The organism is Phycicoccus jejuensis, assembly GCF_044797865.1.
GTDB classification, from domain to species: domain Bacteria; phylum Actinomycetota; class Actinomycetes; order Actinomycetales; family Dermatophilaceae; genus Phycicoccus; species Phycicoccus jejuensis.
Genome location: NZ_CP085209.1, coordinates 1,190,469 through 1,246,238 on the forward strand (window position 1 = coordinate 1,190,469; position 55,770 = coordinate 1,246,238).

Consider the following 55,770-nt stretch of genomic DNA (forward strand, 5'->3'; position numbering starts at 1 on the left):
ACCGCCGACGCCCTGACGCTCGGCAGCCGCGTCACCGACTCGGTCAAGGCGGTCATCCACCCGGACCGCTGACCCCGGGGACGGCGACGGCGCCCTCCCGGTGAGGGGGAGGGCGCCGTCGTCCTGCCGTAGTGAGGGCGGTCAGTCGCGCTCGAGCCCGCCGACGAGGCGCCACGCGGCGGGCAGGGCGCCGGCGGCGAGCAGCGCCTTGAGCGCGTCACCGAGGAGGAAGGGCACGACACCGACGGCGACCGCGGTCGCGAGCGACATCCCGGTCGAGAGCGAGAGCCACGTGACACCGAAGGCGTAGATGGTCAGCGAGGACGCGACGGCCGCGAGCAGCTGGCGCGGCACCGAGCGGTCGTGGCCGCGACGGGCCGCGAGCCCGGCGACCGCGGCCGCGGCGAGGAAGCCGACGAGGTAGCCGCCGGTCGCGCCGACCACGACGTGCGCCCCGTGCGAGCCGTCGGTGAAGACCGGCAGGCCGACGACCCCGAGGACGAGGTAGAGGGCCATGCTCGCGACCGCGCGGCCGGGGCCGAGCGCCGCGCCGACGAGGAGGACCGCGAAGGTCTGCCCGGTCACCGGCACGGGGGAGCCCGGCACGGGGATCGCCACCTGGGCGGCGAGCGCGGTGAGCAGCGCCCCGAGGCCGACGGTGACCCCGGTGCGGGTCAGCGCGCGGGGCAGGACGGCCTCCGCGAGGACGGGGCGGATCGGGGTGGCGAGGGCGGTCATCGGGTCTCCGTGTCTCGAGGGGCGGGGCTGCCCCCATCCTGCCGACCCAGGCGCGCGGCGGCGCAGCGGGGTGACCAGTGAGACACCCGGACCCGTCGGCATCCACCGCGTTCGAGGTGAACGACGACCTTCTGGTGGTCGGGTTTCACCTCGACCCGGCAGCGTCCGCGGCGTTCGAGGTGAACGACGACCTTCTGGTGGTCGGGTTTCACCTCGACCCGCGGCGGCCGCGGTCAGACCGGGCGCTCGAAGGTGACGAGCAGGCCCTCGACCCCGCCGGGGCCCATCCGGCCCTTGACGTCGGCGCTCGTGATGGCCTTGAGCTGCCAGCCCTGGCCCGCGTGCTCGTTGAGGACCTTCTCGAGGCGGTCGCCGGACATCTTGCCGCCGATCATCTTCTCGCGGAGCTCGACGACCTTGTACTGGTACGGCACGGTGCATCCCTTCGTCGCGGACGGACGCCTCCGACCGTAGCGGCGCGGGTGCCTCTCCGCCCAGACCCGGGTCAGCCCCGACGTATCACCGAGGGCGGTCCGCCGCTCCTCCCGCCGACGGCACCCGTCGTCGGTGGGAAGGAGCGGACATGCCCGGTTGGTACGTACACCTCGAGGCGGCGCACGACACCGCCCGGCTGCTGCGGGACGGCACCGTCCCACCCGGGTTCGCGGTCAGCGAGCCGGAGGCGAGGGTCATCGGCGAGCACTGCCACACCTGGCGCAACTACCTCGCGCTCGGCGCCCTCGGCCCCGACCTCTTCTACCTGCTGCCCGACTTCAAGGACACGACCGGCCAGGTCATCCGGCAGGTCGTGCAGTGGGCTCTCGACGTGTGGGAGGTCGTCGACGCGGAGTTCGTCGCGAAGTGGGAGAAGTGGATCGACCCGATCTCGACGAACAACGCGCAGCTCGCGTCGCAGCTGACCGGCGGGCTGTCGACGCAGCTGGCCCAGGTGCTCGACGAGCTGACGTCGGCGATCATGTCCGCCTTCAAGGGGCTGCTCGCGGAGATGGGTGACTGGTTCGGCGTCCTGACCTCCGGTGTGCCGCAGGGCTACGGCGACGACGCCTTCTACTGGTCGGACATGTTCCACTACCGGCGGACCTACCAGTTCCCGTTCGTCCTCTTCTCGCAGGCGCAGGCGGCGCTCGCGGCCGCGACCACCGACGACGAGCGCAAGGACGCGCAGGCGCGAATCGCCTTCGCCGTCGGCTGGATGTCCCACTGCGCCACCGACGTCACCGGCCACCCCTTCACGAACGCGAAGTCCGGCGGGCCCTACCGCGACCACTGGCAGCGCCACCACCTCGTCGAGAACCACATGGACTCCGAGAACTACGACGCCCGCCACCCCGGCCCGCTCTACGGCGAGTACGGCACGTCGGCGCTGCACTTCCGCGTCGCCTTCCGCCACCGCGACGACGCGCCCTACGACGGTCGCGACGACGCCCCCGCCTACGACCACTGGGCCGGCCTGCCCGCGTACGACGACGGCGACGGACCGACGGCCACCGCCGCCCGGCGCGCCTTCTTCGACCTCGACAGCGGGCCGTTGCCGGGCCACCTCGTCGAGGGCCTCCTCGATGCGATGCACGAGGTCTACGGCGCCGACGGCCCGCACATCCTCCTGCAGGACCCGCCCTTCTCGGCGACCGACCCCGGCACCGGGCAGCCCGACGGGCGCCCCAACGAGGCCGCGATGAACCAGATGTGGGAGATCGTCTACCGCTACCTCAAGATGACCGGCAGCGACGCCATCAGCCTTCGCCTGCCGCCGCCCCCGTCGGTCTTCACCGACCACTCGTTCCCCACGCCGCCCGGCGGCGGGGGCTCCGGCATCGACGACGACCCGAGCCGTGGCGCCGACGTGGACGACGACGACTCCTTCAGCCTGCTCGACCTCCTGCTCGCCCTGTTCGCGTGGGCGGTGTACCTCGCGCAGGTGGTGCTCTGGCTGGCGACGATCCTGCCGAGCCTCATCGTCGACGTCACGACGTTCCCGGCGCGCGAGGTCGTCTACTGGGCGGTCATCGTCCCGGCCTGGAACCTCTACCTGCTCGCCCGGCGGGCCCTCGTGATGTCCGGCTTCGCGATGCCCAAGCCCGCCGAGGTCAACACGGGCCTGACGACGCTCGGGCGTCAGGGGACGTACGACGTCGCCTCCGCCCTCGACGCGCCGTTCGGCCTGCCGACCGCGCCGCCGCCGGTCACCGAGCCGTCGGGCCGGCTGACCTCGCACTCGGCGCACGCGCTCGACCACGCCTACCCGCGCGGCATCGTGCGCGACCTCCCGTCCGCGATCGGCCGGCCCGACCTCGCCGGCGCCCTCGGGCTCACCTCGCCGCTGCGGTACGCGGCGGACGCCCCCGGCGACGAGCTCAAGCCCTCGGAGTGGGTAGCGCCGTGGCGCTACCCGCTGCGCAACCAGGCGGGCGCCGGTGTGGCGCAGGAGGGTCCGGCCACGCACGTCGGCCCCTACGTCGTCGGCTCCGACTCGACCGTCCTGCTCTCCGGCCTCACCGGGGACGACGGGGCCCGGGCGGACCTCGAGGCGGCGTCGAGCCCGGAGGAGACGGCCGCCGTGCTCGACGTCCGGCTCCCGCAGGACGAGCACCTCGGTGGGCCGGTCGACTACGGCCTCTACCTCGTCGGCCGGATGGCCGCCGAGAGCGGCAAGCCGGAGCTCTCGGTGCCCGACTTCAACCTCGACTCCGACCGCGGCTACGCCTGGCACTGCTGGGACTGGAACCGCTCGACGGTGCCCTGCGTGCCCGACATCACGCCGGTCGGCAGTGAGGACTACGGCTACCGGATGCCGTGCACGTCGCCGCAGCTCTTCCACGCCGACCACGACTGCCCGACGCACCCGGGCCGCTGGTACGTCGAGACGCACGACCTCGACGTGCACTACCTCCCCGGCGCCGGGCCCCGGCGCTGCGGGAAGCCGTCCGAGCACGAGCCCGTGACCGACCTCGAGTGGCAGCGCCACCTCGGCGAGGAGCGATGAGATGACCACCACCCCCACCGGCCCGCGACGCGACGGCCGGGACGACGAGCAGCACCCGGTCCTCACCGAGAAGGAGGACGCCGCCCAGCGGGGCGCCGACCCCGCCGGTCCGGTCGGCGCGACGACGCGGCCGAGCGGCGACCTCGCCGACGGCTGGACCCCCTCGGACCACCTCGCCCGAGAGGCCGGCGAGCTCGCGGCCGAGATCGGGCGCGAGCACCGGCCCCGGCGCGAGGACGTCTACCCCTACCTCCTCGTCCGCGCGGCGAGCCCCGGCGACCGCGGGGCGCGGCCGGTCTGGCCGCCCGTCCCGTGCTGGCAGTCCCCGGACATCCTCCTCATGGACGCCGCCGCCACCGGCCCCTTCGACCCGACGCAGCTCGTCGGCAGCCCGACCGCCGGGCGCCGCTACCGGGTGTTCGTCCGGGTCTGGAACCTCGGGCTGCTGCCGGCGGTCGGGGTCCACGTGCGCGCCTGGTTCGTCGACCCCGGCTTCTTCGGGGGCGCGACCGGGCCGGCCTACCAGCCGCAGCTCATCGGGGGTGCGATGGTCGGCCTCGACGACCGCACCCGCCCCGGCGCCGTCGCGGTCGTCGAGCTGGACCGCACCTGGGACATCCCCGAGACGCTGACCGGCCACGAGTGCCTCCTGGCGTCCGTGTCGTGCCCCCTCGACCCGTGGTCGGGTGTGCTGGACGCCAACGCCGACCGGCACGTCGGGCAGCGCAACCTGACGATCCTCGCCGGCAGCGACGACGCCAAGCAGCTGCTGTGGATACTGGGCTCGCGCGTCACCGGTACGCTCGAGCTGGTGCACGGCGGGGCCACGGTGGGGCCGCTGGTACGCGGCGTGCTCGGCGACACGGAGACCGGGCTCGGGGTGCCCGAGCGGCTGCTCCCGCCGTCCCCGAAGGCGCTGCGCCACGGGGTCGCCACGCCGACCGGGCAGCACCTCGCGACGATGCTGCGCACCCGCGGCGGCTGGCTCCTCGCCGACAGCGAGCGGGTCGTCGCGCTGGCGACCGAGCTCGGGCTCGTCGGCCGCGACGGCGGGAAGCCGCGCCGGGGCCGCCGCGACCCCGTCGCGGTGGACGTCGCGGGACTCGCGCAGGAGCTCGCGCCCGAGCACGCCGAGCGCATCGGGGTGCTCGTCGACGGCGAGCCCGGTGACGCCCTGCTCGAGGGTCTCGTGCGCCTCTGGGACGTCGGAGACCTCACGGCAGGCGGGCTGGCGGGGGCGCTCGCCGAGGGCGGACCGGCTGCGCACCTGCTGCAGCTGGCGCACACCGACCCCGAGCGACAGGAGACCGGCGGCTACTCCCTCGTCCTCCTCGGCTGAGGCGGAGGCCGACGCGGGGGCCCGGCACCGTCAGCCGGCTCTCGTCCGTGCGATCCGCGCGGATCCGGGTGCGACCGCACCGGGATCCGCGCAGATCGCGGGGAGAACGACCGGGACAGCCTTCGACGGCCGGGGGATCGGTGCGGCGCAGTGCGGTTGGGGTGCCGGGCGCAGACGTAGGTTCGGGGGGTTGCCGACCGAGAGGAACCACCCGATGGATGCCGATGCCGACCGTCTGGCCGAACGTCGTGAGCACGACCTCGCCGTGCAGAAGGTCGTCGACCGGCTCGCGGAGGAAGGGCCCCACGAGGACCCCACCCTCGTCGCCGACCGGCTCGTCGAGCGGCTGACCGCCGTCGGCGTCGTCGGGATGCCCGGCCCCTGGGTCGACTCGGTCGTCACCGAGCTGATGGCCGGCAACCCCTACGTCGTCTCGCCCTTCACCGAGGAGCACGAGGACGTCCCGGAGCCCACGACGCCGGCGCGCTCCGAGGTCATCGAGTAGGGCGCTGCCCGGACGACGCGACGGCCTGGGCCGGAGCGCTACTCGTCGCCGCGGAGGGTGAACGAGCGCAGGCGGTCACCGGCGAACCACACCGACCCGACGCTCACGACGAGGGCCGCGACGACGGCGTACCCGAGCCCCGTGCCGCCCGCGTCGACGAGGTCGTCGACCGCGTGCCCGACCTCGCGGCCCCACGCGCCGACCGACAGCCACTTGACGCCGCTGAGCACCGAGCCGATGACGCCCTCCCAGAAGAGCGTGTAGAGCAGCCCGACGACGACGGCGTGGCGGGTCAGCGCGGCGAGGCCCAGGAAGAGCGCCGTGTACACCGTGCCCGCCACCACCCCGGCCGCGCCGAGGGCGAGGGCGCGCCCCGGGTGCGCGGAGTCGAGGACGAGGGAGGCGACGGCGAGCGGGAGGGCGCCGAGGGCCGTCGTCGTCAGCCAGGCGGCGGCGAACTTGCTGCGCGCGATGGTGTGCCGGCTCACCGGCTTGGCGAGCAGGTAGACGATGGAGCCGTCGTCGACCTCCGGGCCCAGCACGGCGGTGGCGGCCAGCAGCGCGACGAGCGGCAGCGCGAGCGTGTACCCGAGACCCACCGTGGCCTCGACGCCCACGGCGTCCGAGGTGAGCAGGCGGACGACGACCGCGAGGCCGACGAGCGCCAGCGGCAGCAGGAGCAGCACGACACCACGCCGCCGGCCGACGACGGCCTGCGCGGAGAGGGCGAAGAGCGTGCGGTTCACCGGGTCATCCCTCCACCAGGTACGAGAACACGCTCTCGAGCGAGTCGTCGGTGGGGGCGAGCTCGAGCAGCCGCAGCCCCTGCTCGCGCGTCACGGCGGGCAGGCGCAGCGCGAACGCGCCGAAGTCCGCCACCGACACCGACACCCCGCCGTCCGGGCGCAGCGCCACCGCGACGACCGACGGCTCCGCGATGAGGCAGGCGGCGAGGCGACGGTCGTCGTCGGCCGAGACGACGTACTGCACCGGGCGGTCGGTCATCAGCCGGCGGATCTCGCCGAACTCGCCGGACGCCGCGTGCCGCCCGGAGACGACGACCTCGATCTGCCGGGCGACCTGCTCGACCTCCTCGAGGATGTGCGAGCTGAACAGGACCGTGCGTCCCTCGGCGCCCATCCGGCGCAGCAGCGCCATGAGGTGGAGGCGCTGGCGCGGGTCGACGCCGTTGAACGGCTCGTCGAGGAGGAGCACCGACGGGTTGTGGACGAGGGCGGAGGCGAGCTTGACCCGCTGGCGCATCCCCTTCGAGTAGGTGCCGATGCGCCGGGCCGCGGGCTCGACCATGTCGACGACCTCGAGGGCCCGCTCGGTGGCGGCGCCGGGGTCGGGCAGGCCGTGCAGCTCGGCGTTGGCGAGGACGAAACGCCGGCCGGTGAGGTAGCCGAAGCTCACCTCGCGCTCGGGGACGAGCCCGAGGTGCCGGTAGACGTCGGTCGTGCGCCACACGGACGTGCCGTCGAGCGTCACCGTGCCGGCCGACGGCGCGAGGAAGCCCGACATGAGGGCGATGAGGGTCGTCTTGCCGGCGCCGTTCGGCCCGAGCAGCCCGGTGATGCCGGGACCGACGCTCATCGAGATGCCGTTGACGGCGACGACGTTGCCGTACCAGCGCGAGACCTGGTCCAGGACGAGCGTGCTCATGCGCTCGCCTCCCGGCGGTAGCGCGCGACGAGGGCGCCGGCGCAGGCGGCCGAGAGGCCGACGAGGACGACGACGTACGCGGCCACCATCCCCGCCCCGGTCGGTGGGGCGAGGGTGTCGGCGTCGGTCCACGCGCCCATCAGCCCGCGGTAGAGCGAGTACGGGGAGAACAGCCCGGCGACCTCGGCGACGCGGGTGCTGCCCTCGCCGTCGGCGATGCCCTGGACCGCCGTCACCACCCCGTTGGCGATGACGAGGAAGGCGATCGTCGCGACGACCGCGAACCCGCGCCGCGTCGACCACGACGCGATGATCCCGCCGACACCGGCCAGCGACAGCGCGAGGAGCACCGCGAGCCCGAGCGCGACCCCGGCCTCGCGGGTCTGGTCCGAGACGTCGAGCTCGGTGAGCAGGGCCGCGGCGTAGAGGATGACGACCGGCAGGACGAGGAAGACGAGGGTGGCGAGCAGGAGCGAGAGCCAGCGCGCGACCGCGTACGCGGCCGAGGGCAGCGGCCGGGCGAGGTAGAGCGCGATCGTGCCGTGCCGCAGGTCGCGCGAGAACAGCACCGGCGCCTGCGACGCGACGAAGACGCCGAGCAGCACCTGCGTCGTCGACGCGTACTGCGCGTACCCGATGGGCAGCCGGTCCAGGCCGACGAAGGCCATGATCCCCGCGACGATGAGCGCGGGCAGCAGGTTGAGCCCGAGCAGGAGGAAGGGCAGCACCTTCGAGCGGCCCGAGCGCCCGAGGCCGAACGCGTTGCGGAAGCCGGTGAGCACGAGCGAGCGCGCGATGGCCGTGCTGCCGAGGCGTGGCCCGGTGTAGGGCCGGTAGCCGAGGTCGTGGATGACGCTGCGGCCGGCGTCGTCGGTGCCGCGGGGGCTCGTCGGCTCAGCCACGGGGCACCCCGGGCTCGTCGTGCACGGCGGCGTCCGACGGGTCGGCGAAGACGTCCTCGAGGTGGCGGTGGTCGGCCTGCATCCGCACGAGCCCGAGCCCGAGCTCGGCGGCGGTGTCGCGGACGACGTCGCGCACGTCCCGAGGTCCCCGGTCGGCGGCGTCGACCGAGAGCAGCGACCCGCGCCGGACCACCGGCACGCCGGCCGCGGCGAGGGCGTCGGCCATCCGCGTCTGCGCGTCGTCACCGAGCACCTCGACGAGGAGGGCGCCGGTGGCGTCGAGGAACTCGTCGGTCCGCGAGGCGCGCAGCAGGGTGCCGCCATCGAGGACCACGACGTGGTCGCTGACCCGCTCGAGCTCGCCGAGGAGGTGGGAGGTGACGATGACGGCGATCCCGAAGTCGTGGCCGATCCGGCGGACGAGACCGAGCATCTCGTCGCGGGCGGCGGGGTCGAGACCGTTCGTCGGCTCGTCGAGCAGCACGAGACGAGGGTCGTGGACGAGCGCCTGGGCGAGCTTCGCCTTCTGCTTCATGCCGGTGGAGTAGCCACCCATCGGGCGGTAGCGCTCCTCGGCGAGGCCGACGTGGCGCAGCACCTCGGCCGCGCGCTCGCGGGCGGCGACGCGCGGCAGCCCCGACATCATCCCGAGGTGGACGACGAAGTCGCTGGCGCTGACGTCCGGGGGGAGGCAGTCGTGCTCGGGGAGGTAGCCGACCGCGGCCCGGACCTGCGCCCCCTCCGTGGCGACGTCGTGGCCGAGCACCTCGGCGCGGCCGCCGGTCGCGGGGACGAGGCCGAGGAGGATCTTGAGGAAGGTCGACTTGCCCGCGCCGTTCGCGCCGACCAGCCCGGTCGTGCCGGGGCCGATGTCGAGGGTGAGGGCGTCGAGCGCGAGCACCGCACCGTAGTCCTTGGTGAGGCGCTCGGTGCGTACGACCGGCTCCACCCGCCTCACCCTAGCCCGGGGTCGTCCGGGCCCGGGTGAGGAGAGGGTGGAGGGGGTGCGGTGATCCCGTCGACGTCAGTTCGGGACGTCGACGTAGACGAGGGCGTCGGTGCCGCCGCGGCAGACGACGGGGGTCGTGTTCTCGCAGCGCATCTCGTAGTCGCGGCCGGTCACCGGCGAGCGGGCCGTGACGGTGGCCGGCAGGTCGGCCGACGACGCCATGAGCGCCTGCGCGGTCTCGGTGGCGAAGTCGCACGACGTCACCTCGTTGCCGCTCCACGCGGTCGCGCCGTCGACGGTGCCGCACTCCTTGGCCGTCGAGGCCCGCTGCGTGGGCGTCGGACCGTCCGAGGGGGCGTCGGACGCGGTCTCCTCGGGGGAGGGGGCCTCGTCGGAGGCCGACGCGGAGCTCGACACCGAGGGGGCGGCGACGCTGGAGTCCTCGTCGCCGTCACTGCCGAAGAACCAGAGCATCCCGGCGAGCATGAGCAGGCCGACGAGGGCCAGGGCCACCATCCCGAGGCAGCCCGTGCGCCGGTCGGCCGGGGGCTCCTCGGACGCGCGCCCGCCGAGCAGGAAGGCGTCGTCGGGCTCGGCGACCGGCGCCGCCGTGGGGGCCGACGGCACGGTGGCCGCGGCCGGGACCGGCGCCCCGGCGGGCGCATCCGGGGTCGGACGGGCCGCCGTCACGGGCAGCTCGGTGGTCGTCGCGTCGTCGGCCGGCGGGGTCGTCGGCATGGTGTGGTCTCGCGGCAGCGTCGTGCCGCAGAGGGAGCAGAATCGGTCCGCGGGGTGTACCGCGGCGCCGCACTCGGGGCAGGTCACGGGTCTCTCCGTCCGGGGGTGGACAACCCAGCCACGATAGCCACGAGGCCGCCCGCCGCCCCAAATCGCGAGGTCAGCGGGCGCTCAGGAACAGCACGACGGGTGGGTGCCGAGGCCCCGGTGGCTTGGCACCCACCCGCCGCGTCGAGGGGATGACCCGGTGGTGGTCACCGCGACGCCGGCGGACCCCGTCGTCCACCGGCGCGCCCACGCTAGGGGCAGCCCGGTGGGCCGCAGGTCAGGCGAACACCCGGAGTCGGTCAGGGTTCGGTCAGGCGACCCGGCCCCGGGGCGGTGGTGTCCCGGGCCCCCCGCAGGTCGGACGGAGACGGGGGCAGGGGCCCGGCTCAGGTCGCGACCGACGTGCGTCGTCGCGACGCCGGTCCTCGGGGACAGGGTCCCGGGGTCCGCGTCGTGCCACGACCACACGTCGTCACCGCGCAGGAGCACGTCCGAGCCGCCGTCGACGTGGACGGTTTGCCCGCAGACGTGCGTGTTCTCCGCGGAGACGAGCCAGGCGAGCAGCGCGGCGACCTGCCCGGCCTCGAGGTACCCGCCCAGCGGCATGGGCACCACGGCGTCGAGGGCGGCGCGCCCGTCGGCCGTCGCCGTCATCGCCGCGGTCATCGGGGTGCGGACCACGCCCGGGGCGACCGCGTTGAGGGGGATGCCGGCCCCGGCCCACGCCGGCAGCGGTGCGACCCGCCGGACCCAGCGCGAGAGCGCCCGCTTGCTCGAGGGGTAGATGGTCGCGGCGGCCTGTGGCCCGGCCGCCTCCAGCTCCGCGGCGAGCGCGAGCGCGCGGTCCTCGTCGCCGGCCAGGCAGGCCTCGACGAGCGGTACGTGCACCGGCAGCAGCGTGGCCATCGACGACGTGACGACCGCGCGAGGGGCGCGGGAGGAGGCGGCCAGCGCCGGACGAAGACCGGTCAGGAGGTCGACCGCGCCGAAGTGGTTGACCGCCACCGTCTCGCGGACCGGCAGCGCGAGACCGGCGTTGGCGACGACGGCGTCGATGCGGCCGCCGGTCTCGTCGAGCACGCCCTCGACCGCGTCGTCACGGCCCCGGCGGGTCGAGAGGTCGGCCACGACGTCGCCGGACGTGACGTCGACCGCGACGACGTGCTCGCCGCGACGGGTCAGCAGCGCCGCGAGCGCCTGCCCGATCCCCGATGCCGCCCCCGTCACCACGATCGTCCGAGCCATGGCAGTCCTGCCTCTCGACCGGCCCCGCGGCGGAACCCGGGGCTCCTGCTCCGAGCCTAGGAAGGGCAGGGCCGGACGGCGGCCGGACGTCTCGGGGGTCACAGTGTCTGGTGCGTCACCCGGGCTGCGACGATGGGGCCGTGGACATCGTCACCCGTGGCTTCGTCGGCCGGCGCTCCGGCGGCGACCCGCGCATCCCTCCCGGCCAGTACCTCGAGCGCGACTTCCCGGTGCTCTCGGCGGGACCGACCCCGGTCGTCCGGCGCGAGGACTGGACGCTCCGGGTGGAGGGCGTGGACGGCAGCAGCGGCATCCTGTCGTGGGCCGACCTGCACCGCCTCCCCGTCGAGGACGTGCGCACCGACATCCACTGCGTGACCAAGTGGAGCAAGCTCGACACCTCGTGGCGCGGGGTCGACGTGGAGGCCTTGCTGGCGGCGGCCGGCGTCGGCACGCAGGGCGCGACGCACGTGCTCGTCCACGCGCACGGCGGGTACACGACGAACCTGCCGCTCGCCGACCTGCGGGGCGGACGCGCCTGGATCGCGACGGAGTACGAGGGCGCTTCTCTCGCACCGGAGCACGGTGGCCCGGCGCGGCTGCTCGTCCCGCACCTGTACTTCTGGAAGTCGGCGAAGTGGGTGAGCGGCCTGCAGCTCCTCGCGCAGGACCGGCCCGGGTTCTGGGAGCAGCTCGGCTACCACGAGTACGGCGACCCGTGGCGCGAGCAGCGCTACGTCGGCGACTGAGGCCGGGGCCCCGATGACCGTCGCGTGGTCCTCCCCGCCGCTGCCCATGCCTTGGTACCGCGCCCGCGTCGAGGACGCATGGCTCGAGACCCGTACCGCCCGCACCGTCGTCCTCGACGTCCCCGGCTGGCCGGGGCACCACGCCGGTCAGCATGTCGACGTCCGGCTCACCGCCGACGACGGTTACACCGCCACCCGCACCTACTCCGTCGCGTCGGCGCCCGAGGCGGGCCGGCTCGTGCTCACCGTGCAGCTCGTCACCGAGGGCGAGGTGTCGCCGTGGCTCGTCGGGGAGGCCCGGGAGGGCGACGAGCTCGAGGTGCGCGGCCCGATCGGCGGCTGGTTCCGGTGGGACGAGCAGATGCCGGAGCCGGTGCTGCTCGTCGCCGGCGGCAGCGGGGTCGTGCCCCTCATGGCGATGGTCAGGCACCGCTCGCGCGTCGGGGCCGTCCAACCCTTCCACCTCGTCTACTCGGCGCGCACGCCGGACCACGTCATCTACACGAACGAGCTCTTCGCGCTCGCCCGCACCTCGCCGGGCCTACGGGTCGACCGGCTCTACACGCGCGGCGGGCTGCCCGACGACGCGCGGGAGCCGGGGCGGCTGCGGCCGCAGGACCTGCCGGCGGTCGACGCGTTCCCGGCGCCGCCGGTCGTCTACGTCTGCGGCCCGTCGGGGTTCGTCGAGGCGGCGGTGGGCATCCTCATCGACCAGGGCCACGACTCGGGCGCCATCCGCACGGAGCGCTTCGGCCCCTCCTCCTGACCCGTCGCTCGTCCCGACTTCTTGCGAGTTCCGCCGCCCGACCCGCCGCCGGACGGCGCGTCGAGCGGCTCAACTCGCAAGAAGTGCGGTGAGGAGGAGGGTCAGCGGGGGTCGCAGGTGAGGTGGACGCCCTCGGCGACCCGGTAGGGCGCCGCCGCGACGATGGCCCCGACGACCCGCCGCAGCCGGCTGACCTCGGCGCGCACGGTCACCTGGTGCTCCTCGTCACCGAACAGCGAGCGGCTGAGGGCCGCGGCCGTCAGCCCGTCGGGACCGGCCGCGGCGAGCAGCCGGACGATGGCCGCGTGCCGCGGCGTGAGCGCGGCCCGCCAGCCGCCGTCGTCCCCGCCGCTCACCTCGAGCAGCGCCTCGCCGCCGACGGTGCGCAGCGTCGCCACCAGGACGGCCGCCTGCGCGTCGGGCCGCACGAGCCAGCCCTCGCCGAGCCGCTCCGGCAGGCACAGCCCGAGCCCCGGCACGGTGAGGGGCAGGTTCTCGCGGGGGGCCGCGATCCGGTCGCGGACGAGGACGCCGCTGTGGTGCGCGACCCAGCCGTCGTCGTCGACGAGGAGGACCGGGCCGTGCGTCGTCGCGAGCACGTGCTCGGCCGAGCGGCGCAGGCGCTGGAGCGACTGCTCGTGGTGGCGCCACAGCCGGGCCTCGGCGAGCTTCGTCGCGGTGTCGACGAGGGCGATGAGCGCGGGGTGGAGGGTGAGCGCCGGGCCCGACACGTCGACGACGCCGAGCATCGCGCCGGTGCGGGGGTCGTGGACGGGGGAGGCGGTGCAGTACCAGGGGTGCTGCCCCTCCTCGAAGTGCTCGGCCGAGAACAGCTGCACCGGCGCCTGCTCGGCGAGGGCGGTGCCGATGGCGTTGGTGCCGACGTGGTCCTCGGTCCAGACGGCGCCCTCCGAGAAGCCGAGGGTGTCGGCGGTGCGCAGCACCCCGGGCGACCCCTCGCGCCAGAGGATGATGCCGTCGGCGTCGGTGACGACGACGATGAACCGCGACGCGTCCGCGACCGACGTCAGCACGGCCCGGATCTCGTCGACGACGAGCCGCAGCGGGGAGGCCCGGCGGCGGCGCTCGACCTCGCCGAGCGGCAGCGGGTCGCGGGCGTTGGCGTGCGTCGGGTCGAGCCCGAAGCCGAGCGTGCGGCGCCAGGAGCGGGAGACGACCGGCCGGACCGGCGCGACCGGGGCCGAGCCGCCCATCACCGCGTCGTGGACGCGGCGCAGCGCGCGGGCGTGCTGCCCGAGGTCGGTGCCCGGGGCCACGGCGCTCCCGGCGCGGTACGACGTCATCGTCGGCTCCTCACCCCCCGGCGGCGCCGCCGGGCGATGGCCACAGGCTAGCCCTCCGCGCCGACACGCGCCCCGTCGAACCGGGTGGGGATGCAACGCGCTGCAACGCTTCCCGCGGCGGCCGTCCGCTTGCTGTCCTGTGCCCCATCAGCGCGCGTCGACGAGGACGTGCGGCGGACGACAGGAGCCCCCATGACCGACACCCTGGAGCGCACCACGACCGAGGAGGGGAGCGCGCCGGCCCGGGCCGACGCGTGGCTCTCCGGCTTCGAGCAGGCCCTCACCGCGGGCGACCTCGACCGCGCCGCCGGGATGTTCGCGACGCGCAGCTTCTGGCGCGACCTCGTGTCGTTCACGTGGAACCTCACGACGGTCGAGGACCGCGACGGCGTGCGCGACCTGCTCGCCCACAACGCCGAGCGCACCGCGGCCTCGGGCTTCGCGACGAGCGAGCCCGCGACCGAGGACGGCGGCGTCGTCACCGCGTGGTTCACCTTCGAGACCTCGACCGGGCGGGGGAGCGGCCTCGTGCGCCTCGTCGAGGAGGACGGCGAGGACCGCGCCTGGACCTTCCTCACGACGCTCGACGAGCTCAAAGGCTTCGAGGAGCCGCGCGGCACCCGACGGGTCCGCGGCGCCGAGCACGGGGCCGACCGCTCGCGCACGACGTGGAAGGAGCAGCGCCAGCAGGAGGCCGAGTCGCTCGGCTCGACGACGCAGCCCTACGTGCTCGTCGTCGGCGGCGGCCAGGGCGGCATCGCCCTCGGGGCGCGGCTGCGCCAGCTCGGCGTCCCGAGCCTCGTCCTCGACAAGCACCCGCGGCCGGGCGACCAGTGGCGCGGGCGCTACAAGTCGCTCTGCCTCCACGACCCGGTCTGGTACGACCACCTGCCGTACGTCAAGTTCCCCGACAACTGGCCGGTCTTCGCCCCGAAGGACAAGATCGGCGACTGGCTCGAGGCGTACGTCAAGGTCATGGAGGTGCCGTACTGGTCGAGCACCGAGGCCAAGAGCGCGACGTGGAACGGCGAGACCGGCGAGTGGGTCGTCGAGGTCGAGAAGGAGGGGCAGCCGCTGACGCTGCGCCCGACGCACCTCGTCTTCGCGACGGGCATGAGCGGCAAGGCGCGGATGCCCGAGGTCGAGGGGATGGACGTCTTCCGCGGCGACGTGCACCACTCCTCGCGGCACCCCGGCCCGGACGCCTACCGCGGCAAGAAGGCGGTCGTCATCGGCAGCAACAACAGCGCCTTCGACATCTGTGGGGCCCTGTGGGAGAACGACGCCGACGTCACGATGGTGCAGCGCAGCTCGACGCACATCGTCAAGTCCGACAGCCTCATGGAGTACGGCCTCGGTGACCTCTACTCCGAGCGGGCGCTCGCGGCGGGGGTGACGACCGAGAAGGCCGACATGATCTTCGCGTCGCTGCCCTACCGGATCCTCCACGAGTTCCAGATCCCCGCCTACGAGAAGATGGCCGAGGTCGACAAGGACTTCTACGACCGCCTCGAGAAGGCCGGCTTCTGGCTCGACTGGGGTGACGACGGCTCCGGCCTCTTCATGAAGTACCTGCGACGCGGGTCCGGCTACTACATCGACGTCGGCGCCGCGGAGCTCGTGGCCGACGGCGAGGTCAAGCTCGCCCACGGGCAGGTCGTACGCCTCACCGAGGACGCGGTCGTGCTCGACGACGGCACCGAGCTGCCCGCCGACCTCGTCGTGTTCGCCACCGGCTACAACTCGATGAACGGCTGGGTCGCCGACCTCATCGACCAGGAGACGGCCGACCGGCTCGGCAAGTGCTGGGGCCTCGGCTCGGACACGACGAAGGACCCCGGGCCCTGGGAGGGCGAGCAGCGCAACATGTGGAAGCCGACGCAGGTGCCGAACCTGTGGATGCACGGCGGCAACCTCCACCAGTCGCGCCACTACTCGCAGTTCCTGGCGCTGCAGCTCAAGGCGCGCTTCGAGGGCCTCGACACCCCCGTGTACCGGCTGCAGGAGGTGAACCACACGTCATGAGGGCCGCCCGCTTCCACGCCCGCGGCGACATCCGCGTCGACGACGTCCCCGAGCCGGCGACCCGGCCGGGCACGGTCAAGGTCGAGGTCGAGTGGTGCGGCATCTGCGGCACCGACCTGCACGAGTACCTCGACGGCCCGATCTTCGCGCCGACGGTCGAGGCGCCGCACCCGCTGACCGGTGAGTCCGCCCCGATCACCCTCGGCCACGAGTTCGCCGGCGTCGTCGCCGAGCTCGGCGAGGGCGTGACCGACCTCGCGGTCGGCGACCGGGTCGTCGTCGAGCCGTACATCATCTGCGGGCGGTGCGACGCGTGCCGGCAGGGTCGCTACAACGTCTGCGCGACACTGGGTTTCGTCGGCCTCTCGGGCTACGGCGGTGGCTTCAGCCAGTTCGTCGTCGCCGAGCGCCGCTGGGTCCATCCGCTCGGGGAGCTCGGGACGGACGTGGGCGCGCTCATCGAGCCGCTCGCCGTCGCCTACCACGCGGTGCGGCTCTCGGGCGCGCAGCCGCAGCACTCCGCGCTCGTGTTCGGCGCCGGGCCGATCGGCCTCGTGACGACGGCCTGCCTCAAGGCGGTCGGCGTCGAGGAGGTGCTCGTCGTGGAGCCGGCGCGGGCCCGCAAGGAGAAGGCGCTCGTCGCCGGGGCCGACCACGTCGTCGACCCGCGGGACGCCGACGTCGTCGAGGCGGTCATGGAGATCACGGACGGCCGCGGCGCCGACGTGTCCTTCGAGTGCGCCGGCCTCGACCAGGTGCTCGCGACGGCCATCCGCTCGACCCGCGCCGGCGGCCGCTGCGTCAACGTCGCGATCTGGGGCCACGAGGCGTCGGTGGCGATGAACGACCTCGTCTTCCGCGAGGTCGACGTCCTCGGCAGCCTCGCCTACTGCGACGACCACCCGGCGACCATCGCCATGGTCCGCGCCGGCAAGGTCGACCCGTACCAGTTCATCACCGGGCGGATCGACCTCGGCGACATCGTCGAGCAGGGCTTCCGGCAGCTCGTCGACAACAAGGAGGAGAACGTCAAGATCCTCGTCCACCCCTGATCGGGAGGGCGCGCCGGACCGCGCCCCCCGACGCCCCCTCCCGCGGCCGGTCCCTCCCCGGCCGCGGGAGGGGTGCGCGGTGGCAGGGTGGGAGGCGGCGCCACCGACCGGTCGGCGCCGCCACGGACGATGGAGGAACGACGTGCGGGTCGCGGTGCTGGGGACGGGGATCATGGGCAGCGGGATGGTCCGCAGCCTGCTGCGCGAGGGGCACGAGGTCGTGGCCTGGAACCGCACGGCGGAGCGCGCCGAGCCGCTCGCCGCCGGCGGCGCGACGGTGGCCGGCTCGGTGGCCGAGGCCGCGGACGACGCCGACGTCGTCGTGACGATGCTCTTCGACGCGGACGCGACCGTCGAGGTCGGCCGGGAGGTCGTCGCGCACCTGCGCGAGGACGCCGTCTGGCTGCAGTGCGGCACCGTCGGCGTCGAGGGGGCCGCGCGGGTGGCCGAGGTCGGTGACGGGCGGGTGCTCGACGCTCCGGTCCTCGGGACGCGCAAGCCGGCCGAGGAGGGCGCGCTGGTCGTGCTGCTCTCGGGCCCGGAGGCGTTGCGGCAGAGGGTGGCTCCGGTGCTCGAGGCCATCGGGTTGCGGTCGGTCGTGGCCGGTGACGAGGTCGGGGCGGCGAGCGCGCTCAAGCTCGCGTGCAACGCGTGGGTGGCACTGCTGACGGCGGGAACGGCGCAGTCGCTGGCCCTCGCCGGCGCGCTCGGGGTCGACCCCGCGCTGTTCCTCGAGGCCATCGACGGCGGCCCGGTCTTCGCTCCCTACGCGAAGGTCAAGGGCGGGGCGATGCTCGCGGAGGACTGGACGCCCTCGTTCGAGGTCGACGGGGTCGTCAAGGACCTCGGCCTCATGGTCTCGGCGGGCGCGGCGGCCGGCTTCCCGACCGAGCTGCTCCACGTCCTGCACGAGCTCTTCGCGCAGGCGTCGGGAGCCGGGCACGGCGCCGACGACATGGCCGCGGTCCGTACCGTCTTCCCCTGACCCTCCTCGGGTCGAGTGCGGAAGTGGTCGCCGGGGCGGCCGCTTCCGCACTCGCCCCGGACAGGCGCGCGGGTCGAGTGCGCCGGCGGTAGCGCAGGCAGCCGCTTCCGCCCCCGACCCCGACGGGGGCGCTGGTCGCCTCGTCAGGAGCGGCCGACGCGCCAGGTGGTGCGGGCCTCGAACACCTCGCCGGGGCGCAGGGTCGCGTCGGGGAAGGCCGGATGGTGCGGCGCGTCCGGGAAGCCCTGCGTCTCGAGCGCCACACCGGCGGACCGGCGCAGCGGACGGCCGTCGAGGCCGGTCAGCGACCCGTCGAAGTGCGCCCCGGTGTAGACCTGCACCGCCGGGCGGTCGGTGTGCACCTCGACCCACCGGCCGCTCGCCCCGACGAGCCGGGCGGCCCGCCGCATCCCGGCCCCGTCGACGACGAGGTTGTGGTCGAGGCCGCCGCCGCGCACGAGCTGCTCGTCGTCGAGGGCCAGGACGTCACCGATGCGTCGCGCCTGCCGCAGGTCGAACGGGGTGCCGTCGACCGGCAGCACCTCGCCGGTCGGCAGCAGGTCCGGGCCGACCGGGGTGAAGGACGACGCGTCGACCTCGAGGCGGTGGTCGAGGACGTCCGGGGCGTCGTCGAGCGCGAAGTAGGCGTGGTTGGTCATCCCCAGGTAGGTGGCGGCCGTCGTCGTCGCGTGGTGGTGCAGCCGCACCTCGTCGCCGGCGACCTCGTACGTGACCCGCGCGGTCACCTCGCCGGGCAGCCCCTGGTCGCCGTCCGGGCTGACCAGCCCGAGCACGACCCGGTCCGGCGCCTCCTCGAGGACCTCCCAGGTGCGCCGGTCCCAGCCCTCGGGCCCGCCGTGCAGCGCGTTGGCGCCGTCGTTCGGCGGGACGCGGTGCTCGGTGCCGTCGACGACGACGCGGCCGCCGCCGAGCCGGTTGGTGAAGCGGCCGACGGTCGCGCCGAGGTAGCCGCCGTCCGCGACGTAGGTGCCGGGGTCGTGGTGGCCGAGGACGAGGTCGACCGGGCCGCCGTCGTCGAGGGTCAGCCGGCGCACGGCGGCCCCGGCGGTGAGGACCTCGAGGGCCAGCCGGTCGCTGCGCAGGACGAGGGTGCGGGAGGGAGCGCTCACGGCGCCATCCTGCCCGGTGCGGCGCTTCCTGAGAGGCGGGTGGGTCGGGCCGCCGCTCCGGCCGGGCGGGGCGTCGGCGCGCCCGCCTAGACTCGCCGCATGCGCGTCCGGCTCGGCCTGAGGAGCCGCATCCTCGCCCTGACGATGCCGGTCGTCCTGCTCATCAGCGCCGCGCTCGCCGGCATCGTCTACCTCTCGCTCGGGCAGGTGCTCGAGGCCTCCGCCCGGGACGTCGCGCGCGCCGAGGTGGTCGAGCTGCGCGCCGACCTCGCGGTGCACGGCGTGAGCGACCTCATCGGCACGCACGCCGTCCTCGACGGCAACCGCGTCGTCCAGGTCGTCGACCCGCGCACCCGCGAGGTCGTCGCCGCGACGGGCGGCGCCCCCACGACGCCGCTGCTCCGGGTCGAGCCAGAGGGCGACTCCGTGCGCGTCGAGAAGGTCAGCGACGTCACCGGGCTGCCCGAGGGCGCGTGGGTCGTGGCCACCGCCGACGCCGCCTCGCCCGAGAACGAGCACTACACGCTGCTCGTCGGGGTGCCGACCCGTGTCGAGACGACCGCGCTCGGGCAGTCGACCGAGTTCGCGTTCATCGGCGCCGTCGGGCTCATCGCCCTCCTCGGCGCCGTGACCACCTTCGCGGTCGGCCAGGCCCTGCGCCCCGTCGAGCGGATGCGCGACCAGGTCGAGGCCGTCGCCGCCTCGGGCGCGCCACCGGCCCCCGGCCCGGCCCTCGAGGTGCCCGCAGGGCGCGACGAGCTCGCCCGCCTCGCCGAGACGATGAACCACCTCCTCGAGCGGATGCACACCGCCGACGCCTCGCGCCGGGCGTTCGTCGCCGACGCCGGCCACGAGCTGCGCAGCCCGCTCGCGACGATCCGGGTGCTCCTCGACCGGCTCGCCGAGGAGCGGCCGAGCACCGACCGGCAGGCGACCGCGGCCCGCGCGTCCGCCGAGGTCGACCGCCTGGCCGTCCTCGTCGAGGACCTGCTGACCCTCGCCTCCGCCGACGAGCACGCGATGGTCCTGCACCGGGCCGAGATCGACCTCGACGACGTCGTCCTCGCCGAGACCGGGGCGCTGCGGGCGCGAGGGATGCCCGTCTCGGTCGCCGTCGAGCCGGTGCGCCTCGAGGGCGACCCCGCGCGGCTCGGGCGGGTCGTGCGCAACCTCCTCGAGAACGCCGAGCGGCACCGCAACGAGGTCGTCCGCGTCCGGCTCGGCCACGACGGGGAGGCCGCCGTGCTGACCGTCGACAACGACGGCCCGCCCATCGAGCCGGCCGACCGCGACCGCGTCTTCAACCGCTTCGTGCGCCTCGACGACTCGCGCACCCGTGGCACGGGCGGCACCGGCCTCGGTCTGGCCATCGTCGCCGAGATCGTGGCGGCGCACGACGGCACGGTCGAGGCCACCGAGAGCCCCGAGGGATGGTGCCGCTTCGCGGTCAAACTCCCGGTGCAGGCTCCGTCGGGTTGAGCCGGTAGCCGAGGCCGCGCACGGTCTCGATGACCTTGGTGTCGAAGGGCGCGTCGATCTTCCGGCGCAGGTAGCCGATGTAGACCTCGACGACGTTGTCGGCGCCCGGGTAGTCGGAGTCCCAGACGTTCTCGAGGATCTCGGCCTTGCTCTGGACGAGCCCGACCTTGCGCATCAGGTGGTGCAGGAGCGCGTACTCGCGGGCGGTCAGCTGGATCTCCTGCCCCTCGCGGGTCACCCGCCGGGTCGTGGGGTCGAGGCTGAGCGGACCCGCCTGGAGGGCGACCGGCCGCTCGGGCGCGCCGCGCCGGGCCAGGGCCTGCAGCCGGGCGAGGAGGACGGGGGTGCTGAAGGGCTTGGTGACGTAGTCGTCGGCGCCGAGCTCGAAGGCGTCGGTCTGGTCGAACTCGCCGTCCTTGGCGGTGAGCATGAGCACGGGCGTCCACACCTTCTGGTGGCGCAGGTGCTTGAGGACGTCGTACCCGTTCATCCCCGGCAGCATGATGTCGAGGACGAGGGCGTCGTACTGGCTGGAGAGGCCGAGCCGCAGCCCCTCCATGCCGTCCTCGGCATGGTCGACGACCCAGCCGGCCTCGCGCAGGGCGTCGCCCAGCGCCGCGGCCAGGGGTTTCTCGTCCTCGACGAGGAGCAGCCTCATCGCGTCTCCCTCCGTGCGGTCGTCGTGCTGCGGGACCCTACCCCCCGCGCGTCGTCGGACGCTCCGGACGTCAGGTACAGTACTCGGGTCCGGTCGGCCGAGAGGCGCTCCGGACCTCGGACCGGCGTCCGGGAGCTGCGAACCCCCTGCACGCAGCTCCCGGGCGTCTTCCGTTGTGGGGGAATCTTATTCGTCGGTCGTGGAGCGACGGGCCGACGCTCAGTGGTCGCGCAGCGCCTCGATCAGCTCGTCCTTGGACATCGACGAGCGGCCCTCGACCTCGAGCTCCCGAGCGCGCTCCTGGAGCTCCTTCTTCGTCCACTCCTCGTAGGCCGGGGACGAGCCCCCCTTGTGGCCCACGGCGGAGCGCGAGGTGTTGGCGGCGGCGTTGGCGATGCGCGCCGACTTCTCCTTGCTGTTGCCCTCGTCCCGCAGCTTCTCGTAGAGCTCGGGGTCCTTGACCGAGGGTCCGGGGTCCTTGCGTGCGGGCACGGCCGCCTCCTTCGTCGCTGGTTCGTCGTTCCTACCCTCTCCCGGCCCCGGTCACGCTCCCGGCGTGGAACCGACCCTCGCACGCCCCGTGGGACGACGGATTCCGCGGGTTTCGGCAGCGATTTCGCGCGGTTAGGATGCCGCCATGATCGAGCAGCAGCGGATCCTCGCGACCGCCATCCCCGGCCCGCGCTCCCAGGAGCTCCAGGCGCGCAAGACGGCCGCGGTCGCCTCCGGCGTCGGCACCGGCCTGCCGGTCTACGTGACGGACGGCGCGGGCGGCATCATCCGCGACGTCGACGGCAACCAGCTCATCGACCTCGGCTCCGGCATCGCGGTGACGACCGTCGGCAACGGCAACCAGCGGGTCGTCGACGCCGTGACCGAGCAGATCGCCCGGTTCACGCACACCTGCTTCATGGTGACGCCGTACCAGCCCTACCTCGAGGTCTGCGAGAAGCTCAACGCGCTGACCCCCGGCGACCACGAGAAGCGCTCGGCCCTGTTCAACTCCGGCGCCGAGGCCGTCGAGAACGCCGTGAAGATCGCCCGGCACGCCACCGGCCGGCAGGCGGTCGTCGTGTTCGAGCACGGCTACCACGGTCGCACCAACCTGACGATGGGCATGACCGCGAAGAACATGCCCTACAAGCACCGCTTCGGCCCGTTCGCACCCGAGGTCTACCGCGTGCCGATGGCCTACCCGTACCGCTGGGCCGGCGGCCCGGAGCGCTGCGCCGAGGAGGCGCTGCGCACGGTGACCGACATGATCCACGCGCAGGTCGGCGAGGAGAACACCGCCGCCGTCGTCATCGAGCCGATCCAGGGCGAGGGCGGCTTCATCGTCCCGCCGGAGGGCTTCCTGCCCGGCCTGGCCGAGTACTGCCGCGAGCACGGCATCGTCTTCGTCGCCGACGAGGTGCAGTCCGGGTTCTGCCGCACCGGCGACTGGTTCGCCAGCGACCACGAGGGCGTCGTCCCGGACCTCATCACGACCGCGAAGGGCATCGCCGGCGGCATGCCGCTCGCGGCGGTCACCGGCCGCGCCGACCTCATGGACGCCGTCCACGGCGGCGGCCTCGGCGGCACCTACGGGGGCAACCCGGTCGCCTGCGCGGCGGCGCTCGCGAGCATCGAGTCGATGGAGGTCGACGACCTCGCCGGCCGGGCGCGCAGCATCGGCAAGATCCTCGGCGACCGGCTCGGCTCGCTCGCCGAGAAGCACCCCGAGATCGGCGACGTCCGTGGCCGTGGCGCGATGATGGCGATGGAGCTCGTCACCGACCCCGCGACGAAGGAGCCCGCGGCCGCCCTCGCCGCCGCCGTCAACAAGGGCTGCCACGAGCGCGGCGTCGTCACGCTGACCTGCGGCACCTACGGCAACGTGTTCCGCTTCCTGCCGCCGCTCTCGATCGGCGACGACCTGCTCCACGAGGCGATGGACGTCCTCGAGGAGTCGATGGGCGCGGCGCTGGCCTGAGCGTGGCCACCTCCCTCCCCGCCGCGTTCGACCTCTCCGGGCGCACGGCGCTCGTCACCGGTGCCGGCTCGCCGACCGGCATCGGGATGGCCTGCGCGCGCCTGCTGGCCGAGTGCGGCGCCCGGGTCGTCGTCGGGGCCACCACCGACCGAGCGCACGAGCGGGCCGCCGAGCTGCGGGCCGAGGGCCACGACGCGGCCTGGGTCGTGGCCGACCTCACGACGCCGGACGGGGCGTCGACAGCCGTGGCGGGCGCGCTGGAGCTCGGCGGCGGGCTCGACGTCCTCGTCAACAACGCGGGGATGGTCTCGGTCGCGTCCGGCGGCGACTACCTCGGCGGCGACCTCGAGGGGACGCCGCCCGACCGGTGGTCGGCCTCGATCGCGCGCAACCTCGACACCGCGTACCTCGTGACGCGGGCCGCCCTGCCGCACCTGCGCCGCAGCGGGGCGGGGCGCGTCGTCATGGTGTCGTCGACCGCCGGGCCGGTCATGGCGCTGCGCTCGGACGTCGCCTACGCCGCGGCCAAGGCCGGGGTGGTCGGCCTGGCGCGGGCCGTGGCCGTCGACGAGGCGGTGCACGACGTGACGGCCAACGCGGTCGCGCCGGGGTGGATCGCCACGGGGTCGCAGACCCCGTCGGAGGAGCGCGAGGGCCATCTCGTGCCCGCGGGTCGCTCGGGGACGGCGCAGGAGGTCGCGGCGGCGGTCGCCTTCCTCGCGAGCCCGGGCGCCGCCTACGTCACCGGCCAGCTGCTCGTCGTCGACGGTGGCAACGGGGTGGCGGAGGAGCGCCTGCCCCGTTGAGCGACGTGGTGCCGGGCGCCGCCGCGGTTCCTGCCGGATGCGCACGCGGCTGCCGTCGCATCCGGCAGCACCCCCGGCGTCGTCGGTGGGCGACGGTCGTCAGGCGCGGTCGTGGAGCGTCACGTGGTAGCCGTCCGGGTCGGCGAAGGTGAAGGTGCGCCCGAACGGCCCGTCGACGGGCGCGGCCACGACGGGGTGACCGTCGGCGACGAGCGCGTCGTGGATGTCCTGGACGTCGGTGGCGTGCAGCCACACCGCGGTGCCCACGCCCGGGCGCTGGCCTGCCCCGAGGTCGGTGCCCGGCACGACGTCGCGCAGCGCGAAGGCGATCGGCCGGGTCTCGAAGACGACCGCGTGCGGCGGACCGGCGGGGGAGCGGACGAGGCCGAGGTAGGTCTCGTAGAACGCCTGCGAGGCGTCGAGGTCGCGGACCTGGAGCGAGACGAAGTCGGGGCCGGTCACGGGCATGGGTTCCTCCTGCGGTTGAGTGTCAGTTTTCTGACACGTCGCACTGTATGTCAGACTCCTGACATGAGTCCAGAGCGCGACGGCGTCGACCTCGACACCTCGGTCGGGTACCTGCTCAAGGTGGCCTCGAGCGCCCTGCGCGCCGCGATGGAGCAGGCGCTGCGGCCGCTCGGGATGACGGTCACCCACTACTCGACGCTCGAGCTGCTCGCCCAGCGCCCGGGCCTGTCCGGCTCCGAGCTCGCCCGCGGGACGTTCGTCACCCGGCAGTCGATGCACGTCCTGCTGCAGTCGCTCGAGGAGCTGGGGCACGTCAGGCGGCGGCAGGAGGCCGAGGTCGGCAGGACGCTGCCGGCGACCCTCACGCCGCTGGGGCGCCGGCGCCTCGCCCTGGCGAGCGCGGCCGTCCGGGAGGTCGAGCAGACGATGCTCGGAGGCCTCACCGAGGGCGACCGGGCCGAGGCGTTGCGCCTCCTGCGCTCGATGGCCGACGCCCTGCGCTGACCCCGCACGTGCGGGCTTTTCGTGGTCCGGTGGGGGTTCGGACAGCGACAACCCCGCACGTGCGGGCTTTTCGTGGTCCGGTGGGGGTTCGGACAGCGACAACCCCGCACGTGCGGGCTCTCCGCGGGCCGGGAGAGCGGTCGGGAGGGGGCGCCGACGCTCGTAGAATCGGTGGGTGACCCGCCCCGTCCTGCGCCAGGTGCACACGATCGGCAAGCGGCGGGCGTGGGCGATCTGGGTCGTCGGCCTGTCGGTGTACGTGCTCGCCGTCTTCCACCGCACCTCGCTCGGCGTCGCCGGCCTGCTCGCGGCCGAGCGCTTCCACATCTCCGCCGCCCAGCTGTCGACGTTCACCGTCGTCCAGCTCGCGGTCTACGCGGCGATGCAGATCCCGGTCGGCGTGCTCCTGGACCGCTTCGGCTCCAAGAAGCTCATGCTCACCGGCCTGCTGCTCATGTCCGGCGGCCAGCTGTGGTTCGCGGTCGCCGGCACCTTCGAGGTCGGCGTCGCCGCGCGCGTCATGCTCGGCGCGGGCGACGCGATGGTCTTCACGTCCCTGCTGCGCCTCGTCGCCGTGTGGTTCCGGGTCAAGCAGGCGCCCTTCGTCACCCAGCTGACCGGCATGATCGGCCAGCTCGGGGCCGTGGCCGCCGCCACGCCGCTGGCCGCAGCCTTGGCCACCTTCGGGTGGACGAGGTCGTTCGCGACCGCCGGCGGCGTCGGCCTGGTCCTGTCCGTCGGGCTCCTCGCCGTCGTCAAGGACTCGCCCTACCGCGGCGAGGCCGTCGAGAAGATCAAGGTCCGCGCCCTCGCGAAGACCCTCGCCGAGGTCTGGGGCAACCCCGGGACGCGCCTCGGCCTCTGGGTGCACTTCTCGTCGCAGTTCGGCGCGACGGTCTTCACGATGCTCTGGGGCTTCCCCTTCCTCGTCGCCGAGGGGATGACCCAGCCGGCCGCCTCCCTCGTCCTCGTCGCGATGACGGTCACCGCGATGGCCGCCGGGCCGGTCGTCGCCGCCTTCACCGCCCGGATGCCCTACCGCCGCTCGCAGCTCGTGCTCGGCATCGTCGGCGTCATCGCCACGACCTGGGCCGTCGTCCTGCTCTGGCCCGGGCCCGCGCCCACGTGGCTGCTCTACGTCCTGGCGGTCGTCACCGCCTTCGGCGGCCCGGGTTCGATGGTGGGCTTCGACCTCGCCCGGACCTTCCACCCGTCCTCGCGGCTCGGCCGCGCGACCGGTGTCGTCAACATCGGTGGGTTCACCGCGTCGCTGCTGGCCATCGCGCTCATCGGCGTCGTCCTCGACCACCTCGCGCCGGGCGGCCCGGAGGACTACACGCTCGACGACTTCCGCATCGCGATGTCCGTGCAGTTCCTCTTCTGGGGCCTCGGCGCCGTGCAGCTCGTCCGCTACCGGCGGCGCAGCCTGCGGCACATCGAGGAGGTCAACCCCGTCGCGCTCGACCGGCTGCGCGAGGGCGAGACCCTGCTGCCCGGCATCTCGCGCGACCTCGACGGCTGAGCCCGCCGGCCGACGCCCGCTGCTCGTTCGACGGTCGCGCGCCCGTCGCGTGTCGGACCCGCCACGGACACCGGCGCCTGCCTACCGTTGACCACGGACCGGGCCACGTATGAGATGGCCCGGTCCGCCCGCGTCCGGGGGAGGTGGCGGCGTCAGCCCGCCGTGCGGGGGCTGTAGCTGCCGCTCGGGGTGGCGCAGTAGGTGAACGGGCCGCCCAGGCGGGCGTGGTACTGCATGGTGCGCTGGTCGACGCGCAGGAGCAGCAGCTCGCCCTCGACCGTCATCTGCGTGTAGGCCATGCCCTTCTGCGGGCAGCCGAGCGAGCCGTCGGCCCACGTGACCGGCAGGTACCCGCCGATCCGCACGTCACCCGCGACGATGCCCGCGCGGCCGGCGGCGTCCTGCATGGCGGCCTTCACCTCGGGACGGTCGGCGAGACCGGCGGGGACCTCACCGTCGGCGGGCGGCGGGACGGTCGGCCCGCTCGACGGGTCGGGGCCGCTGGGGCTCGTCGTCGGGTCGGGGGAGGGCGTGGTCGCGGGGGGAGGGGTGGTGGCGCCGGTGCTGCTGCCCGTCGCGGAGGGGCTGGTGTCCCCTCCGGGGGCGGTGGCGCTGCCGCAGGCGGCGAGCAGGGTGGCGGTCAGGGCCGCGGTGACGACGAGGGGGAGGCGCACGAGGGTTCCTTCCGGTGGAGGTCCGGGGGTGGGACGCGCCGGGGGCCCGACGGGTTCCGCCACTCAGCGCAGGACGTGCCGCCCGATGACGAGCCGCTGGATCTGGTTGGTGCCCTCGAAGATCTGGGTCACCTTCGCCTCGCGCATGAACCGCTCGGCCGGGAAGTCCTGGGTGTAGCCGGCGCCGCCGAGGACCTGGACGGCGTCGGTGGTCACCTTCATCGCGGCGTCGGTGGCGACGAGCTTGGCGACCGCGGCCTCCTTGCTGAAGGCGCGCCCGGCGTCCTTGAGGCGGGCCGCGTGCAGGTAGGTCGCGCGGGCGCTCGTCACCGCGGCCTCCATGTCGGCGAGGAGGAACGACAGGCCCTGGAACTCGCCGATGGCGCGTCCGAACTGCTTGCGCTCCTTGGCGTACGACGCCGCGAGGTCCAGCGCGCCCTGTGCGAGACCGGTGCTCGCGGCGGCGATGCCCAGCCGGCCTGCGTCGAGGGCGGACAGCGCGATGGCCATCCCCTGGCCCTCGTCACCGATGCGGCGGTCGGCCGCGACGCGGACGTCGTCGAACATCACCTCGCGCACGGTGTCGCAGTGCAGGCCCATCTTCTTCTCCGGCGTGCCGAACGACAGGCCCTCGGCGTCGGCCGGGACGACGAAGCACGACAGGCCGCGGCCGCCGTCGTCGGAGGTGCGGGCGAAGGTCGTGTAGTAGTCGGCGTGGCCGGCGTGGCTGATCCAGGCCTTGCGGCCGCGGATCACGTAGGAGTCGCCCTCGCGCGTGGCCCGGGTCGTCATCGACGCGATGTCGGAGCCGGCGAGCGGCTCGGAGAGGCAGTAGGCGCCGAGCTGCGCGCCCGAGAGCATCCCCGGCAGCAGGGCTGCCTGCTGCTCCGCCGTGCCGAAGGCGGTGACCGGGTAGGCGGTCAGCGAGTGGACCGAGACGCCGACGGCGACGCTCATCCACGCGCTCGCGACCTCCTCGACGACCTGGAGGTAGACCTCGTAGGGCTGCCCGTAGCCGCCGTGCTCCTCGGGGTGGGGGAGCGAGAGCAGCCCCGCCTCGCCGAGCGTGCGGAAGACCTCGGTCGGGAACTGCTCGCCGGTGGCGGCGGCGCGCTCGGCCTCGTCGACCTGCGGTCGCAGGGTCTTGTCGCAGATCTCGCGGGTCAGGTCGATGAGGTCCTGACCCTCCTCGGTCGGCATCAGCCTCGTCGCAGCCATGCCCCGAGGGTAACGAGGTGGTTGGACGTCCAACAAAATCCGGGACGGACCGACCGCCCCGCCGTCAGAGGACGGGCGGCCGGTGCGGGGTCGGGGCCTCGTCCGGGTCGCGGAAGCGCACCAGCTCCGGGCGCTTGGCGGTGCGGGCGTCGCCGGACGACGTGCCGCGCACGCGGCGCTCGACCCACGGGGCGGCGTGCGTGCGGACCCACTCGGCGTGCTGGCGCAGCTCGTCGGAGCGCGAGGTCCGGTCGGCGGGCGGCAGGGGAGTGGTCCAGTCGGCGGTGTCGGTCTCGTGGCCGAGCGCCGTGAGGGCGGCGAGCGCGACGCGGCGGTGGCCCTCGGTCGTCAGGTGGATGCGGTCCTCGGACCACATCCGCCAGTCGCGCAGCGCCCGCATCCCCCAGAGGTTGAGGACGTGGCAGCCGTGGTCCTGCGCGATCGTGAAGATGTTCGCGGCGTGGACGGCGTGCCGGCCGCGCAGCGCGCGGAAGAGGCCGGCGTCGCGGGTGTCGGTGGGCGTGGCGAGCAGGACGTCGGCGCCGGCGGCCCGCAGGCGCACCACCGCGTCCTCGAGGCGGGAGGCGAGGGAGTCGAGGTCGACGCTGGGGCGCAGCAGGTCGTTGCCCCCGCCGACCATCGAGACGAGGTCGGGGGACATCTGCAGGGCGGCGTCGAGCTGCGGGCCGACGACGTCCGAGAGCGTGCGCCCGCGCACCGCGAGGTTGGCGTACCCGAAGGGCAGGTGCTCGGCCTCGGCGACGCCGTCGAGGGCGTGGGCGAGCCGGTCGGCCCAGCCGACGAAGGCGTCCGGGCGGTCGGGGTCGGGGTCGGACATCCCTTCCGTGAAGGAGTCGCCGATGGCGACGTAGCGGGTCCAGACCCGGCGCTCGGCGGGGTGGGTGGTCACGTGAGCCTCCAGTCGACCGGCGCGGCGCCGGCCTCGGTGAGCAGGGCGTTGGCGCGCGAGAACGGGCGCGAGCCGAAGAACCCGCCGTGCGCCGACAGCGGGCTCGGGTGGGCGGACTCCAGGCAGGGGATGCCCGCGCCGGTCAGGTGCGGCGCGAGCGAGCGGGCGTCGCGGCCCCAGAGGATCGCGACGAGGGGTCCGCCGCGCTCGGTCAGCGCGTCGATGGCCCGGCCGGTCACCTCCTCCCAGCCGCGGCCGCGGTGGCTGGCCGGCTTGCCGGGGGTCACGGTGAGCACGCGGTTGAGCAGGAGGACGCCCTGGTCGGCCCACGGCGTGAGGTCGCCGGTCTCCGGTCGGGGCAGGCCGAGGTCGGTCTCCATCTCCTTGTAGATGTTGACCAGGCTCTTCGGCACCGGGCGCACGTCGGGCTCGACGGAGAAGGACAGGCCCATCGCGTGCCCAGGCGTCGGGTAGGGGTCCTGGCCGACGACGAGCACGCGCACGGCGTCGAGCGGCTGCTGGAAGGCGCGCAGGACGTGGGGGCCGCCCGGCAGGTAGCCGCGGCCGGCGGCGACCTCGCCGCGGAGGAACTCGCCGAGCCGGGCGACGGTGTCCTCGACCGGGGCCAGGGCCCGTGCCCACGAGGGGTGGACCAGCTCGTGCAGCGGCCGGGCGGGGCTCGGGGAGGGCGCGGAGGACATCGGCCCCACGCTAGTACGCGCCGGCTGGTGGCCCGCCGGGAGCACCCGCCCGGGTCCGGTCAGGCGAGGATGCCGCGGACCTCGGCGAGGCGCTCCGGCACGAGGCGGTACCAGGCCCACGAGCCGCGGCGCTCGCGCTCGAGCAGGCCGGCGTCCGTCAGCACCTTGAGGTGGTGCGACACCGTCGGCTGGGCGAGGCCCACGAGGTCGGTGAGGTCGCAGACGCACGCCTCGCCGGCCTCGGTCGCCCGGATGGCGCTGACCAGCCGCAGACGTACCGGGTCGGCGACCGCCTTGAGGAGGCTCGCGCTGCGCTCGGCGTCCGCACGGGACATCCCGCCGGCGACGCCGATGCCGCAGCAGGCGCCGGTGGTGCTCGTGAGGGGCAGCTCGCGGACCGGCACGGGGACCTCCTGGATCGACAGGCCCCCATATTGACACACGTCGATGCCGTGGTCCACGCTGTACCCATCGACGTCCGTCGATGCCAGACCCCTCCCGGAAGGTGCCCCCATGACCGCCGGCCCCACCACGCCGCCCACCGGCCGCGTGCAGCTCGCCCTCAACGTCAGCGACCTCGAGGCGTCGGTCGCCTTCTACTCGGCGATGTTCGGGGTGCCTCCGCACAAGCGCCGCCCGGGGTACGCCAACTTCGCCGTCGAGCAGCCGCCGCTCAAGCTCGTCCTCATCGAGACGAGCGAGGCCACGCGCGGCACCGGCACCGCCGGCGCGCTCAACCACCTCGGGGTCGAGGTCGGCTCGACCGACGAGGTCGCCGCGGCGCGCGAGCGGTTCTCGGCCGCGGGGCTCGCGGCCGTCGACGAGGACGACACGACGTGCTGCTACGCCCTCCAGGACAAGGTGTGGGTCCACGACCCGGCCGGCGCCCCGTGGGAGGTCTACACCGTCAAGGACGAGAACCCGGCCGACGGCCGGCCCGCGACGGCCAGCCTCGAGGTGCTCGGCGCCGAGGGGACCTGCTGCCCGTGACGGTCCCCACCGACGCCCCGGCGCCCGCCCCCGCGGGCGCCGCCCGGCTGTCGACCCTCGACCGGCTGCTCCCCGTCTGGGTCGGCCTCGCGATGGTCGCCGGCCTCCTGCTCGGGCGCCTCGTCCCCGGCCTCGGCGAGGGCCTCTCGGCCGTCGAGGTCGACGGCGTCTCGCTGCCGATCGCCCTCGGCCTGCTCGTCATGATGTACCCGGTGCTGGCCAAGGTCCGCTACGACCGGCTCGACACCGTGACCGGTGACCGGCGGATGCTCGTCGCGAGCCTCGTCCTCAACTGGGTGCTCGGCCCGGCGCTGATGTTCACGCTCGCGTGGCTGCTGCTGCCCGACCTGCCCGAGTACCGCACCGGGCTGATCGTCGTCGGGCTCGCGCGCTGCATCGCGATGGTCGTCATCTGGAACGACCTCGCCTGCGGCGACCGGGAGGCCGCGGCCGTGCTCGTCGCGCTCAACTCGGTCTTCCAGGTGGTCGCGTTCGCCGGCCTCGGCTGGTTCTACCTGTCGGTGCTGCCGGGGTGGCTCGGCCTGCAGCAGACCGCCCTCGACGTGTCGGCCTGGGACATCGCCCGGTCGGTGCTGGTCTTCCTCGGCATCCCGCTCGTACTCGGCTACCTCTCCCGTCGGCTCGGCGAGCAGCGCTGGGGGAGAGACGCCTACGAGCGCTCGTTCTTGCCGCGCATCGGCCCGTGGGCGCTGTACGGACTGCTCTTCACGATCGTCGTGCTGTTCGCGCTGCAGGGTGAGCAGGTCACGAGCCGGCCGCTCGACGTCGTGCGCATCGCGCTGCCCCTCCTGGCCTACTTCGTCCTCATGTGGGGCGGCGGGTTCGTGCTCGGCCGTGGCCTCGGCCTCGGCTACGCGCGGACGACGACCCTCGCGTTCACCGCGGCCGGCAACAACTTCGAGCTCGCCATCGCCGTCGCCATCGCGACCTTCGGCGCGACCTCCGGGCAGGCGCTCGCGGGCGTCGTCGGCCCCCTCATCGAGGTGCCCGTGCTCGTCGGGCTCGTCTACGTCTCGCTCGCCCTCCGGAAGGGGTTCTCCCGTGGCTGACCGCCCGTCCGTCCTGTTCGTCTGCGTCCACAACGCCGGTCGCTCCCAGATGGCCGCCGCCTGGCTGCACCACCTCTCGGGCGGGGCCGTCGAGGTCCGCTCGGCCGGCAGCGCTCCCGGCGACGCCATCAACCCGGTCGCCGTCGAGGCGATGCGCGAGGTCGGCATCGACATCGCCGCCGAGCGCCCGAAGATCCTGACCCCGGAGGCGGTGCAGGCGTCCGACGTCGTCGTGACGATGGGCTGCGGCGACACCTGCCCGTTCTTCCCGGGCACCCGCTACGAGGACTGGGTGCTCGACGACCCGGCCGGCCAGGGCATCGGGATGGTGCGCGGCGTGCGCGACGAGATCCGGACGCGGGTGCTCGCGCTCCTCGACGAGCTCGGGGTCCCGGCCGTCGCTCCGTCCCACTGACTGCGAGTTCCGCCGCTCGACACGCCCCGGAACGGCGCGTCGAGCGGCGGAACTCGCAAGAAGTCGGGAAGGGGCTGCGAGAGGGTGGGTCTCGACGGGGGTGGCGGCCGGGGGTGGACCGCCGTCCGGCCCGCGACGCCGCCCCGTCAGACTGGACCGGTGACCGCGACCCCGCCCTGGCCGACCGTCCTCTTCGACCTCGACGGCACCCTCGCCGACACGATCCCGCTCATCGTCGCCTCCTACCAGCACGCCTTCCGGTCGGTGCTCGGCGAGGAGGTCGAGGAGACGCGGGCGCGCGCGTGGATCGGCCGGCCGCTGCTCGAGGCGCTGCTCGAGGAGAGCCCCGAGCACGGCCAAGCGCTCGACGCGACCTACCGCGAGTGGAACCTCGCGAACACCGGCCGGCTCATCCGCCGCTACGAGGGCGTCCCCGAGCTGCTCGAGGCCCTGCACGCGGCCGGCGTGACGACCGCCGTCGTCACCTCGAAGCGCCAGGAGACCGCCCGGCTCGCGCTCGAGGGCGTCGGCATCGACCACCTCGTCGAGGTCGTCGCCGGCCTCGAGGACACCGACCGGCACAAGCCCGCCCCGGACCCCCTCCTGCGTGGCGCGACCGTGCTCGGCGTCGACCCGGCCCGCTGCGTCTACGTCGGCGACGCGACGGTCGACGTGCAGGCCGCGCAGGCCGCCGGGATGGACGCAGTCGCCGTCACGTGGGGCGCCGGCGACCGTGCGGCGCTCGCGGCCCAGGGCCCCACGGCGCTCGTCGACGAGGTCGCCGACCTGCAGGCGCTCCTGCTCGGCCGCGCGGCCTCCTAGACTCCCGCCCGTGCACCCCACCACCCCCTACTCCCCGAACGCCCACGAGGAGCTCGCGGCCCTCCTCGACGCCGTCACCGCGTACGCGGAGGAACGCATCCGGATGGAGCCGCCGCTGGACCGCGTGCGGACCCAGGAGGACCTCGACGCCGCGCTCGGCCGCACGGTCACCGCGGGCGGCCTCGGCGGCTCCGAGGCGATGCGGATCTTCGCCGACGAGCTCGCGCCGGCCTGCCTGTCGGTCGACCACCCCCGCTATCTCTCCTTCATCCCGTGCGCGCCGAGCGACGCCTCGGTCGTCTTCGACCTCGTCGTCGGCGCGTCGTCGATCTACGCCGGGTCGTGGCTCGAGGGGTCCGGCGCGGTGTGGGCCGAGAACCAGGCCCTGCGCTGGATCGCCGACCTCGTGGGGATGCCCGAGGGCGCCGGCGGCGTGTTCGTCCCCGGCGGCACGATCGGCAACCTGTCGGCGCTCGTCGCGGCGCGCGCGACGGCCCGCCACCGCGCGGCGGCCGGCCAGCGCCCGTGGCGGGTGGCGGCCACCGCCGGGGCGCACAGCTCCATCGCGTCGGCCTGCGAGGTGATGGACGCCGAGCTCGTCGGGGTGCCCGCCGACGAGGCCGGACGGCTGACCGGCCCGGCGCTGCGACGCGCCCTCGAGGAGCACGGCCCGGAGACGTTCTTCGCGGTCGTCGCGACCGCCGGCACGACGAACTTCGGCATCGTCGACGACCTCGCGTCGGTCGCCGAGGTCTGCCGCGAGCACGACATCTGGTTCCACGTCGACGGTGCCTACGGCGGCGCCGGGCTCGCCGCCCCGTCGGTGCGCGACCTCTACGCGGGCATCGAGCACTGCGACTCCTTCATCGTCGACCCGCACAAGTGGCTCTTCGCGCCCTTCGACTGCTGCGCGCTGCTCTACCGCGAGCCGGCCCTCGCCCGCGCGGCGCACACCCAGAAGGCCGGCTACCTCGACGTCCTCACCGAGGCGCCCGACTGGAACCCGACCGACTACTCGGTGGGACTGACCCGCCGGGCGCGCGGCCTGCCGTTCTGGTTCTCCCTCGTCGTCAACGGCACGGACGCGTACACGGCCGCCGTCGAGCGGACCCTCGACGTCGCACGCTACGCCGAGGCCGAGATCGTGCGGCGGCCGGAGCTCGAGCTCGTCCGCGAGCGCGACCTCTCGGTCGTCGTCTTCCGGCGCCTCGGGTGGTCGCCGGCCGACTACCAGGCGTGGTCGGACCGGATGCTCGCCGACGAGTTCGCGTTCGTCGTCCCGACGACGCACGAGGGCGAGACGCTGGCGCGCTTCGCCGTGGTCAACCCGGCGACGACCGAGGACGACATCCGGGACATCCTCGACACGATGGCCTGACCGGTCGGTCGGTCGACCGGGTCCGCTGGGGGCCGTGGGTCACGTGTGACTCGTGAGTCGGGCCGCACGGGAGGTGTCCAGCCGACACGCCGCGGGACGCGCCGAGCAGAATGACACGGGTGTCATTCCGCGGCTACAGTGAGGGCCGAAGCCACACGCGACGAAGGGTCGAGAACACACCGTGAGTGCCGCCTCCGAACAGGTCACCCCTGCCGTCAGCGCCTCGGACCTCTCCGAGCGCGACCGGGAGGTGCTCGCCTTCGAGCGGCAGTGGTGGAAGTACGCCGGCTCCAAGGAGACGGCCATCAAGGAGCTCTTCGACATGAGCTCGACGCGGTACTACCAGGTGCTCAACGGGCTCATCGACAACCCGGTGGCCCTCGCGCACGACCCGATGCTCGTCAAGCGGCTGCGGCGCCTGCGCGCCAGCCGCCAGCGCGCCCGCTCGGCCCGCCGCCTCGGCATGGAGCCCTGAGCCGGGAGACCCCCAGAACCAGAGATGCCCGTCCGTGAGGGAAGCCGGACGGGCATCTCTGCTGTCCGGCCCCTCCCGCGCAGCGCCGTCCCACCCGGCAGTCCGCGCCGTCCCACCCGTCGAGTGAACAGGACACGCCGCGTGCGCGGGGGCGCAGGCGGCGTGTCCTGTTCACTCGACGGGGTGAGGGCCCGGCGTCAGGGGAGGTCGGGGTCGGGGAACTCGACCGGCCAGCCCTTCTTGGCCAGCTGGTCGCGCACCCGGCGCAGGTCCTTCTCGCTGGGGTCGGCGTGCGTGTACTCGGTGATGGCGGCGGCGATGTCCGACGGCCCGGCGGGGCTGACGTCGGCCCGGCGCAGCGCCTTGGCGATCTTCTTGACCTCGGAACGGGTCAGGCGGCGCTCGAGGAGCGCGAGCAGCGGCACGTAGTCGTGCTCGGGCACGCCGCCCGGGTAGCCCTCGCGCAGCCAGTTGACGATGCGGGCGAGCGGGCTGCCCTCGCGCGGCGGGGCCTCGTCCTCCTCCTCGTCCATGCCACCGAGCGGCCAGCCGCCGAGGACGAGCTTGGCGCTGACCTGGCGGACCTGCTCGTCCTCGGGGACGAGGGCCCGGACGGCCTTGCGTGAGAGCAGCTTCTCGCCGGCCAGCTTGCGCAGGACGTCGTGCGCGGCGTGCGTGCCCAGCTGCTCCTGGAGGACCGCGCCGAGGGCGGCCGCCTCGGCGTCGGGGACGCCGTCGGGGAAACCGGCCCGGATGTGGGCGATCACCGAGTGCGACAGCTGCGGCATGGCGGGACTCACTTCTTGTCGACGATGGTCGGGAACACGTGCTCGAAGCTCACGGCCTTCCCGAAGCCGCTCGCGACGATGAGCACGAGGCCGAGCACGATCCCGGCGACGATGACCCCGACGAGCAGCCCGGCGACGGCCCGTCCGAGCGGCGAGTACCGCACGCTACCGTCCGGGGCCTCGTCGGCGCCGACGACGAGCGCGCGCATGGCGAGGGCGTAGATCACGGGCAGGCCGGCCCCGAAGAGCAGGCCGACGATCAGGACGTTGCCGGCGCCCTCGAGGGCGAGCTGGATGCTGCGCATGGTGGTCGGTCCTCTCCGTCAGCGGGTCGGGGTCTTGGTGGGGGCCGGGGTGGTGGCCGCGGGCTCGCCGCCCGTCGCACCCCACTCCTCGGTGACGTTGTGGGCCCCGACGTGCTCGCGCTTGGAGCGCAGGTACATGAACAGGGACGCGGCGCAGAGGATCGCGAAGACGAGCAGCGCACCGGGCGCGCCGCCGAGCGTGTGCCCGACCCACCACATGAGCGCGCCCATCCCGGCGGCGATGGGGAAGGTCAGCGCCCAGGCGACGACCATCCGACCGGCGGTGGACCAGCGCACGTGGGTGCCGCGGCCGAGCCCGCCACCGAGGACCGAGCCGGTGGCGACGTGGGTGGTCGAGAGGGCGAACCCGAGGTGGCTCGAGGCGAGGAGGACGGCGGCGGTGGCGCCGTCGCTCGAGAGGCCCTGGCGCGGCGTGATGTCGACCAGGCCCTTGCCGAGCGTGCGGATGATCCGCCAGCCGCCGATGTACGTGCCGAGGGCGATGGCCGTCGCGGCGCTCACCTTGACCCAGATCGGGACGGCGTCGGTGCGGTCCCAGTGGCCGCTCGCGATGAGGGCGAGGGTCATGACGCCCATCGTCTTCTGGGCGTCGTTCGTGCCGTGCGCGAGCGAGACGAGCGAGGCGCTGCCGATCTGGCCCCAGCGGAAGTACCGCTCGTTGAGCCGGTCCATCACCGAGGCGGTGATCCGGTGCACGAGCCAGCACCCGATGAACGCGACGACGAGCGCGACGGCGGGGGAGAGCAGGGAGGGCAGGAGGATCTTGCCGACGACGCCGTCGAGCTTGGTCCCGTCGCCGCTCCACTTGACGCCCGCGAGGCCGAGCCCCGCGGCGCCGGCGCCGGTCAGCCCGCCGAGGAGGGCGTGCGAGGAGCTCGAGGGCAGGCCGAGCAGCCAGGTGAAGAGGTTCCAGACGATGCCGCCGACGAGGCCGGCGAGCACGATGAGCAGCAGCGCCTCACCGCCGTCGGTCAGGAGCTCGGGCCGTGGGGCCCCGCTCTTGTCCTGGATCTTGATGACGGCGTTCGACACGGTGAGGGCCACCTCGACGGAGAGGAAGGCGCCGACGAGGTTGAGCACCGCGCTGAGGCCGACCGCCACCTTGGGCGCGAGGGCCCCGGTGGAGATCGACGCCGCCATCGCGTTGGCCGTGTCGTGGAAGCCGTTCGTGAAGTCGAAGGCCAGGGCCGTCACGATGACGAGCACGAGGATGAGGGTCGCTGCGTCCACGAGGCACCAGTGTGAGGCGGCAACCCCGGCTTCACCAAGACGGGGCCCGTCGTTCACCCGTTGTTCACCCGGCGCGGCGGGACTGCTGCGGCTCCCGGGGCGCGTGGGGCGGCGCCGGGGCATCCGCTTTGTCAGGATGGGGTGATGAGCGACCTGGACTGGAGCACCCCGGACGGACTCGCCGCGATCCGCGCGCACCTCGTCGAGCGCATCGACGGATGGCGGGAGCCGGCCGCGCACGCCGTGGGGCTGTCACCGGCCTCCTCGACGCCGGACTGGCTCTTCCCGCACGTCACGGCGACGCCCGGCGGCCGGCCGGCCCTCGCGACGGTCGTCCTCGCGACGGTGCTCGGCCACGACGGCTCGACCGCCACCCTGCCCCTGTCGCGCTCGGACCTCGCGGCGGCCGTCGAGTCGCTGGCTCCGGCCGAGGCGTGCACGGACCTGCCGCACCCCAACCTCGCCGCGTGGCGCGAGGTCCTCGCCGAGCTGGACGGCAACCCGGCCCGCGAGGCGGTCGCCGTCTTCGTCGCCGACCTCGAGGACCCGGTGGCCTCGGAGGCCGACGCCTCGCTCCGCGTCCACCTCGACGGGGCCGACCCCGCGCTCTGATGCTCGCGCCCGGCCCGGGCCGCCGGTGAGCGTTTGCACTCTCCCCCCGAGAGTGCCAATAATGACCATTAGCACTCTCATCATGAGAGTGACAGAACAGACCGGTCCGGTGAGGGCAGGTGCGCCGACGGTGACGTGAGCCGCGGCCCCGGCCCGTCCGTCGCGGGCACCGCCCGGTCCCACCATCGATTCGCGTGGGAGGAACCACCCGAATGGCCAAGATCATCGCTTTCGACGAGGAGGCACGCCGCGGTCTCGAGCGAGGCATGAACACCCTCGCCGACGCCGTCAAGGTGACCCTCGGTCCGAAGGGCCGCAACGTCGTCCTGGAGAAGAAGTGGGGCGCCCCCACGATCACCAACGACGGTGTCTCGATCGCCAAGGAGATCGAGCTCGACGACCCGTACGAGAAGATCGGCGCCGAGCTGGTCAAGGAGGTCGCGAAGAAGACCGACGACGTCGCCGGTGACGGCACGACGACGGCCACCGTCCTCGCCCAGGCGCTCGTCCGCGAGGGCCTGCGCAACGTCGCCGCCGGGGCCAACCCGATGGCACTCAAGCGCGGCATCGAGAAGGCCGTCCGCGCCGTCTCCGACGAGCTGCTCGCCAACGCCAAGGACGTCGAGACCAAGGAGCAGATCGCTGCCACGGCCTCGATCTCCGCTGCTGACCCCCAGATCGGCGAGATGATCGCCGAGGCCATGGACAAGGTCGGCAAGGAGGGTGTCATCACCGTCGAGGAGAGCAACACCTTCGGCCTCGAGCTCGAGCTCACCGAGGGCATGCGCTTCGACAAGGGCTACATCAGCCACTACTTCGTCACCGACACCGAGCGCATGGAGGCCGTGCTCGAGGACCCGTACGTCCTCATCGCGAACTCCAAGATCGGCTCGATCAAGGACCTGCTGCCCCTCCTCGAGAAGGTCATGCAGTCCGGCAAGCCGCTCCTCGTCATCTCCGAGGACGTCGACGGCGAGGCCTTGAGCACGCTCGTGGTCAACAAGATCCGCGGCACCTTCAAGTCCGTCGCCGTCAAGGCCCCGGGCTTCGGCGACCGCCGCAAGGCCATGCTCGGCGACATCGCCATCCTCACCGGTGGCCAGGTCATCTCCGAGGAGGTCGGCCTCAAGCTCGACACCGCGGACCTCTCGCTCCTCGGCCGCGCCCGCAAGGTCGTCGTCACCAAGGACGAGACGACGATCGTCGAGGGTGCCGGTGACAACGACCAGATCCAGGGTCGTGTCAACCAGATCCGCGCCGAGATCGAGAAGACCGACTCGGACTACGACCGCGAGAAGCTCCAGGAGCGCCTCGCCAAGCTCGCCGGCGGCGTCGCCGTCATCAAGGCGGGCGCGGCCACCGAGGTCGAGCTCAAGGAGCGCAAGCACCGCATCGAGGACGCCGTCCGCAACGCGAAGGCCGCCGTCGAGGAGGGCATCGTCGCCGGTGGTGGCGTCGCCCTCATCCAGGCCGGGGCCAAGGCGTTCGCGTCCCTCGACCTCCAGGGTGACGAGGCCACCGGGGCGAACATCGTCAAGGTCGCCATCGAGGCGCCGCTCAAGCAGATCGCGATCAACGCCGGTCTCGAGGGCGGGGTCGTCGCGGAGAAGGTCAGCAACCTCGAGTCGGGCTGGGGCCTGAACGCCGCCACCGGTGAGTACGTCGACCTCGTGTCGGCGGGCGTCATCGACCCGGCGAAGGTCACCCGCTCGGCGCTGCAGAACGCGGCGTCCATCGCGGCGCTGTTCCTCACGACCGAGGCCGTCATCGCCGACAAGCCCGAGAAGGCCGCTCCGGCCATGCCGGGCGGCGGCGACGACATGGGCGGCATGGGCTTCTGAGTCCCTGACGCACCACGGGTCACGACCGACGGGCGGTCCTCCTCCGGGAGGGCCGCCCGTCGGCGTCCCACCCTCCCCGGGCCCGCGTCAGGGGTGGACGGGGGTCGGCCGGGGTGCTCACCCACAGCCGACGCCCAGCCTCGGACGGCAGGATGAGGCCATGAGCCACCCCGAGCCCGGTGAGGCCCACCCCCTCGTCCTCGGCCCGCTGCTCCGCCACGTCGACGACGTCTCCGCGACCATCTGGGTCCGCACCGCCGCGGCCGCCACGGTCACCGTCGTGCGCGACGGTCGCCGCTGGAGCGCGCCCACCTTCCGCGTCCACGGGTCGCACTACGCACTCGTCGTCTGCGACGGCCTCGAGCCCGGCACCGACGACCCGTACGAGCTGCTCGTCGACGACGAGCGCGTCTGGCCCCTCGACGGCGCACCGCCGAGCCGCATCCGCACCCTCGACCCCGCCCGGATGCCGCACTTCGCCTTCGGCTCCTGTCGCACGACGGGCACGCACGACGACGAGGGTGTGCGGCGCCACGGCGTCGACGCCCTGCGCAGCCTCGCGGTGACGCTGCGCGACGTGCCGGAGGCCGGCTGGCCCGACCTGCTCGTCCTCCTCGGCGACCAGGTGTACGCCGACACGACGCCCCACCCCGAGCTCGAGGCGTTCATGCGCGCGCGGCGCAGCCTCGACGAGCCGCCGTTCGAGGAGATCAAGGACTACGCGGAGTACGACGAGCTCTACCGGATCACGTGGGTCGAGCCGGTCATCCGCTGGCTGCTCTCGACCGTGCCGTCGGCGATGATCTTCGACGACCACGACATCCGCGACGACTGGAACACCTCGTGGTCCTGGCGCCGCGAGATGCGGGCGACGACGTGGTGGCAGGAGCGGATCGTCTCGGGCCTCGCCTCGTACTGGGTGCACCAGCACATCGGCAACCTCTCGCCGGCCGAGCTCGCGCAGGAGGAGGCGTTCCGGCTTGTCCTCAAGCACGCCGCCGACCACGCGGCGCGCGGCTCCAGCGCCGTCGAGGACGAGCTCGACCTCACGGCGACGCTCGACGCGCTGGCCGCCCGGGCCGACGCCGAGCCCGAGACCTACCGCTGGAGCCACGTGCGGGAGCTCGGCGACTGCCTGCTCGTCGTCCTCGACTCCCGCGCCGCCCGCCACCTCGAGCCCGACCGTCGCTCGATGCTCGACGCGACCGAGACGCGGTGGCTCGACGCGACGCTGCGCGGCGGGTACCGGCACGTCTTCGTCGGCACGTCCCTGCCCTTCCTCCTGCCGCCCGGCCTGCACGACTTCGAGGCCATCGACGAGGCGGTGGCGCAGGGCGCGTACGGGCGCCGGGCGGCGCACGCGGCCGAACGCGTGCGCCGGGTCGTCGACCTCGAGCACTGGGCCGCGTTCAACTCCGGCTTCGACGAGGTCTTCGAGATGGTGATGGACCTCGCGCGCGGCCACCGCGGGCCGGCCCCCGAGACCGTCACCTTCCTCTCGGGCGACGTCCACAACTCCTACCTCGCCGAGGTCACCGACGCCGCCGGCCACGGTGCGCGCTCGCGCATCGTCCAGGCGGTGTGCTCGCCGATCCGCAACCCGATGCCGCGCGGGGTGCGTGTCGTCATCTCGATGCTCACCCGCTCCCTCGTGCGGCCGATGCGCCTGCTCGCGTCGGCCTCGCGGCGCGTGCCCGACCCCGCGTACCCGTGGACGGTCACCGAGGGGCCGTGGTTCGACAACAACGTCGCCCTGTGCCGGGTGCTGCCGGACGGGCTGGACCTCACGTGGGTCACCGGGATGGTCCGGGGCGCCGACCACGACCACCCCTGGCTGCGCGAGGTCTGGTCGGTGCACCTCGACGCCCCGGGGGCCGTGACGTCGCGGCCCACCGACGACGGCCTCTCGGACCACCGCGCGGTCCCCGCGGCAGCGGTCTCCGCCGCGTCGCCTAGCGTGGGCCCATGAGCGTCGCCGAGTCCCAGCCCGGCCCGGCCGGCGCGTCCGCCGCCCCGCCGGCCCGTCCGCCCGCCGCCCGCGTCGAGAACCTCTCGAAGGTCTACGGTTCGGGCGACACCCGCGTCGTCGCGCTCGACGACGTGACGCTCGACCTCCACGCCGGCGAGTTCACCGCGATCATGGGTCGCTCCGGCTCGGGCAAGTCGACGCTGATGCACTGTGCCGCAGGCCTGGACGCGGCGACCTCGGGGCACGTGTACCTCGGCGACGTCGACCTCACGACCCTCAAGGAGCGCCGCCTCACCGAGCTGCGGCGCGACCGCATCGGGTTCGTGTTCCAGGCGTTCAACCTCGTCCCGACGCTCACGGCGGAGGAGAACATCGTCCTGCCGCTCGCCATCGCCGGGCGCAAGCCGGACCAGGCGTGGTTCGACGAGGTCGTCGACACGGTCGGGCTGCGCACCCGCCTCGGGCACCGGCCCGGCGAGCTGTCCGGCGGGCAGCAGCAGCGGGTCGCGTGCGCCCGGGCGCTCGTCGGCCGTCCCGACGTCGTCTTCGCCGACGAGCCGACCGGCAACCTCGACTCCGCCTCCGGCGCCGAGGTGCTCGGCTTCCTGCGCCGCTCGGTCGACACCCACGGGCAGACCGTCGTCATGGTCACGCACGACCCCGGCGCCGCGAGCTGGACCGACCGCGTCGTCTTCCTCGCGGACGGCCACGTCGTCGGCGAGCTGCGGGAGCCGACGCCCGAGGCGGTCCTCGACCGGATGGCGCGACTGGCCGAGTCGGAGGCCTGAGGTGCTGCGCGCGACGCTGCGCGGCATCCTCGCGCACAAGGTGCGGCTGCTGCTCAGCGGTGTCGCGGTCGTGCTCGGGGTGGCCTTCGTCGCCGGCTCGTACGTCTTCACCGACACCCTCGACCGCGCGTTCACGGGGCTGACGAGCGGTGCGGTCGGTGACGTCATCGTCCGTCCCGGCAGCGCCGACGAGTCCGGCGGCGGGGGCGGCCCGCTCGGCGCCGCTGCGGTCCGCACCGTGCCCGAGGACCTCGTGACCACGCTCGCGGGGGTGCCCGGTGCCGCCCGGGCGGACGGGCGGGTCACGACCTTCGGGACGTTCGTCGTCGACCGGCAGGGCAAGCTCGTCGGCGGCGGCGGGCCGCCGGGGATCGGTGTCTCGTACAGCTCCGGCCCGGCGGCCAACGGGACGCCGTCGGCCACCCTCGTCAGCGGTCGCTTCCCGGCCGCGTCCGGCGAGATCGTGCTCGACGCGACGTCCGCGCAGCGCTCCGGCTGGCGCATCGGCGACACCGTCCCTCTGCTCACCGCGGGGGCGCAGCCGCGCATCGAGGCGACCCTCGTCGGCACCGCCGAGTTCGGCGGCAGCTCGCTCGTCGGGGCGAGCGTCGTGATGTTCGACGCGCGGCAGGCGCAGCAGCTCTTCCTCGACGGCGGCACCGGCTGGTCGACCGTCTGGGTGACGGCCGCCGCCGGCACCACGCAGGACCAGCTGCTGCGCTCGGTGCAGGCCGTGCTGCCCGAGGGGTTCCGCGCCGACACCGGCGACGCCACCTCGGCGCGCGCCGCGACGCGCATCGACGAGGCGCTCTCGTTCGTCACGACCTTCCTGCTCGTCTTCGCCGGGGTCGCCCTCACCGTCGGGGCGTTCCTCATCGTCAACACGTTCTCGATTCTCGTCGCGCAGCGCAGCCGCGAGCTCGCGCTGCTGCGGGCCATCGGCGCCAGCCGCCGGCAGGTGGCGCGCTCGGTGCTCGTCGAGGCCGGCATCGTCGGGTTCGTCGGCTCGGCGCTCGGCGTCGGGCTCGGCGTCCTGCTCGCCATCGGCATCCGGGCGGTGTTCGGGCGGGTGGGGCTCGACCTCGGGTCGACGCCGCTCGTGCTCGAGGTCCGCACGGTGCTCGTCGCGCTGGCCGTCGGCGTGCTCGTCACCGTCGTGTCGGCGTACCTGCCGGCTCGGCGTGCGGGGCGGGTGCCGCCGGTCGCGGCGATGCGCGACGACGCCGTACTCGCCGAGGGCGGCCTGCGCTGGCGGGTCGCCGTCGGCGCGCTGCTCCTCCTCGCCGGCGTGGTCGGCATCGTCGGGGGTCTCCTCGGGTGGGGCAGCGAACCGACCTACGTCCTCGGCGTCGGCACCTTCGGGGTGCTCGTCGGGACGGCGCTGCTCAGCCCGGTGCTCGGCCGGCCCGTGCTCGGCGTCCTCGAGGCCTTGTACCGCCGGGCCTTCGGGGCCGTCGGGCGGATGGCCGCGCAGAACGCGCGCCGCAACCCCCGACGCACCGGGGCCACGGCGTCCGCCCTGATGATCGGCGTCTCGCTCGTCACGCTCATGTCGGTGCTCGGCGCCTCGGCGAAGGCCAGCCTCGACAAGTCGCTCGCCGAGGACATCGTCGCCGACTACGTCGTCTCGAGCGTCGTCGGCCAGGGCTTCTCGGCCGCCATCACCGACGCGGTCGAGAAGGTGCCGGGGGTCGAGGAGGTCGTCCGGGTGCGCGGGGCGCGGCTCGAGGTCGCCGGGGACCGCGAGTTCGCGACCGGCGTCGACCCGGCCGGGGTCGTGCGCGTGGCCCGCCCCGACGTGACGGCCGGATCGCTCGAGGCCCTGCGCGACGGCGACGTCGCGCTCTCGACGAGCCAGGCCGCAGACCTGGGCCTGACGGTGGGCGACGCGGTGACGACGAGCTTCGCGGGCGCGAAGGTCGAGGGTCGCGTGGTCGCGACCTACGAGCCGGACGCCGTGCTGCAGTCCGACGTCACCCTCACGCTCGGCACCTTCGACGAGCTCGGGGTTCCGCCGACCGACCGGACGGCCTTCGTCGTCGCGCAGCCCGGGACCGACCGGCCGGCCCTCAAGAAAGCGCTCGACGCCACCGTGGCCGACCTGCCGCTCGTGGGCGTCGCCGACCAGGCAGAGTTCGCGGCCGAGCAGCGCAAGCCCATCGACCAGCTGCTCTTCATCGTCTACGCCCTGCTCGGGCTCGCCGTCGTCATCGCGGTGCTCGGCATCGTCAACACGCTCGCGCTCTCGGTCGTCGAGCGCGTGCGCGAGATCGGGCTGCTGCGCGCGGTCGGCCTCAGCCGTCGCCAGCTGCGCACGATGCTGCGCCTGGAGTCGGTGGCCATCGCCGTCCTCGGGGCGGTGCTCGGGGTCGTGCTGGGCCTGGTCTTCGCGGTCGCGCTGCAGCGCTCCCTCGCCGACGACGGCATCGACGTGCTGTCGGTCCCGTGGTTGCAGCTCGTCGGCTTCGTCGCGCTCGCCGCCGTCGTGGGTGTCCTCGCCGCCGTCTGGCCCGGCCGCCGCGCCGCCCGCCTCGACGTCCTGCGGGCGATCGCGACCGAGTGACCCGGCCGGTCGACGGGCCGGTGACGCCGCCCGCCCGCGGCGGCCGGGCCCGCGGGTAGCGTCACCGTCGTGGACGAACCCACGAAGCTGCCCCACCGACTCGCGCTGCGCGACGACGTCGTGACCCTCGAGCGGGCCCGCGTCGCCGACGTGCCCTCGGTCGTCGCGCTGCTGCGGGACGACGCCATCGGCGCGGGCCGGGAGGCGCCCGCGGACGCCGCCGGTGACGAACACCTCGCCCCCTACCGCGAGGCCTTCGCCGCCGTCGACGCCGACCCGAACCAGCTGCTCGTCGTCGCCCGGGACCCCGACGGCGAGGTCGTCGGCACGCTGCAGCTGACCCTGCTCCACGGGCTCTCTCGGGGCGGGGCGACCCGGCTGCAGGTCGAGGCCGTCCGGGTCGCGTCCGCCCGCCGCGGGTCCGGCCTCGGACGCGCGCTGATCACCTGGGCGGCCGCCTTCGGTCGCGCCCGCGGGGCGGTGCTCGCGCAGCTGACGACCGACCTCCGGCGCGAGGACGCCCGCCGCTTCTACGAGGACCTCGGCTGGGTGCACTCCCACGCCGGGCTCAAGCTCGACCTGCGCTGAGGGTCACGAGAACATCCGCACCGCCTGGGCCTCGACCTCGGCGTACTGGGCGCCGGCGGCGCCGAGCACCCGCCCGATCGAGTCGAGCGACTCGCGGACCTGCTGCTGGGTGCCGCGCCACTGCTCGACGACCCCCTGGAACTGGGTCGACGCGCTGCCGGTCCACGCGTCCTGGAGGCCGACGAGCCGGGCGGTCATCGCGGCGACCTGCCCCTCGACCTCGGCGGAGATGCGGGCGACGTCGCCGGCGGCGGCGGTGATGCGGTCGGTGTCGACCTGGAACTGTGCGGACACGAGGACCCCCTCGGGCTGGTGGGCGACCCGGTGGCCACCCGTTGCCTGCACGCTAGGTCGGCCGGCCGACCCGGCCGCGGAGTTTTCCACAGGCCTGCCACCGGGCGGCGCCCCGCACCGGGTCCGGGCCGGGCGCGTGTGGGTCGGGGCGGGTGGTGGTCGGGCGCTCATCGCGTCGCCGCGGCTCGAGACCCCGGTTCGTCCACGAGACCCCGGCTCGGAGGTCGTGTCTCGTGGACATTTCGGGGTGACCCCGAAAAGGTGAGGCAGGAGGGGACGGGGGTGTCGGGAGGGGACACGGCGTCGGGGCCGGGGCCTACGATCGGCGGGTGGCCGTCCTCATCGATCCTCCGCGGGTCGAGGCGCACGGCCGGCGCTGGTCGCACCTCGTGAGCGACACGAGCCTCGCGGAGCTGCACGCCTTCGCCCGCCGGGTCGGCATCCCCGCCCGCGGGTTCGAGGGCGACCACTACGACGTCCCCGAGGAGCGCTACGCGGCCGTCGTGGCGGCCGGCGCCGAGCCGACCGACGCCCGCGAGCTGCTCCGCCGCCTCGTGGCGAGCGGGCTGCGGATGCAGAAGCGGCGCGGCGACAAGGGCGTGGCTCGCGTCACCGGCGTGCGCCTGCCCGGGGTCGTCGTCGACGTCGACCTCATCCGCTCTCCACGCGACGCGACCCCGGACCGGGTCTTCGCGGCTCTCGTCCTCGTCCACGACGCCGCGGGCGACCTCGCGGTCGTGCGGTCGGTGTGGAGGGACGAGTGGGGTGCGCCGGGTGGTGGGCGCGAAGCCGGGGAGTCGGTGCGCGAGAACGCGGTCCGCGAGGTGCACGAGGAGACCGGGCTGTTCCTCGACCCTGCGGCGCTGCGACCGGTCGGCTACGAGCGCTTCCGTGCCGTCGAGGGGGAGGGGCCGTGGACGCGTGGCACCGACCTGCTCCAGCTCTTCGAGACGCACCTGGCGTCCGTCCGGCCGGCGCTGTCGTCGGCGCACGACGACACCTCCGACCGCCGCTGGGTGACGAAGCCCGAGCTGCAGTCGCTCTGCGGCACGACCTTCTGGTGGCCGCTCGTCGACGCGGTGCTCAGCCGGCCAGCCGGGTGAGCTCGCGCGCGAGGTTCTCGCGCGCCACGGGCTCCCACTCGCGCCGGGCGTGGGCCGACCGGTACACGTGTGGCCGCACGAGGAAGGGCCGCAGCACGGCGGAGCGGGCGGTCGCGTACTCGGCCGCCGGCACGTGCGCGTACTCCTCGCGCACCTGACGGCAGTACTCGTCGAACCGCGCTGTGGGAGAGGCGAGGATCCACAGGTCGGCGTCGTGCAGGGTGACTCGCGCGACGTCCGGCTCGGCGTCCTCGACCTCGTGGTCGAGCGTGTCGAGGACGAGGGTGACGACGCGCTCCACGAGGTCCGGGGCGCAGCCCAGGGCGGACAGCTCACGAGCGGCGAGGTCCGCGCTCCGGCGCTCGTCGTCGCCCCCGCCCCGGCCCTCGTACACCGCGTCGTGGAACCACGCGGCGAGCGCGACGGCGGACCGGTCGGCGCGGCGGGTGCGCCCCCGTCGTGCGAGGAGGTCGGCGGCGGCGAGGACCTCGGCGAGGTGCGCGAGGTCGTGGTAGCGGCGATGGGGCTCGCTCCAACGGCCCAGGAGGTCGGCACCGAGGCGGTCGACGGCGGCGCGGTCCGCGCCGGGGACGGCGTCGGCGCAGTCGGCAACCCACCGTCGCTGCAGCCCGCTCACCAGCCCACTCTGGCAGACCGGCCCGCGTCGGTCACGCGTCCCCGGTGCTCGTCCGCGGGCGGGCGCGCTCCCAGGCGCGGGCGTAGCGGCTGCCCGTGGCCAGCAGCAGGAGCCCGGTGGCGATGAAGGCCACCGACCGGACGACGCCGTCGAGGGCGGCGAGGTCGAAGAGGAAGAGCTTCGCGACGGCGACGGCGCTGAGCAGCAGGCCGCTGCGCAGGTCGAGGTCGGACTCGGACGGGTGCTCGAGCGAGTGCAGCAGCAGACCGGCGGCGGCCGTCATCCAGACGACGGTCGCGACGGCGTGCCCGGCGGTGAAGCCCGTCGCTCCGGCGCCGAGGCGCACCCCGGCCAGCGTCCCGATGCTCACGAGCGCCGTGGCGGTGGCGACCAGCCCGACCGCCCAGGCGAGGACGGCGGCGAGCCGGCGGACCGGCTCGGCGACACCACGCACGGCGCAGGCGGCCCACCACGCGAGGACGGCCACGGCTGCGGCGAGGACGCTCGCCACGAAGGCCGAGGCGAGGTCGTGGTCGGTGGCCAGGCGGACGGTCGTCACCGCGAGCGCGTCCGGCAGCCAGGCGAGGACCCCCAGCGCTCCCACGCCGGCGCCGAGGCCGAGGGCGATCCGCGAGCGGGTGGCCCCGGCGACGGCGAGGTGGGCCAGGGCGAGGACGAGCAGGCCGCTGCGCACGAAGCCGTCGGGGACGCCGGAGAGGACGGCCAGCACCGCACTGACGCTGCCCGCGGTGGCGGTCGTCACGAGCAGGTGCGAGGCGACCCGGCCGAGGGGCGCCCGGCCGAGGGCGGTCGCCGCGAGCAGCAGCACCGCCCCGACCGCGCCGTGGACGAGGGCGCGCGGGGTCGACGACAGGGCGGCCGCGGCGGCGAGGGCACCCGTCGCGACGATCGCCAGTGCGGCGCTCGAGGCGATGTCGTCGGCGTCCCGGCGCACCGAGAGCGCGGAGGTGACGACGGTGGCGGCGAGCACGACCAGCCCGACGGCGACGAGGGGCGCCGCACCCGGCCGGCCGGCGGTGGCGGCCGCCCCGGCGAGCAGCGCCAGGGTGACGGGGACGACCCGGACGAGTGTGAGCCACGGCGTCGTGCGGCCGTACCCCGCCCACCACCCGACGGCGGCGAGCACCGCGAGGACGGCCGCGAGGACCCAGTCGGCGCGGCCGGCGACGGCCGGCGCGAAGAGGCCGCCACCGCCGACGAGGAGGACGGCGAGCAGCTCGCTGCCCCAGCGGCGCGCGACGAGCGACCCGAGCGCGCTCACCGCGAGGCAGAGCACGACGCCGACGGAGGCCGGGAGCCATCCGTAGAGCGCGGTGACGGCGACGACGTCGAGGTAGGCCACCGCGGCACCGGTGGCGACGAGCGCCACGGGGGCGCTCCCCGCGGGAGAACCCCGGTCGCGGTCGCGCGCCCCTCCGCGCACGCCGAGACCACCGAGCAGTCCTGCGAGGAGCGCGCCCGCGGAGACCCGGGCGCCGGGGCCGAACCAGCCGTGACGGACGGCCAGGACGAGGAGCATCGCGACCCCGGAGAGCGTGACGACGGCGCCGGAGACCGCGAGCACGCGGGTCACGGCACCCTCGCGCCGGTACCAGGGCCCGCCCGGCACGGGCGGGGGACCGACGACGGGCGGCCCGGCGGGCGGCGCCTGCGTCGACGAACGTGGCACCGGGCCGGACGGCGTCGACCCTGCAGACGACGCCGTCCGGCCCGGTGCTCCGGCCACCGCCGGGACGGGGACTCCCTGGTGTCCCGTCCCGGCGGCGTGGTGCGGGAGGCCGCCCTGCGCGGCTCCCGCGACCCCGCCCTGCGCGGGGCCTCCCGACCGGACGGCGGCCGACGCCGTGCGGGGGGTGGTCGTGACGACCGGCTGCTGCTCGAGCTCGTGGCGGAGCCGGGCGAGACCGTTGCCGACGACGTACATCCGTTGCATCGCGTCGGCGAACTCGACCTCGAGGCGTGCCACGTCGTCCCGGTGCGTCATGCCCCCAAGACTCCCGGCGGACCCCGTCGGGGCGCCTGAGCACCGGTACTCAGCCGGTCCCGGCGCCCCGACGGGTCGTCGGTCAGCCCTGGCTGCTCGCGGCCGCGGCGAGCGTCGCGCGGACCTCCGAGCTCTTGCCGTCGCGCAGGACGGTCAGCGTGACGGTGCTGCCGACGGACTGCTCGCGCACGTAGCCGATGAGCGACTCCGCGCCGTCGACCGGGTCACCGTTGACGGCGACGATGACGTCGCCCTGGCGCAGGCCGGCCTTCTCGGCGGGGGTGCCGGACTCGACCTTGGTCACCTCGGCGCCCGAGCGGGTGGCCGAGCCGTCCGAGGCGGTGCCGTCCTGCGGGTAGACCCCGAGGTAGGCGTGCTGCGCCTTGCCGGTGTCGATGAGCTGCTTGGCGATCGACTGCACCTCGGTGGCCGGGATGGCGAAGCCGATGCCGATGCTGCCCGACTGCCCGCCGGAGGACTGGCCGAGCGAGGCGATCGAGGAGTTGATGCCCACGAGCCGGCCCGACGCGTCGACGAGGGCGCCGCCGCTGTTGCCGGGGTTGATCGCGGCTGAGGTCTGGATCGCGTTGGTGACGACCGGCTCCGCCTGCGTCTGCTGCTGCTGGAAGCCGCCGTTGAAGGGGTTCTGCTGCTGCTGGGGCTCCTCGGCCTGCGTGCTGACCGGTCGGTTGAGCGCGCTGACGATGCCCGTCGTCACCGTGCCGGCGAGGCCGAGGGGGTTGCCGACGGCCATGACCGGGTCACCGACCGCGAGCGCCTCGGAGTCGCCCATCGAGATCGGCGTGAGGTCGTCGGGGGCGTTGTCGATGGTGATGACCGCGAGGTCGGTGGAGGGGTCGGTGCCGCGCACCTGGGCCGAGAACGTGCGGCCGTCGGCGAGGGTCACCTGCAGCTTCTGCGCGCCGGCGACGACGTGGTTGTTCGTCACGACGTGCGCGTCGCCGTCGAAGATGACGCCCGAGCCCTGCGCCTCGCCGTTCGCGAGCTGCGCGGTGATGGCGACGACGCTCGGCGAGACCGCCTTGGCGGTCGCGGCCCAGTTCGGCGCGGACGCGTCGGCCTGCTGCACCGGCGCGGTGTCCGTGCCGCGACCCGACTGGGAGGTGGACACCGTCGACGTCGTCGAGGTGTCGTCCATCAGCCGGGTCGCGGCCAGGGTGCCGCCGGAGGACAGGACGGCGGCAAGCACCGCGACGCCGACGATCTCGGCGCCACGGCGACGACCGGACCCGCGGGAGGGGACGCCCGAGGGTCCGGCACCCCCGGCCGGCCCGAACGGCCCCGACGGAGGGGGAGGGGCCATCGGACCGGTCGGGGTGCTCTGGGGGTACCCGGTGGGGACCGGGGTGGCCGGCGAGCCCTCGCCCGTCGGCTGCGTCGCGGTGGTGGTCCCACCGTGCGGGGTGTACCACTGCGGGGCGGTCCACGGGCCGGGGTTCTCCGGGGTGCGGGGCTGCTGGTCGTTCATCGCCGACGGGTCTCCTTCTGTTCGACTGGTCCCCACTCAACGCCCCCGAGGTGGGCGTGCGCTGGTCAGTGGCTGGGAGTCCGCTGTGCGAACCGGACCACGAAGGTCGCGCCGCCGCCGGGCGTCTCGGCGACGCCCACCCGGCCGTGGTGGCTCGCGACGATGGCGGCGACGATGGCCAGGCCGAGGCCGGTGCCGCCCCCGCCGGTGCGCCCGCGCGAGGGGTCGGCGCGGTAGAAGCGCTCGAAGACCTTCGTCGAGATATCCGGTGGCACGCCGTGCCCGTGGTCGCGGACCTCGAGGCTCGGCACGCCGTCGTTCAGGCCCACGGCGACCTCGACGGGCGTGCCCTCGGGTGTGTGCCGCAGGGCGTTCGCGACGAGGTTGGTGACGACCTGGCGCAGCCGAGGCTCGGAGCCGCGGACGACGCAGGGCTCCACCCCGCCCTCGAAGCCGACGAGCTGGATGCGCCGCTCGGGTGCCCGGGCGCGCGCGTCCGCGACCGTGTCGGCGGCGAGGACCGTGAGGTCGACGTCGGTGTGCTCGACCTCGGGCTCCTCGTCGAGGCGCGCGAGGGTCAGCAGGTCCTCGACGAGCGCGCTCATCCGGCCGGACTCGGCCTCGATGCGCTCCATCGCCGACCCGACGGCCTCGGGGTCGCGCACGGCGCCCTGCCGGTACAGCTGTGCGTAGCCGCCGACGGTCGCGAGCGGGGTGCGCAGCTCGTGCGAGGCGTCGGCGACGAACTGGCGCATCCGCTCCTCGCTGGCCTCGCGGACGGCGAAGGAGGTCTCGACCTGCGCGAGCATCGCGTTGAGGCTGCGGGCCAGCGAGGTGACCTCGTCGTCGGCCTGCCGGACGGGGATGCGCTGGGTGAGGTCCCCCTCGGCGATGGCGGCCGCCGTGTCCTCGATCCGGCGCAGCGGCCGGAAGGCGCGACGCACCGCGAAGTGCCCGAGCACGAGCGAGAGCACGAGGGCGAGGGTGCCGAGGAGGGCGGTGGAGACCAGGAGGCGGGTCACGGTGTGCGACACCGGTTCCAGCGGCACCCCGACCGCCACGACCGCGTTGCTCCCGCTGACCTGGGCGGCGATGAAGCGCCACGTCATCCGGTCGTTCTTCGAGCCGACGGTGAACGGGGTCTGGGTGCGGACACGGGGGTCGGACACGGAGAGCGAGGGCAGGAGCGGCTCGGCGTACCTGCCCACCGGCGGGCGGACCGCCGTGAAGGTCGGCGTCTGGATCGCGAAGGCGTAGCTCGTGGGCAGCGCGTCGTCGGGGCGGCTCTGGAGGTCCGAGATCGCCTGGGTCGCGACCGGGCTGAGGACGCTGCGCAGCTCGGTGTCGACACGGGCGTCGAGGTCGCTCTTCAGCAGGTAGGCCGTCACCATGCTCGTGAGGATGAGCGCCGCGCCGACGAGGACGCCGACGATGAGCAGGAGGCGGGTGCGCAGCGGCACCGCCTCCAGCCGGCCGACGACACGCGACACCGGCCGGGCGAGCGAGGCCATCAGGTCTGCGGGGGCAGCCGCAGGACGTACCCGACGCCGCGCTTGGTGTGGATGAGCGGCGGGGCACCCTCGACGTCGATCTTGCGCCGGAGGTAGGAGATGTAGGACTCGACGATGCCGGACTCGCCCCGGAAGTCGTAGTCCCACACGTGGTCGAGGATCTGCGCCTTCGAGAGCACCCGGTTCGGGTTGAGCATGAGGTAGCGCAGCAGCTTGAACTCGGTCGGGCTGGTCTCGATGACGCGAGTGCCGCGCCGGACCTCGTGGCTGTCCTCGTCGAGCTCGAGGTCCTCGAAGCGCAGGACCGGGCGGTCCTCGTCGACGTCACCCCGGGTGCGGCGCAGCACCGCCCGGATGCGCGCGACGACCTCCTCGAGGCTGAAGGGTTTCGTGACGTAGTCGTCGCCGCCGACGGTCAGGCCCTTGATCTTGTCGTCGACCGAGTCACGCGCGGTGACGAAGACGATGGGGAGGCGCCGGCCCTGGTCGCGCAGCCGACGGGTGACGGTGAAGCCGTCCATGTCGGGGAGCATGACGTCGAGGACGCAGAGGTCGGGCTGGTGGTCGTCGGCGACCTTGAGGGCCTCCGAGCCGCTCGCGGCGGTGGCGACGTCGAAGCCGGCGTACCGCAACGAGGTGGCGAGGAGCTCGCGGATGTTCGGCTCGTCCTCGACGACGAGGAGCCGGGCCTCGGGGGGCTGCGTGGCTGTCACGTCTCCCAGTCTCGACCCCGAGTCTGTGAGTCCGCTGGACGTCGGCTGGGCAGGAGCGGCGAGCCGCGGCGCCTCAGGTGCCCGTGAACGCCCCGTTCGTGCCCGCGAGGACGACGATCCCGACGATCGCGAGGACCCCGAGGCCGATCGCGACGCCGAAGGAGATCCAGCCCCAGCGGGACATCTTCCGGGAGCTCTCGGGGTCGGAGGACTGCTTGGTCAGGCCGATGATGCCGAAGACGAGCGCGGGGACGAACACGATGCCGACGCAGAACCCGATGGTGATGACGGTCGTCAGGCCGGAGACGATGGTCAGGACGAGGGCGCTCGTGTTGTTGCGCGGTGCGGCGTAGGGGGAGCCGGGCCCGTAGGCGGGGGCGCTGCCGTACGGCGCGGCGGGGCCGTAGGGGGCGGACTGGCCAGACGGCGCGGACTGGCCGTACGACGGGACGGAGGCACCCGGGGCGGGCGGCGGCGGGTAGGCCCCGGACGCCGACGGGGCGCCGTAGGGGTCGACGGGCGGGGCCGGCGGCGCGCCGTACGGGTTCTGCGCCGGGGTGGCGTGGGGGTCCGTCGCCGGCGGGGCGTCCTGCGGCGGCGCGCCGTAGGCGGGCAGGTCGTAGGACGGCGTCGAGTAGGTGGGCTGCTCGTAGGACGGCGGGGCCGGCGGCGCCGGCGGGGTGAAGGGGCGCGTGGCCTCCGGGCCGACGACCTGCGTGTCGTCCGGGCCGGGGGCGGGCGACGGCTCGGTGGAGTCGGGGAGCGGCGGGGGCGCGGTCGGGTCGCGGTGGTCGTCGCTGCTGCTCACGGTGCTGGGGTCCCCTCGGGTCGGCGCGGCCGCGGGTCGGCCACCGCGCACGAGGATAGGGGGCGGGCGGCGTCGCCCGTGACGGTCCGGCGTGTCAGGATCGAGGCGTGAGCCGTGCACTGCCGCAGGTCGAGCCGGACCCCTCCCTCCCGGAACGGGTCACCGTCTACGAGGTCGGGCCCCGGGACGGGCTGCAGAACGAGTCGGCCGTCGTGCCGGCCGCCGCCAAGTCCGAGTTCGTGCGCCGCCTCCTCGCCGCGGGCCTGACGACCGTCGAGACGACCTCTTTCGTCGACCCGCGGTGGGTGCCGCAGCTCGCCGACGCCGAGGAGGTCCTCGGGCTGCTCGGGGACGAGGGGCGTGGGGCACGCCGGCCGGTGCTCGTCCCCAACGTCCGGGGCCTGGACCGGGCGCTGGCCGCCGGGGTCGGCGCCGTCGCGATCTTCGGCAGCGCGACCGAGACCTTCGCCCGCAAGAACCTCAACCGCTCGCTCGAGGAGTCGGTCGCGATGTTCGCGCCCGTCGTCGAGCGGGCCCGGGCCGAGGGCCTGTGGGTGCGCGCCTACGTGTCGATGTGCTTCGGCGACCCGTGGGAGGGGCCGGTGCCGGTGGCGCAGGTCGTCGACGCCTGCCGACGCCTCATGGACCTCGGCTGCGACCAGCTGTCGGTCGGCGACACCATCGGGGTGGGCACGGTCGGTCACGTGCACCGGCTGCTCGAGGGGCTCGACGCGGCCGGCATCGGGCCGGAGCGCACCGGGGTGCACTTCCACGACACCTACGGGCAGGCGCTCGCGAACACGCTGGCCGCGCTGCGTGACGGCGTCACCGTCGTCGACGCCTCGACCGGCGGCCTGGGTGGCTGCCCCTACGCGAAGTCGGCGACGGGCAACCTCGCGACCGAGGACCTCGTGTGGACCCTCGAGGGCGCCGGCGTCGAGACGGGCATCGACCTCGACGCGCTCGTTGAGACCTCGGCCTGGATGGCCGGGGTGCTCGGGCGCCCCTCGCCCTCGCGCGTCGTCAAGGCGCTGACCGGCGGCTGAGCCGTCGCCCTGCGCCTCAGCGCTGCCGGACCCCGTTGACCTCCGGGGAGATCTGCCGCTCGAGGGCCAGGGCCAGGGCCGCGACGAGCGCGAGGCAGACGAGGAGGACGGCGACGAACACCCCGGCGAGCCGGCGGTCGAGCAGCCAGCCGGCGACCACCGGCGCGGTGATGGCGCCGACCTGGAAGGCCATCCCCGACACCGCGTTGTAGCGGCCGCGGTCGTGGTCGCTCGCGAGGTCGTTGACGATGGC

At 74.4% G+C, this 55,770-nt stretch carries 57 protein-coding genes (2 of these 57 running past the window's edge); 28 read left to right on the forward strand and 29 right to left on the reverse strand.

What is annotated here, in order from left to right; genetic code table 11:
• Nucleotides 1-72 carry the 3' end of an NAD(P)-dependent alcohol dehydrogenase gene (locus LG324_RS05680; protein WP_404352432.1) on the forward strand. 975 nt of this gene lie to the left of the window's left edge, so 72 of the gene's 1,047 nt are visible here — the last part of the coding sequence; its start codon lies beyond the left edge, outside the window; its stop codon occupies nucleotides 70-72.
• A 69-nt stretch (nucleotides 73-141) separates the two neighbouring features.
• Here the strand turns inward: LG324_RS05680 and LG324_RS05685 are convergent, their stop codons facing one another.
• Nucleotides 142-738 (reverse strand): biotin transporter BioY, encoded by a 597-nt coding sequence (locus LG324_RS05685; RefSeq protein WP_404352433.1) that lies wholly within the window; start codon nucleotides 736-738, stop codon nucleotides 142-144.
• A gap of 233 nt (nucleotides 739-971) precedes the next feature.
• Nucleotides 972-1,172: a DUF4177 domain-containing protein gene (locus tag LG324_RS05690; protein ID WP_207024302.1), complete on the reverse strand. Its 201-nt coding sequence runs from the start codon at nucleotides 1,170-1,172 to the stop codon at nucleotides 972-974.
• Nucleotides 1,173-1,321: 149 nt separating this feature from the next.
• Between LG324_RS05690 and LG324_RS05695 the strand changes: the two genes are divergently transcribed.
• The 3 genes from LG324_RS05695 (at nucleotide 1,322) to LG324_RS05705 (ending at nucleotide 5,586) form a co-directional block, all read left to right on the forward strand.
• A complete protein-coding gene (locus LG324_RS05695; protein ID WP_404352435.1) occupies nucleotides 1,322-3,742 on the forward strand; it encodes a zinc dependent phospholipase C family protein in 2,421 nt (806 codons plus the stop codon).
• 1 nt (nucleotide 3,743) lies between these two features.
• A complete protein-coding gene (locus tag LG324_RS05700) occupies nucleotides 3,744-5,081 on the forward strand; it encodes a hypothetical protein (protein ID WP_404352436.1) in 1,338 nt (445 codons plus the stop codon).
• Nucleotides 5,082-5,295: 214 nt separating this feature from the next.
• Complete coding sequence (locus tag LG324_RS05705) at nucleotides 5,296-5,586, forward strand: hypothetical protein (RefSeq protein WP_404352438.1); 291 nt, start codon at nucleotides 5,296-5,298, stop codon at nucleotides 5,584-5,586.
• Nucleotides 5,587-5,624: 38 nt separating this feature from the next.
• Here LG324_RS05705 and LG324_RS05710 read toward each other — a convergent pair whose 3' ends face one another.
• The 6 genes from LG324_RS05710 to LG324_RS05735 all read right to left on the reverse strand — a co-directional run bounded on the left by LG324_RS05710 (nucleotide 5,625) and on the right by LG324_RS05735 (nucleotide 11,133).
• A complete protein-coding gene (locus LG324_RS05710; RefSeq protein WP_030528590.1) occupies nucleotides 5,625-6,332 on the reverse strand; it encodes an ABC transporter permease subunit in 708 nt (235 codons plus the stop codon).
• A 4-nt stretch (nucleotides 6,333-6,336) separates the two neighbouring features.
• Complete coding sequence (locus LG324_RS05715; RefSeq protein ID WP_404352439.1) at nucleotides 6,337-7,251, reverse strand: ABC transporter ATP-binding protein; 915 nt, start codon at nucleotides 7,249-7,251, stop codon at nucleotides 6,337-6,339.
• A complete protein-coding gene (locus LG324_RS05720; RefSeq protein WP_404352441.1) occupies nucleotides 7,248-8,153 on the reverse strand; it encodes a hypothetical protein in 906 nt (301 codons plus the stop codon). The genes LG324_RS05715 and LG324_RS05720 overlap by 4 nt, the downstream gene beginning before the upstream one ends.
• Nucleotides 8,146-9,111, reverse strand: a complete 966-nt coding sequence (locus LG324_RS05725) for an ABC transporter ATP-binding protein (protein ID WP_036830014.1) — start codon at nucleotides 9,109-9,111, stop codon at nucleotides 8,146-8,148. Before LG324_RS05725 ends, LG324_RS05720 begins: the two co-directional genes overlap by 8 nt.
• 66 nt (nucleotides 9,112-9,177) lie before the next feature.
• Nucleotides 9,178-9,840 (reverse strand): hypothetical protein, encoded by a 663-nt coding sequence (locus LG324_RS05730; protein ID WP_404352442.1) that lies wholly within the window; start codon nucleotides 9,838-9,840, stop codon nucleotides 9,178-9,180.
• Between the two features lie 171 nt (nucleotides 9,841-10,011).
• Entirely contained in the window at nucleotides 10,012-11,133 is a 1,122-nt protein-coding gene (locus LG324_RS05735; RefSeq protein WP_404352443.1) for an SDR family oxidoreductase, read from the reverse strand.
• A 140-nt stretch (nucleotides 11,134-11,273) separates the two neighbouring features.
• On the opposite strand from LG324_RS05735, the gene LG324_RS05740 reads away from it, so the two are divergent.
• Both LG324_RS05740 and LG324_RS05745 read left to right on the forward strand, forming a co-directional pair.
• Nucleotides 11,274-11,882 carry a sulfite oxidase-like oxidoreductase gene (locus LG324_RS05740; RefSeq protein ID WP_404352444.1) on the forward strand — a complete coding sequence of 203 codons (609 nt, stop codon included), beginning with the start codon at nucleotides 11,274-11,276 and terminating at the stop codon, nucleotides 11,880-11,882.
• Between the two features lie 13 nt (nucleotides 11,883-11,895).
• A complete protein-coding gene (locus LG324_RS05745; RefSeq protein WP_404352445.1) occupies nucleotides 11,896-12,648 on the forward strand; it encodes a ferredoxin reductase in 753 nt (250 codons plus the stop codon).
• Nucleotides 12,649-12,749: 101 nt separating this feature from the next.
• On the opposite strand, the gene LG324_RS05750 is transcribed toward LG324_RS05745, so the two are convergent.
• Nucleotides 12,750-13,952, reverse strand: a complete 1,203-nt coding sequence (locus LG324_RS05750; RefSeq protein ID WP_030528598.1) for a GAF domain-containing protein — start codon at nucleotides 13,950-13,952, stop codon at nucleotides 12,750-12,752.
• A gap of 192 nt (nucleotides 13,953-14,144) precedes the next feature.
• Here LG324_RS05750 and LG324_RS05755 point away from each other — a divergent pair, with 192 nt between their 5' ends.
• The 3 genes from LG324_RS05755 (at nucleotide 14,145) to LG324_RS05765 (ending at nucleotide 18,014) form a co-directional block, all read left to right on the forward strand.
• Complete coding sequence (locus LG324_RS05755) at nucleotides 14,145-15,977, forward strand: flavin-containing monooxygenase (RefSeq protein WP_404352446.1); 1,833 nt, start codon at nucleotides 14,145-14,147, stop codon at nucleotides 15,975-15,977.
• Complete coding sequence (locus LG324_RS05760; protein WP_404352447.1) at nucleotides 15,974-17,029, forward strand: 2,3-butanediol dehydrogenase; 1,056 nt, start codon at nucleotides 15,974-15,976, stop codon at nucleotides 17,027-17,029. Before LG324_RS05755 ends, LG324_RS05760 begins: the two co-directional genes overlap by 4 nt.
• Before the next feature lie 142 nt (nucleotides 17,030-17,171).
• Complete coding sequence (locus LG324_RS05765) at nucleotides 17,172-18,014, forward strand: NAD(P)-dependent oxidoreductase (protein WP_404352449.1); 843 nt, start codon at nucleotides 17,172-17,174, stop codon at nucleotides 18,012-18,014.
• Nucleotides 18,015-18,157: 143 nt separating this feature from the next.
• Here the strand turns inward: LG324_RS05765 and LG324_RS05770 are convergent, their stop codons facing one another.
• Complete coding sequence (locus LG324_RS05770) at nucleotides 18,158-19,144, reverse strand: aldose epimerase family protein (RefSeq protein WP_404352450.1); 987 nt, start codon at nucleotides 19,142-19,144, stop codon at nucleotides 18,158-18,160.
• Nucleotides 19,145-19,243: 99 nt separating this feature from the next.
• On the opposite strand from LG324_RS05770, the gene LG324_RS05775 reads away from it, so the two are divergent.
• Entirely contained in the window at nucleotides 19,244-20,623 is a 1,380-nt protein-coding gene (locus LG324_RS05775; protein WP_404352451.1) for a sensor histidine kinase, read from the forward strand.
• Here LG324_RS05775 and LG324_RS05780 read toward each other — a convergent pair.
• Complete coding sequence (locus LG324_RS05780) at nucleotides 20,592-21,281, reverse strand: response regulator transcription factor (protein ID WP_404352453.1); 690 nt, start codon at nucleotides 21,279-21,281, stop codon at nucleotides 20,592-20,594. The genes LG324_RS05775 and LG324_RS05780 overlap by 32 nt on opposite strands.
• A 219-nt stretch (nucleotides 21,282-21,500) precedes the next feature.
• A complete protein-coding gene (locus LG324_RS05785; protein WP_030528604.1) occupies nucleotides 21,501-21,773 on the reverse strand; it encodes a Rho termination factor N-terminal domain-containing protein in 273 nt (90 codons plus the stop codon).
• Between the two features lie 145 nt (nucleotides 21,774-21,918).
• On the opposite strand from LG324_RS05785, the gene gabT reads away from it, so the two are divergent.
• On the forward strand, nucleotides 21,919-23,253 hold the full coding sequence (gene gabT / locus LG324_RS05790; protein ID WP_207024276.1) for a 4-aminobutyrate--2-oxoglutarate transaminase: 1,335 nt from the start codon (nucleotides 21,919-21,921) through the stop codon (nucleotides 23,251-23,253).
• 2 nt (nucleotides 23,254-23,255) lie between these two features.
• On the forward strand, nucleotides 23,256-24,059 hold the full coding sequence (locus LG324_RS05795) for an SDR family NAD(P)-dependent oxidoreductase (protein ID WP_404352454.1): 804 nt from the start codon (nucleotides 23,256-23,258) through the stop codon (nucleotides 24,057-24,059).
• 99 nt (nucleotides 24,060-24,158) lie between these two features.
• On the opposite strand, the gene LG324_RS05800 is transcribed toward LG324_RS05795, so the two are convergent.
• Nucleotides 24,159-24,527: a VOC family protein gene (locus LG324_RS05800; protein ID WP_030528607.1), complete on the reverse strand. Its 369-nt coding sequence runs from the start codon at nucleotides 24,525-24,527 to the stop codon at nucleotides 24,159-24,161.
• Between the two features lie 63 nt (nucleotides 24,528-24,590).
• Between LG324_RS05800 and LG324_RS05805 the strand changes: the two genes are divergently transcribed.
• Together LG324_RS05805 and LG324_RS05810 are read left to right on the forward strand one after the other, a co-directional pair.
• A complete protein-coding gene (locus tag LG324_RS05805) occupies nucleotides 24,591-25,031 on the forward strand; it encodes a MarR family winged helix-turn-helix transcriptional regulator (RefSeq protein WP_404352455.1) in 441 nt (146 codons plus the stop codon).
• A 175-nt stretch (nucleotides 25,032-25,206) separates the two neighbouring features.
• Nucleotides 25,207-26,553, forward strand: a complete 1,347-nt coding sequence (locus tag LG324_RS05810) for a nitrate/nitrite transporter (protein WP_404352456.1) — start codon at nucleotides 25,207-25,209, stop codon at nucleotides 26,551-26,553.
• Between the two features lie 152 nt (nucleotides 26,554-26,705).
• Here LG324_RS05810 and LG324_RS05815 read toward each other — a convergent pair whose 3' ends face one another.
• From LG324_RS05815 to LG324_RS05835, 5 genes are all read right to left on the reverse strand, one after another.
• Nucleotides 26,706-27,227, reverse strand: a complete 522-nt coding sequence (locus LG324_RS05815; protein WP_404352458.1) for a hypothetical protein — start codon at nucleotides 27,225-27,227, stop codon at nucleotides 26,706-26,708.
• 63 nt (nucleotides 27,228-27,290) lie between these two features.
• Entirely contained in the window at nucleotides 27,291-28,445 is a 1,155-nt protein-coding gene (locus LG324_RS05820) for an acyl-CoA dehydrogenase family protein (protein WP_404352459.1), read from the reverse strand.
• Between the two features lie 64 nt (nucleotides 28,446-28,509).
• Complete coding sequence (locus LG324_RS05825; RefSeq protein WP_084696807.1) at nucleotides 28,510-29,283, reverse strand: SGNH/GDSL hydrolase family protein; 774 nt, start codon at nucleotides 29,281-29,283, stop codon at nucleotides 28,510-28,512.
• 68 nt (nucleotides 29,284-29,351) lie between these two features.
• Nucleotides 29,352-30,056 carry a uracil-DNA glycosylase gene (locus LG324_RS05830; protein ID WP_404352460.1) on the reverse strand — a complete coding sequence of 235 codons (705 nt, stop codon included), beginning with the start codon at nucleotides 30,054-30,056 and terminating at the stop codon, nucleotides 29,352-29,354.
• 59 nt (nucleotides 30,057-30,115) lie between these two features.
• Nucleotides 30,116-30,517, reverse strand: coding sequence for an ArsR/SmtB family transcription factor (locus tag LG324_RS05835; protein WP_404352461.1), 402 nt, complete (start codon nucleotides 30,515-30,517; stop codon nucleotides 30,116-30,118).
• Between the two features lie 52 nt (nucleotides 30,518-30,569).
• Between LG324_RS05835 and LG324_RS05840 the strand changes: the two genes are divergently transcribed.
• From LG324_RS05840 to LG324_RS05865, 6 genes are all read left to right on the forward strand, one after another.
• Complete coding sequence (locus LG324_RS05840) at nucleotides 30,570-31,046, forward strand: ArsI/CadI family heavy metal resistance metalloenzyme (protein WP_404352462.1); 477 nt, start codon at nucleotides 30,570-30,572, stop codon at nucleotides 31,044-31,046.
• The gene (arsB, locus tag LG324_RS05845) at nucleotides 31,043-32,116 is read left to right on the forward strand and encodes an ACR3 family arsenite efflux transporter (RefSeq protein WP_404352463.1); all 1,074 of its coding nucleotides are present in this window, start codon (nucleotides 31,043-31,045) and stop codon (nucleotides 32,114-32,116) included. Before LG324_RS05840 ends, arsB begins: the two co-directional genes overlap by 4 nt.
• Entirely contained in the window at nucleotides 32,109-32,531 is a 423-nt protein-coding gene (locus tag LG324_RS05850) for an arsenate reductase ArsC (RefSeq protein ID WP_404352464.1), read from the forward strand. The genes arsB and LG324_RS05850 overlap by 8 nt, the downstream gene beginning before the upstream one ends.
• Before the next feature lie 159 nt (nucleotides 32,532-32,690).
• Nucleotides 32,691-33,353, forward strand: a complete 663-nt coding sequence (locus LG324_RS05855) for an HAD family hydrolase (RefSeq protein WP_404352465.1) — start codon at nucleotides 32,691-32,693, stop codon at nucleotides 33,351-33,353.
• A 10-nt stretch (nucleotides 33,354-33,363) separates the two neighbouring features.
• The gene (locus tag LG324_RS05860) at nucleotides 33,364-34,731 is read left to right on the forward strand and encodes a pyridoxal phosphate-dependent decarboxylase family protein (protein ID WP_404352467.1); all 1,368 of its coding nucleotides are present in this window, start codon (nucleotides 33,364-33,366) and stop codon (nucleotides 34,729-34,731) included.
• Nucleotides 34,732-34,912: 181 nt separating this feature from the next.
• A complete protein-coding gene (locus tag LG324_RS05865; protein ID WP_207024256.1) occupies nucleotides 34,913-35,206 on the forward strand; it encodes a DUF3263 domain-containing protein in 294 nt (97 codons plus the stop codon).
• 197 nt (nucleotides 35,207-35,403) lie between these two features.
• On the opposite strand, the gene LG324_RS05870 is transcribed toward LG324_RS05865, so the two are convergent.
• Genes LG324_RS05870 through LG324_RS05880 form a run of 3 tightly spaced genes read right to left on the reverse strand, consistent with a single transcriptional unit; the run spans nucleotide 35,404 to nucleotide 37,550 of the window.
• Complete coding sequence (locus tag LG324_RS05870; RefSeq protein ID WP_084696796.1) at nucleotides 35,404-35,994, reverse strand: DUF3349 domain-containing protein; 591 nt, start codon at nucleotides 35,992-35,994, stop codon at nucleotides 35,404-35,406.
• 8 nt (nucleotides 35,995-36,002) lie between these two features.
• Nucleotides 36,003-36,299, reverse strand: coding sequence for a hypothetical protein (locus tag LG324_RS05875; protein ID WP_030528622.1), 297 nt, complete (start codon nucleotides 36,297-36,299; stop codon nucleotides 36,003-36,005).
• 18 nt (nucleotides 36,300-36,317) lie between these two features.
• Entirely contained in the window at nucleotides 36,318-37,550 is a 1,233-nt protein-coding gene (locus LG324_RS05880) for an anion permease (protein WP_404352469.1), read from the reverse strand.
• Nucleotides 37,551-37,694: 144 nt separating this feature from the next.
• Here LG324_RS05880 and LG324_RS05885 point away from each other — a divergent pair, with 144 nt between their 5' ends.
• The 6 genes from LG324_RS05885 (at nucleotide 37,695) to LG324_RS05910 (ending at nucleotide 45,911) form a co-directional block, all read left to right on the forward strand.
• Nucleotides 37,695-38,162, forward strand: a complete 468-nt coding sequence (locus LG324_RS05885; protein WP_030528624.1) for a hypothetical protein — start codon at nucleotides 37,695-37,697, stop codon at nucleotides 38,160-38,162.
• Nucleotides 38,163-38,374: 212 nt separating this feature from the next.
• The gene (groL, locus tag LG324_RS05890; RefSeq protein WP_207024248.1) at nucleotides 38,375-40,003 is read left to right on the forward strand and encodes a chaperonin GroEL; all 1,629 of its coding nucleotides are present in this window, start codon (nucleotides 38,375-38,377) and stop codon (nucleotides 40,001-40,003) included.
• A gap of 160 nt (nucleotides 40,004-40,163) precedes the next feature.
• Nucleotides 40,164-41,972 carry an alkaline phosphatase D family protein gene (locus tag LG324_RS05895; protein ID WP_404352470.1) on the forward strand — a complete coding sequence of 603 codons (1,809 nt, stop codon included), beginning with the start codon at nucleotides 40,164-40,166 and terminating at the stop codon, nucleotides 41,970-41,972.
• The gene (locus tag LG324_RS05900) at nucleotides 41,969-42,760 is read left to right on the forward strand and encodes an ABC transporter ATP-binding protein (RefSeq protein ID WP_030528627.1); all 792 of its coding nucleotides are present in this window, start codon (nucleotides 41,969-41,971) and stop codon (nucleotides 42,758-42,760) included. The genes LG324_RS05895 and LG324_RS05900 overlap by 4 nt, the downstream gene beginning before the upstream one ends.
• A 1-nt stretch (nucleotide 42,761) precedes the next feature.
• Complete coding sequence (locus LG324_RS05905) at nucleotides 42,762-45,323, forward strand: ABC transporter permease (RefSeq protein WP_404352472.1); 2,562 nt, start codon at nucleotides 42,762-42,764, stop codon at nucleotides 45,321-45,323.
• A 69-nt stretch (nucleotides 45,324-45,392) separates the two neighbouring features.
• Nucleotides 45,393-45,911, forward strand: a complete 519-nt coding sequence (locus tag LG324_RS05910; RefSeq protein WP_404352474.1) for a GNAT family N-acetyltransferase — start codon at nucleotides 45,393-45,395, stop codon at nucleotides 45,909-45,911.
• Between the two features lie 3 nt (nucleotides 45,912-45,914).
• Here the strand turns inward: LG324_RS05910 and LG324_RS05915 are convergent, their stop codons facing one another.
• Nucleotides 45,915-46,205, reverse strand: coding sequence for a WXG100 family type VII secretion target (locus LG324_RS05915; protein ID WP_404352475.1), 291 nt, complete (start codon nucleotides 46,203-46,205; stop codon nucleotides 45,915-45,917).
• Nucleotides 46,206-46,534: 329 nt separating this feature from the next.
• On the opposite strand from LG324_RS05915, the gene LG324_RS05920 reads away from it, so the two are divergent.
• Nucleotides 46,535-47,308: a DUF4031 domain-containing protein gene (locus LG324_RS05920; protein ID WP_404352477.1), complete on the forward strand. Its 774-nt coding sequence runs from the start codon at nucleotides 46,535-46,537 to the stop codon at nucleotides 47,306-47,308.
• On the opposite strand, the gene LG324_RS05925 is transcribed toward LG324_RS05920, so the two are convergent.
• From LG324_RS05925 to LG324_RS05950, 6 genes are all read right to left on the reverse strand, one after another.
• Nucleotides 47,289-47,945: a metal-dependent phosphohydrolase gene (locus tag LG324_RS05925; RefSeq protein WP_211251004.1), complete on the reverse strand. Its 657-nt coding sequence runs from the start codon at nucleotides 47,943-47,945 to the stop codon at nucleotides 47,289-47,291. The genes LG324_RS05920 and LG324_RS05925 overlap by 20 nt on opposite strands.
• A 31-nt stretch (nucleotides 47,946-47,976) precedes the next feature.
• Entirely contained in the window at nucleotides 47,977-49,950 is a 1,974-nt protein-coding gene (locus LG324_RS05930) for a hypothetical protein (protein ID WP_404352478.1), read from the reverse strand.
• 82 nt (nucleotides 49,951-50,032) lie between these two features.
• On the reverse strand, nucleotides 50,033-51,439 hold the full coding sequence (locus tag LG324_RS05935; RefSeq protein ID WP_404352479.1) for a S1C family serine protease: 1,407 nt from the start codon (nucleotides 51,437-51,439) through the stop codon (nucleotides 50,033-50,035).
• 65 nt (nucleotides 51,440-51,504) lie between these two features.
• On the reverse strand, nucleotides 51,505-52,950 hold the full coding sequence (locus tag LG324_RS05940; protein ID WP_404352481.1) for a sensor histidine kinase: 1,446 nt from the start codon (nucleotides 52,948-52,950) through the stop codon (nucleotides 51,505-51,507).
• Nucleotides 52,950-53,663, reverse strand: coding sequence for a response regulator transcription factor (locus tag LG324_RS05945; protein ID WP_207024231.1), 714 nt, complete (start codon nucleotides 53,661-53,663; stop codon nucleotides 52,950-52,952). The genes LG324_RS05940 and LG324_RS05945 overlap by 1 nt, the downstream gene beginning before the upstream one ends.
• Nucleotides 53,664-53,736: 73 nt before the next feature.
• Complete coding sequence (locus LG324_RS05950) at nucleotides 53,737-54,471, reverse strand: hypothetical protein (RefSeq protein ID WP_404352483.1); 735 nt, start codon at nucleotides 54,469-54,471, stop codon at nucleotides 53,737-53,739.
• A gap of 107 nt (nucleotides 54,472-54,578) precedes the next feature.
• On the opposite strand from LG324_RS05950, the gene LG324_RS05955 reads away from it, so the two are divergent.
• Nucleotides 54,579-55,517 carry a hydroxymethylglutaryl-CoA lyase gene (locus LG324_RS05955; RefSeq protein ID WP_404352485.1) on the forward strand — a complete coding sequence of 313 codons (939 nt, stop codon included), beginning with the start codon at nucleotides 54,579-54,581 and terminating at the stop codon, nucleotides 55,515-55,517.
• A 16-nt stretch (nucleotides 55,518-55,533) separates the two neighbouring features.
• Here LG324_RS05955 and LG324_RS05960 read toward each other — a convergent pair whose 3' ends face one another.
• Nucleotides 55,534-55,770 carry the 3' end of an MFS transporter gene (locus tag LG324_RS05960; protein WP_404352486.1) on the reverse strand. It continues 1,047 nt past the right edge of the window, so 237 of the gene's 1,284 nt are visible here — the last part of the coding sequence; its start codon lies off the right edge, out of view; its stop codon occupies nucleotides 55,534-55,536.

Bases quoted from the DNA above. Each gene is read 5' to 3' on its own strand.
- LG324_RS05830 (WP_404352460.1), bottom strand. From the start codon at position 30,056: ATGTCCTCCGCGCCCTCCCCGAGCCCCGCCCGGCCGCTGCACGAGCTG.
- LG324_RS05820 (WP_404352459.1), bottom strand. From the start codon at position 28,445: ATGGCTGCGACGAGGCTGATGCCGACCGAGGAGGGTCAGGACCTCATC.
- LG324_RS05755 (WP_404352446.1), top strand. From the start codon at position 14,145: ATGACCGACACCCTGGAGCGCACCACGACCGAGGAGGGGAGCGCGCCG.
- LG324_RS05730 (WP_404352442.1), bottom strand. From the start codon at position 9,840: ATGCCGACGACCCCGCCGGCCGACGACGCGACGACCACCGAGCTGCCC.
- LG324_RS05735 (WP_404352443.1), bottom strand. From the start codon at position 11,133: ATGGCTCGGACGATCGTGGTGACGGGGGCGGCATCGGGGATCGGGCAG.
- LG324_RS05870 (WP_084696796.1), bottom strand. From the start codon at position 35,994: ATGCCGCAGCTGTCGCACTCGGTGATCGCCCACATCCGGGCCGGTTTC.
- LG324_RS05685 (WP_404352433.1), bottom strand. From the start codon at position 738: ATGACCGCCCTCGCCACCCCGATCCGCCCCGTCCTCGCGGAGGCCGTC.
- LG324_RS05775 (WP_404352451.1), top strand. From the start codon at position 19,244: ATGCGCGTCCGGCTCGGCCTGAGGAGCCGCATCCTCGCCCTGACGATG.
- LG324_RS05750 (WP_030528598.1), bottom strand. From the start codon at position 13,952: ATGACGTCGTACCGCGCCGGGAGCGCCGTGGCCCCGGGCACCGACCTC.
- LG324_RS05700 (WP_404352436.1), top strand. From the start codon at position 3,744: ATGACCACCACCCCCACCGGCCCGCGACGCGACGGCCGGGACGACGAG.
- gabT (WP_207024276.1), top strand. From the start codon at position 21,919: ATGATCGAGCAGCAGCGGATCCTCGCGACCGCCATCCCCGGCCCGCGC.
- groL (WP_207024248.1), top strand. From the start codon at position 38,375: ATGGCCAAGATCATCGCTTTCGACGAGGAGGCACGCCGCGGTCTCGAG.
- LG324_RS05895 (WP_404352470.1), top strand. From the start codon at position 40,164: ATGAGCCACCCCGAGCCCGGTGAGGCCCACCCCCTCGTCCTCGGCCCG.
- LG324_RS05800 (WP_030528607.1), bottom strand. From the start codon at position 24,527: ATGCCCGTGACCGGCCCCGACTTCGTCTCGCTCCAGGTCCGCGACCTC.
- LG324_RS05695 (WP_404352435.1), top strand. From the start codon at position 1,322: ATGCCCGGTTGGTACGTACACCTCGAGGCGGCGCACGACACCGCCCGG.
- LG324_RS05805 (WP_404352455.1), top strand. From the start codon at position 24,591: ATGAGTCCAGAGCGCGACGGCGTCGACCTCGACACCTCGGTCGGGTAC.
- LG324_RS05840 (WP_404352462.1), top strand. From the start codon at position 30,570: ATGACCGCCGGCCCCACCACGCCGCCCACCGGCCGCGTGCAGCTCGCC.
- LG324_RS05760 (WP_404352447.1), top strand. From the start codon at position 15,974: ATGAGGGCCGCCCGCTTCCACGCCCGCGGCGACATCCGCGTCGACGAC.
- LG324_RS05715 (WP_404352439.1), bottom strand. From the start codon at position 7,251: ATGAGCACGCTCGTCCTGGACCAGGTCTCGCGCTGGTACGGCAACGTC.
- LG324_RS05885 (WP_030528624.1), top strand. From the start codon at position 37,695: ATGAGCGACCTGGACTGGAGCACCCCGGACGGACTCGCCGCGATCCGC.
- LG324_RS05745 (WP_404352445.1), top strand. From the start codon at position 11,896: ATGACCGTCGCGTGGTCCTCCCCGCCGCTGCCCATGCCTTGGTACCGC.
- LG324_RS05900 (WP_030528627.1), top strand. From the start codon at position 41,969: ATGAGCGTCGCCGAGTCCCAGCCCGGCCCGGCCGGCGCGTCCGCCGCC.
- LG324_RS05930 (WP_404352478.1), bottom strand. From the start codon at position 49,950: ATGACGCACCGGGACGACGTGGCACGCCTCGAGGTCGAGTTCGCCGAC.
- LG324_RS05875 (WP_030528622.1), bottom strand. From the start codon at position 36,299: ATGCGCAGCATCCAGCTCGCCCTCGAGGGCGCCGGCAACGTCCTGATC.
- LG324_RS05935 (WP_404352479.1), bottom strand. From the start codon at position 51,439: ATGAACGACCAGCAGCCCCGCACCCCGGAGAACCCCGGCCCGTGGACC.
- LG324_RS05780 (WP_404352453.1), bottom strand. From the start codon at position 21,281: ATGAGGCTGCTCCTCGTCGAGGACGAGAAACCCCTGGCCGCGGCGCTG.
- LG324_RS05940 (WP_404352481.1), bottom strand. From the start codon at position 52,950: ATGGCCTCGCTCGCCCGGCCGGTGTCGCGTGTCGTCGGCCGGCTGGAG.
- LG324_RS05825 (WP_084696807.1), bottom strand. From the start codon at position 29,283: ATGTCCGACCCCGACCCCGACCGCCCGGACGCCTTCGTCGGCTGGGCC.
- LG324_RS05705 (WP_404352438.1), top strand. From the start codon at position 5,296: ATGGATGCCGATGCCGACCGTCTGGCCGAACGTCGTGAGCACGACCTC.